Raw genomic sequence first — 55,118 nt, 5'->3', positions numbered from 1 at the left:
CAGGGCCTGTCACCAGTGTGGCCAGATCCGCCCCCGCCGGAACGATCCCCGAGGGGTGCAGGGGAAACAGGGCCCCGAAGTAGTCGCGGCGCCACGAGTCCGGGAAGCAGGTGGCGGCGACCCCGGGGAGGGCGTAGAGGCGGGCACGCCAGGCCATCAGGGCCGGGAAACTCCAGAGTGGCCGGCGGCTGCAGCCGAACAGGGGGGCATAGACCAGCTCCAGGCGGATCAGGGTGGGGAAGAGCACCACATCCGCCAGGGTGAGCCGGTTGCCGCACAGCCATGGTCCGCCCCGCTCCAGGGCTGTCTCAGCCGCTTCGAGGCTGGCGAACAGTTCGGCTTCGGCCTGGTCATAGGCGGCCTGGGTGCGCGCGAAACCGCAGCGGTAGACCCCATCGTTCACCGTTCCCTGCAGCCGCTGCCGCCAGTGGCCGATCGCCTGCGCCTGGTCCTCGGGCAACAGATCCGGAGCCCCCTCTGGCGCGGGCCAGCGGTTGAGCAGCTCGATCAGCCGGGCGCTCTCGTTCACCAGGATTCGGCGGCCGGTACGGTCGTAGAGGGCGGGCACCGTGGCACGGGCCTTCGGGTCGCCGCCACTGCGCCGGTAGAGATCCACCAGGGCGCTGGCCCCCTCGTAGGGGGTGTCGAAGCGCCAGCGCCCCGCTTTGGGATCGGGCTCCACCACCACCAGCTCCAGGCTGCCGGCGAGCTGGCGCAGGCTCCACACCAGCCAGGCCCGGTGGGCCCAGGGGCAGCTGCGCCCCACGATCAGCCCATGGACGCCCGTTTTGCCTGCTGTGGCCGGCAGTTCCGGAGCGACAGCGAAGGCGCTCTCGGGCCGCCGGTAGTTCCCGGCCGCGTCAGCTGGACCGAGACCCTTCATCAACTGCTGCCACTGGCAGCGCCAGGCGGCACGCACGCTGGCGACCAGCAGGGGTGGAACAGCCATGGCAGTCTCCAGCGCTCCCTCCGACTCTGGCCCGCAGCGGCCTCACGCTGCGCCAGGCTGGTCGCACATTGGATCTGCAGGAGGCTTGGCGATGGGCGCGGCAGCGGTTCTGGTGGTGGCCGGCACCCATGGCAATGAGCGCAATGCTCCCTGGCTGCTGGAGCACTGGCTGGCTCACCCCGGCGCCCTCGATGCCGCCGGTCTGGCGCTGCAACTGGTGATCGGCAATCCAGGAGCCCTCGCAGCAGGCCGCCGCTACCTTGATCGCGACCTGAACCGCTCCTTCACCAGCGCCTTGCTCGAGGCCCCGGGCCCGGCTGATCGGGAGGTGCAGCGGGCCCGGGAGCTGCTGGCCCTGCACGGACCGGCAGGATCCCGGCCCTGCGCCCTGGTGCTCGATCTGCACAGCACCACCGCCGCCATGGGTAATTCCCTGGTCGTGTATGGGCGGCGGCCTGTGGATCTGGCCCTGGCTGCGGGCATTCAGGCGCTGCTGGGCTTGCCGATCTACCTGCATGAGGCCGATGCGAGCCAGCAAGGGTTTCTGCTGGAGTGCTGGCCTTGCGGCCTGGTGATCGAGGTGGGCCCGGTGCCTCAGGGGGTGGTCAATGCCGCCATCTGCCACCAGACCCAGCGGGCCCTGGAGGCCGCTCTGGCGGTGCTGGCCTCAGCACGCCGAGGTGATCTGGCCCTGCCCCGGGGCCTCACGGTGCACCGCCACCTGGGCAGCCTCGATCTGCCGCGGCATCCCGATGGCCGCCCGGCCGCCTGCCTGCATCCGCTGCGCCAGCACCGCGATTGGCAAGTGATCCGCCCTGGAGATCCCCTCTTCGTCACGGCGGGCGGTGAAACCCTTCGCTATGAGCCCACCGATCCCGAGCCGCTCTGGCCGGTGTTCATCAACGAAGCGGCCTACGGTGAAAAGGGCATCGCCCTGAGCCTCACCCGCCGCGAACGCTGGCCTTGCGAGGCCGCCTGGGCAGAGGACCTGCAGCAACTCGCCAAACATCTCACCCTTTCAACTGGCTGATCTGCCAGAGCTCAGACCCTCAGATCGCCGGGGCGTCGGGTTCAGGCTCAGTCTCAGGCATTGGAGACTGCTCGGGGGCCTGTTGCTCAGGCCTGGGGGCACCGTTGTAGATCACCTTCACAACGGAGCGGCCATCGGCTGAGACTTCGATCTCGGTTTCCGCTGTGGGCGCCAGCCCCAGGATCTGCCAGCCAGGAGGCCCTCCCAGGAAGCGGAAGATGTAGCCCTTGGCATCGCCCTTGATCAGGCAGTCGCCGCCACCGCGGTTGTACATGCAGGCATCAGGCCTGTAGACGGTCAGACCACCGTTCAGCCGCTCTGCGTACATGCGGGCCACATTGGTGGCCCGCTGGCGGGTGAAGGGGAAGAGCTCGTAGCTGTCCTGGGCCAGGGAGGGCGAGGCGGCAAGGAGAGCCACGCAGGCCGAGAGAGCAAGAAGTTGTCGCATGAATGACACCTTGGATCAGGCGTGCTCGGCTCAGGGGCGGACCGTGTCCAGATCAGCCACAGGCCCAGGTGCCCTGCTCCTTGGTGCAGGGAAGATCCGTCGAGCTGCCATCGGCCCAGTAGATCCGCAGGCGGTCGTCCTGGCTGTCCATCCGGAAGGTCAGCGACTTGACCACCCCGGCTGGGGGCTTTCCTGAGGGGTCGGCGGGATCAGGGCGGGCTGGACTCGCCAGGCGCTGCTCAATCTGCTGGAGGCGCTGCTCCAGTTGTTCCAGACGCTGACTGTCCTTGGACGGGGTACTGGGACAGCCAGCCAGACCCAGTGCGAGCAGAGCCAGGCCTCCGGCAATCAGGGGTCTCGAGGCGCGTGAACGCAAGGGCATCGCCGCGGCGGATCGAATGGGTGTTCCGAACAGATAGCAAGGGCGTCAGGCGTTGACCAGACGCTCACTCCAGTAGATGACAGCTCCGAGGCTCTCCAGCTGGAGCCGGCGCTGGCGCGCCTGGCTGACGGGCATGGTTTCGCTGGAGCGGTTGCCGTCAAGATCCCAGCAGATCAGGACCATGGGATCACCTTCTCGAAGGGGCTGAAGAAAACCTTAAGACCGGTTGGTGTCTGTTGGTACGGATTCCCCACGCACTGTCGCAAAGGCGACACGTGCTTTGTGTTGCGTCCAAATCGCTCGGGTCAGCGGGGGCCTGCGTTCCTGAACGCCATCCCAGGCGCTCCTTGCCGGAGCCCCCACCCGACCCGGAAGCAAACCTTAAGCGCTTCACACATCCCGCAACGTCCTGTTACATTTGAGTGAGGCGAAGGGCTCTCGGGCCCACCGGACGGGTTTCCCGCTCCGGCATTTCGTCCTACCTAACCGACCCCTTCGGGGGCCACTACCCACGCTCTCATGACCACCACCCTTCAGCAGCGCCAAGGCGCGTCTGCCTGGAGCCAGTTCTGCGAGTGGGTCACCTCCACCAACAACCGTCTCTACGTCGGTTGGTTCGGTGTGCTGATGATCCCCACCCTGCTGGCTGCCACGATCTGCTTCATCGTGGCCTTCGTCGCTGCTCCTCCCGTCGACATCGACGGCATCCGTGAGCCTGTCGCCGGCTCCCTGCTTTACGGCAACAACATCATCTCCGGTGCTGTTGTTCCTTCCAGCAACGCCATCGGCCTGCACTTCTACCCGATCTGGGAAGCCGCCAGCCTCGACGAGTGGCTGTACAACGGCGGTCCCTACCAGCTGGTGATCTTCCACTTCCTGATCGGCATTTTCTGCTACATGGGCCGCGAGTGGGAACTCTCCTACCGCCTCGGCATGCGTCCCTGGATCTGCGTGGCCTACAGCGCCCCTGTGGCCGCTGCCTCGGCTGTGTTCCTGATCTATCCCTTCGGTCAGGGTTCCTTCTCCGACGGCATGCCCCTCGGCATCTCCGGCACCTTCAACTTCATGCTGGTGTTCCAGGCTGAGCACAACATCCTGATGCACCCCTTCCACATGCTGGGTGTGGCGGGTGTGTTCGGTGGCTCCCTGTTCTCCGCCATGCACGGTTCGCTGGTGACCTCCTCGCTGGTGCGTGAAACCACCGAGAGCGAGAGCCAGAACTACGGCTACAAGTTCGGCCAGGAAGAGGAGACCTACAACATCGTGGCTGCCCACGGTTACTTCGGTCGCCTGATCTTCCAATACGCCTCGTTCAACAACAGCCGCAGCCTGCACTTCTTCCTGGCTGCCTGGCCCGTGGTCGGCATCTGGTTCACCGCCCTTGGCGTGAGCACGATGGCCTTCAACCTGAACGGCTTCAACTTCAACCAGTCGATCCTCGACGGCCAGGGCCGCGTGATCAACACCTGGGCTGATGTGCTGAACCGCGCTGGTCTGGGCATGGAAGTGATGCACGAGCGCAACGCGCACAACTTCCCGCTGGACCTGGCTTCTGCTGAAGCCACTCCCGTGGCGCTGACCGCCCCCGCGATCGGCTGATCCTGAGCCGAGCTTCCGGATCAAGTAACAACAGGGTTTGAGTCCCATAGCCCTCCGCATCGCGGGGGGCTTTTTGCTGGTTGGGGCGTGACACGCTGCCGTCTATGTCCTGCCCATTCCAGGCGCTTATGGTCCTGCAAGGGGATCGGACCTAGCCTGAGGTGGAGCCAAGGCCCGTGGACCCGATCCTGCGCCCAGGGCATGTCTCCGTTCCCAGCAGAGGAGTGGGTTATGGAAACGATCAAGGCCGCGGCGAAACAGGCCATGGTGGAGGCCCTCAACCGGATCCTGGAGCTGGAGCTGGCAGGAGTGGTGAAGTACACCCACTACGCGCTCATGGTCTATGGCTACAATCGAATCCCTATCATGTCGTGGCTGAAAGGCAATGCCACCGAGGGGCTTGATCATGCCCACAGGGCCGGGGAGATGGTCACCCTGCTCGGCGCTCATCCGTCGCTGCGCATCGGAACCCTGCTGGAAACCCACAAGCACGATATCGGCGACATTCTTCGCGAGAGCCTTGAGCATGAGTCGATGGCGCTGAATGCTTACTACGGCCTGCTGAAGCTTGCTGAAGGTCAATCCGTTCTTCTCGAAGAATATGCGCGCGAGATGATCGTGCTCGAAGAGATGCATCTCGACGAGGTGAATAAGATGCTGCGTCGCCCTGGCGAGTTGGAGCCCTTCCCCGCCTGAGCGCCAGCTGTACCTTGCTGGGGCGATCCCTGATCTTGCCCATGTGCCGTTGAGCTCATCGGTTTGGGTTGTCCCAGGAAAGGATCCGTATCCCGAGACATGAGTGGTTCACAAGCCGGTGATCGGACTTGAACCGACGACCTACTGATTACGAATCAGTTGCTCTACCACTGAGCTACACCGGCATCTCCATGAAATTAGCATTCAGGGGTTCCAAAGGCCCCTGGCCCATGCCTTCGACTCGGCCCAAGCCCCAGCCCAGCTCCACCCCCCTGGATCCTGAGTTGCGAGAGCGGCTCCTGGCGGAAGCCAAAGCCCCCTGGAAAGGTCTGAGGCGTGCCCTCTGGTTTGCCCTCACCGCCTCAGGTGCGATCGGGCTGGCTGTCATGGCCATGCGTGCATCCGCCGGCTCAGAGGTGGCTTCAGGAGACCTGCTCATCCAGCTGAGCGCTTTCATCGGTTTTGGCTTGCTGCTCTGGCGCGACCGCTGAGGAACTGGAGGGCGCTGCCTTGGGTTGCCTGTCCTGGACCAGGCTGAGGGGATCGGGGAGCAGCAGGGGCAGTCCAAGACTCAACCGTTCCCGCCCCAGTGCTTCAGATCCCATGGCGGGGGTTCCGCCCACCTGCTCAGGGCTGCGGCTGAGCAGCCAGACGGCCTGGACCAGCTGCTGTCCTTGCCAGACCAGAATCGCCAGCAACGGCACAGACAGCAGGATCGTGACCAGCCGGGAGGCCTCCGGCAGGGGCGCGATGGCCGCCATCTGGGCGGAGAGGGAGTCAAGACGCCAGATCGCCGGCAGCAACAGCAGCGCCCAGGCAGCGGCCAGCAGGCGAATGGGCAGTGGTGATTGGAGGGCACTCAGGCGCTGTTGAGCCTCGCGGCGGCCCCGGGCCGGAGTCTGCAGCAGCAGTAACGACCAGCAATCAGCTGGCCGCTGCCACAGCAGCACCGCCGGCAGCAAGGCGCCGAGCGCCCAGAGCAACAGCCGCTCGATCGCTGGCACCGGCCCCGGATCGGCGCCCGCCAGGATCAGAACCACGGCCAGCAGCTCCGCCGGGATGGCTGCCAATCCGAGGAGTTGCAGCCAGAGCAGGGGTTCGCTGCGGGGGCTCACATCAGGTGCTGAGGGTGCGGCGTTGGGTGACCAGCTTGTAGGCCATCACCCGATCACCGTCCTGCCAGTTGGCAAAGCGATCGCAGCCGATGCCGCACTCGAAGCCCGTGGCGACCTCCTTGACGTCGTCCTTGTTGCGGCGCAGGGAGTCGAGATCGCCCTCGAACACCACCTGCTTGTTGCGCTGGATGCGCACCTTGCAGTTGCGCTGCAGCTTGCCGCTGGTGACGTAGCAACCGGCCACGGCGCTCTTGCCGATCGTGAAGACGGCACGCACCTCCGCTTCTCCGAGGGGCTCCTCCACCAGCTCCGGCTCCAGCAGGCCCTCCATGGCCAGCTGGATGTCCTCCAGCAGTTTGTAGATCACGTCGTAGTCGCGCACGTCGACGCCATTGGCATCGGCGGCCCGCTTGGCACCGGAGGCCATCGAGGTGTTGAAGCCGACGATCACGGCACCGGAGGCGGCCGCCAGATCCACGTCGGTTTCGGTGATCTCGCCAGGGGCGGAGAGCAGCACGCGCACCTGCACCTCGCCCTGGGGCAGCTGCTCGAGGGACCCCAGGATCGCCTCGACGCTGCCCTGGACATCGGCCTTGAGGATGAGGTTGAGCTCCTTGAGCTCCCCTTCGCTGGCCTGACCTGACATCGATGCCAGCGAGACCCGGCGGGAGGCCATCTGCTGAGCCAGGCGGGTGGCACGGGCTTCGTTGGCCCGATCCCCCACCACCGAGCGAGCGATCTTCTCGTCGGGGTACACCTCGAATTCATCACCGGCCGTGGGCACTTCGCTGAAGCCGAGGGCTTCCACAGCCGAGGAAGGACCTGCGGTCTTGACCCGCTTGCCGGAGTCGTCGACCATGGCGCGCACCTTGCCGAGCACCGGCCCGGCTGCCACCACATCGCCGGCCTTGAGAGTGCCGTTCTGGATCAGCAGAGTGGCCACCGGACCCTTGGCCTTGTCGAGGTGAGCCTCGATCACGGTGCCCTTCGCCATCCGGTCCGGGTTGGCCTGGAGGTCTTCGACCTCCGTCACGAGCAGGATCATCTCCAGCAATTTGTCGATGTTCTCGCCCTTGGTGGCGCTCACCGGCACCATCACGGTGGTGCCGCCCCAGTCTTCGGAAACGAGCTCCAGGGCGGAGAGTTCCTGCTTGACCCGCTCAGGCTGGGCGCCCTCCTTGTCGATCTTGTTGATCGCCACGATGATCGGCACTTCCGCCGCACGGGCGTGGCTGATGGCCTCAAGGGTCTGGGGCCTGACGCCGTCGTCGGCGGCCACCACCAGCACGGCCACGTCGGTGACCTTGGTGCCCCGGGCCCGCATGGCGGTGAAGGCTTCGTGGCCCGGGGTGTCAAGGAAGGTGATGCGACGGTCTTCGCCGGAGTGGGGAATCGTGACCTGATAGGCGCCGATGTGCTGGGTAATGCCCCCGGCTTCCCCGGCCGCCACGCGGGTCTTGCGGATGGCATCGAGCAGGCTGGTCTTGCCGTGGTCGACGTGGCCCATCACCGTGACCACGGGCGGGCGCCGGATCAGGTGATCGAAGTCGCTGGCCTCGATCATGTCGACCGTCTTCTTGGCGGCCTCCTCCACGTCGTCCTGGAGGACGGGCACTCCGAATTCGTCGGAGACCGTTTCGATCGTGGAGAGATCGAGGGTCTGGGTGACCGTGGCGATGATCCCCTTGAAGAAGAGGGATTTGATGATCTCGGAGCTCTCCACGCCCAGGCGGTCGGCCAGCTCCTGCACCGTGAGGTTGCCCTCCGGCACGATCAGCATTTCGGGCCGGGTGGCCTTGGCTTCCCGGGCGGCGCGCAGTTCCATGGCGCGGCGCCGCTGCCTCTGACGGGTGGTTTCCTTTTTGCGCTTGCGCATCGCCACCACGGGCTTGGCGCCAGGCGTGGTGGGACGGGTGCGCGGCTTGGCCGGCCGGGCCAGGCTGGCCTGAAGCACCATCGCCTCGTGCTCGCCGGCGAAGCCGCCGGTTTCGGCGGTGAGCGCATCATCGTTGTCGCCGATGATGTGAACCTTCTGGCGCTGCTTCTGGGGCGACTTGCTGCGCAGGGCCTCCAGCTTGGCGCTGTCATCCCATTCCGGGCGCCGTGCCCGGCCAGGCCCTGCGGCCTGGGGTGTACGGAATGCCGGACGGCGCGGGGCTGCTGGTGGGGTGGCGGTGGGCCTTGGGGCGTCGGGACTGCCTTCGCTGCGCTCGGGCCGCCGGGGTGGTGCGGCGATCGGGCGACTGCCGGGTTTCTGGAGCTGCATCAGCTCACCGGGGGCCACCGGCTTGCGCATGCCCTGAGGCATTCCGGGGCGCACGGGAGCTCCGGGCCGACTGGTGCCTCCGGGGCCGGCGGCGTCGCGGCGGATCGGTTTGCCCACCAGCTCCAGGGGGCTGCGGGCCTGGGTGGGTCGGCCCACCTGTGGAGTGGGTCGTTGGGGAGCCCCGGCCGGCCGCTGACTCAGGGCCGGACGGCCCGAAGGAGGAGCCGGACGGTTGCTGGTGCCGGGCTGGCCGGGCTGGGGCCGGCCCACCAATTGCGGTCGGCCGGAGCCACCGCCGCTGGCATTGCGCACCGGAGCCGGGGCTCCGGGTCGTTGGGGCGTGGCCGGCCGGGAGGGGGCAGGTGCACTGCCCCGGGGCACGGGCCGGGGGCTGGTGGCGGGTCGTGGACTTGGGCTGGTCGCTGCGGCCGAATCCGGTTTGCGTACCTGGGGCGGCTCGGGCTTGCTCACCGGCGGTGCAGGCGGGCGGCTCGGGGCACCCACGGGTTTGGCTGGAGCGGCTGAGACAGGGGTGGGCTTCAGAGGTGCAGCCGGCCGGGCTGGTGCGGCAGTGGTGGGGGCCTGACGGGCGGCTTGGGGCACCACTTTTCTCACCACCGGCGGCTGGGTGGGTGCCGCAGGTTTCGTCGCTGCAGCGGGGGCCTGCGCCACGATCTCCGGCCTGGGGGCCGGCTTGACGATGACCGGTTTGGCAGCCGGGGCAGGGGCCGGCGCAGCGGCTGCAGGCTTCTGGGGGCTGCTCACCGGCCTGACAGCCGGCTTCGGCTTGGCGCTACCAGCCGGACTGGTCGGGGTTGCCGGCGGAGCCGGGGCGGCAGGGGCGGCCTTCTTGACGGACAGGATGGCCTTGGCAGGCTCGCTGGCCGGTGGCGTGGGCCGGGCAGGCTGGCCCGCCGGTGCCCCACCACCGTTGCCGGGGGTGCTGATCAGGCTGCGGATGCGCTCGGCCTCCCCATCGCTGATGGAGCTGCTGTGGCTCTTGACCGCAATGGACAGCTTCTCAGCGGCGTCGAGCACGTCCTTGTTCTCGAGGCCAAGGTCGCGGGACAGCTCATAAATTCTGACTTTGCCGCTGCTGGTCATTCAGGTCTCCGATCGGTCGGGGCAGCGTGTGCCTCCGAGCCCCACGCGCGGTGCGGCCACTGTTCATCTTGCCTCAGAGGCTGCAGCGAGTGACTCGCTCAACCGTTCCTCCAGTGCCGTGTAAATGGAATCCGACACCTGACAGCGCAGGGAGCGCTGCAGGCGTTTGCGGCGCCTGGCGTCCTCGATGCAGCTGCTGGAGGGACAGATATAGGCCGAACGGCCCATGGCCCTGGTGGAGGCCCCCTCGAGCACCACCCCATCTCCATATTGGCGGATGATCCGCCAGAGCAGGCGACGATCCTGCCGTTCCCGGCAGGACACGCAGCGCCTCATCACGACGCCCCCGCTCACCGCAGTTCTGCGGCGGCTTCGTCCTCCTGCTCCGCTGCGGCCGGCTCGGTTTCCTCTGTTGTCACGGTCTCGGCGCCGGCTTCCGACTCGACCTCGGTCACGGCCTCGATCTCTGCCGCAGGCTCCGCCTCGTCGTCCGCTTCGGCCTCCCCATCCTCCGCGTAGCTGTCGTAGCCCTCCTCGTCTTCGGGCAGGGGATAGAGCTCCCGCAGGCGGGCATCCTCCTCGGCACGGGCGGCCTGCTCCACCGCCAGGCGGGCTTCGGCCTCGGCCTGCTGCCGCTCATCCTCCTCGCGCAGGGCGATCAGCTCCGCCGCCCGGGCGTCCTCACTGACCTGGTCGTAGTCGGCGGCATTCTTGATATCGATCTTCCAGCCGGTGAGACGTGCCGCCAGACGGACGTTCTGGCCTTCGCGGCCGATCGCCAGGCTGAGCTGGTCAGGGGGGACGAGCACATGGGCGTGCTGCCCCTCAGGGTCCACCAGCCGCACCATCTCGACGCGGGCGGGGCTGAGGGAATTGGCCAGGTACTGACCCGGATCAGGCGACCAGCGGATCACATCGATCTTCTCGCCGCGCAGCTCGTTGACCACCTGTTGAATGCGGGAGCCACGGGCGCCGATGCAGGCGCCAACGGGATCCACTTCCCGCTCGACGCTATCGACGGCCACCTTGGTGCGGGGGCCCACGGCTCGCGAGGGGGGATTGGCTTCACGGGCCACGGCCACGATCCGCACCGAACCCTCCTGGATTTCCGGCACTTCATTCTCGAACAGATACACCACCAGACCGGCATTCGCCCTGGAGACGAACAGCTGCGGTCCGCGGCGGGGCACCTCACTCACTTCCTTGAGGAACACCTTGAAGGTGGCGTTGGCCCGGTAGTTGTCGTTGGGGAGCTGATCCCGCCGCGGCAGTTCCGCTTCCACTTCAGGCCGGCCCAGGCCTGAACTCACGGCCATGATCACCGACTGGCGCTCGAAGCGGATCACCCGGGCGGTGAGCACCGGATCTTCGAGATCGGCGAACTCCTCCTGGATCATCCGGCGCTGCTGGTCGCGCAGCTTCTGGGCCAGCACCTGCTTGGTGGTGGCGGCGGCCATGCGGCCGAAGTCGTCTTTTTCGGGGGTGACATCGAGTACCACGGTGTCACCGACCTGGGCGTCCTCAGCCACCTGCTGCACCTCGGCCAGGGCGATCTGGTGGTCCTCGCTCTCCACCTCCTCGACGATGATCTTGCTGGCCAGCACCCGGTAACCCTCTTCGTCGAGGTCGAGGGCCACATCGAAGTTGCTGAAATAATCCTCCTCGAAGGGGTCTTCGCTGATGCCCAGGTAAAGGGTGCGGCGGTAGCGCTCGTAGCCCTTGAGCAGGGCCTCGCGCAGAGCCGCTTCCACCACCTGGGTAGGAAGCTTCTTCTCCTCGCTGATGTCCTCGATCAGGTTCTGAAGACCGGGGAGGAGAACGAGTGCCATCGGGTCAAAAAGGGGGTTGAGGTGGGGAGGGAGCTGGACGTGGTCAGTCCGTGGCGGGTGTGACCAGTCGGACGGAGATCACATCGGGACGGGGGATTCGGCTGATGCGGCCGTGCAGGTTGAGCTGGAGGTGCTCCTCGTCCCTCTCCAGCAGCAGACCTTCGCGGGTGGTCTCAAGGCCCTTGCCATCCCGGAAGCGCACGGCCACGGGGAACCCGCGAAAACTGTGGAAATCGCGGTCATCGAGCAGCTCTTCGCCGATCCCGGGGCTGCTGACTTCCAGAACATAGGCCTGGGTCATCAGCTCACTGGCTTCGACAACCTCGCCGAGCACACCGCTGAAGGCGGCGCACTCATCGAGGTTGATGTCGCGTCCGTCGGCGTGGCGGATCTGGATCACCAGCGTGAGCGGCAGCCGGTGGGCCTGGATCTCCACCCCCTGAAGCGCCAGGCCCGAAGCCTCGGCGAGCGGGGTGACCAGACGCTCCAGATGGGGGATGAGTGGGTGGGGCACCGGCGGAGCTGGAGAGCGGGTCGGACGCCCGACCGGCCTCTGCAGAGAACTGCCCCTGAGCTCAAGGCTGCCCGGGAGGCCGCACTCGATCGTCAGGGTGATGCCCGCCGGGCATGGAGTTGAGCGTACAAGCCGGCACGACAGCCCCCGGCGCCAGACGGCTCAGGCTGGAGGAGTGGGCCCGCCCGGTGCGTCGAACAGGCCGAGGCTGGGGGCCTCCCCGTAGAAGTCGTCGGCGCCGACCTCGCCACGGAGCGCCTGGTCCTGGTTGAGGCAGCGTTGGGGTTCCCTGACGTACTGGCAGACCCTGGCCCAGAGCTTGGCTCGGGTTCCAGGAGCCCCCTGACTGAAGATCACCTGGTCCTGGCCGCCCACCATGCCTTGGATCTCCACCTGGCAGAGGGCACATCGCACACGGGTGCCGGGGGGGATCGAGGCCATGGGCTGGCAGCGCTGTTGCGGCAACTTAGTGTGAAGGTCCCCATCCGTGGTTCCTTCTGTTGCGACCCCTTCAAGAGCGGGGCTCCAGCAGCCAGTCGGATTCAGAGGCTTTGGACTCAGGCGGCAATGCCCTCAAGGTGTTGCAGCTCAGTGATCCCCATCTGCTCCGTCAGGGGCAGGGTCGCTACAGGGGCCGAACCCCGCTGTCTCAGCTGCGCCATGGCCTCGAGCAGGCCCTCGCCGCCCTCGAAGACCGCCCGGATCTACTGCTGATCAGCGGAGACCTCTGCCAGGACGAGAGCTGGGGCGGCTATGTGCAGCTCCGAGACCTGCTCGCCGCTTCGGGCCTGCCCCTGGCGCTGCTGCCGGGAAATCACGATCACCCCGCCCTGCTGCAGGCGGCCCTCGGGCGCCAGGCCGTGCTGGCGCCCTCAGAGCTGCGGCTAGGCCCCTGGCGTCTGCTGCTGCTCTCCAGCCACCGCAGCGGTGACTGCGGCGGCTGGCTCGGCGCCGGGCAACGGTCCTGGCTGCGGCAGCGCCTGCTGCACGACTGCTCTCCCGCCCTGGTGGTGGTTCATCACCCGCCCCTGCCGATCGGCGACCAGAGCTTCGATGCCATCGGTCTGCGCGATGGGGCCGAGCTGGCCGGGATCCTTCTGGAGGCTTCTTCAGTGGCGCTCCTGCTCTGCGGCCATGTCCACCAGCACTGGCAGGGACTGCTGGGGGGGCAGCCGGGCATTCCCGTACTGGCCTGTCCCTCCACGCTCTGCGCCTTCGGGGCGGTGCAACCCTGCCCGCTGGGCCGCGCGGAGGATCCGGGCGGCCGCCTGCTGGAGCTGCACCACGACGGGCGCTGGAGCCAGCGGCTGCTGCGCTGGTCGCCCTGGCCGGAGATTGCAGCAGCCGATCCAGCCATTTAGCCTCGGCTCCATGTCCAGTCCCGCTCACGTCCGCTCCTGCGTCGATTCGACTCCGGCCCCGCCATGGCCCTGGGCTGGACCTGGCCGCTGGCTGGCGCTGCTGCTGGTGATCGGCCTGACCCTGGGGCTGCCCTCCCAGGCCCTGGCGCTCACCCCCGAACTGCCCCCTGCTGCTGCCCTGGCCAGTGCTTCATCGCCAGCGGCTGCGCGGGCGCACAATTTCGTTGCCGAGGCGGCCGGACGGGCCAGCCCGTCCGTGGTGCGCATCGACACCGAGCGGGAGGTGCCGCGCCAGGCCTTCGATCCGGCCCTGCTCGATCCGCTGCTGCGTGATCTCTTCGGCGACCCGGCAGGCAGCAGCCGTGAGCGGGGCCAGGGCTCCGGCGTCGTGATCGACGCTGGGCTGGTGCTCACCAATGCCCATGTGGTCGAGAGGGTCGATCAGGTGGAGGTCACCCTCGCCGATGGCCGCCAGCTCGATGGAACCGTGGTGGGAGCTGACCCTGTCACCGATCTGGCGGTGGTGCGCATCGACGCCCCCCGGGACCTCAAGGCAGCCCCCCTGGGCAATTCCGAAGCCCTGGAGGTGGGCGACTGGGCCATTGCCCTGGGCAGCCCCTATGGCCTGGAGCGCACGGTCACCCTCGGCATTGTCAGCAGCCTGCACCGCAACATCAACAGTCTTGGCTTCGCCGACAAGCGGCTCGACCTGATTCAGACCGATGCGGCCATCAACCCTGGCAATTCCGGGGGGCCGCTGATCAATGCGGCCGGTGAAGTGATCGGCATCAACACCCTGGTGCGCTCCGGACCCGGCGCCGGTCTCGGCTTCGCCATTCCGATCAACCTGGCCCGGGGGGTGGCCGATCAACTGCGTACCGGCGCCGATGTGGTTCACCCCTATCTGGGCCTGCAACTGGTGCCGCTCACAGCTCGACGCGCCCGCGAGAACAACCGCGACCCCGAGGCGGTGCTGCAGTTGCCCGAGCGCGACGGCGCGCTGGTGCAGCGGGTGCTCCAGGGCAGCCCGGCTGAATCCGCCGGGCTCAGGCGTGGTGATCTGGTGGTGGCGGCGGCTGATCACCCCGTGGTCGATCCCGCCGCTCTGCTGCAGCGGGTCGAGGCCTCCAGTGTCGGCGAGGCCCTGCCCCTCAAGGTGGTCCGTGGCAACCGGGAACTGCAGCTCTCGATCCGTCCCGCCGCGTTGCCGCGGGCTTCCTGAATCTCCCTGCGCCAGCTGGGTTCTCCAGGGGGTCAGCCTTCAGCTTGCTACGGTCGCACCCCCTGGTTTCACCCCCCATGGCCGAGCTGCAGGACCGGATGAAGCTGGCCGTGGCCACGGCCGCCGTCGATCAGATCCGGGACGGCATGGTGCTCGGCCTGGGCTCCGGCTCCACCGCCGCCCTGATGATCCGGGAACTCGGCGCCCGCCTGCGGCGGGGTGAGCTCTCAGCCATCACCGGGGTGACCACCTCGTTCCAGGGGGAGGTGCTCGCCGCTGAGCTGGGCATCCCCCTGCAGAGCCTCAATGCCGTCTCCCGCATCGACCTGGCGATCGATGGCGCCGATGAGGTCGACCCCGCCTTCCAGCTGATCAAGGGGGGTGGGGCTTGCCACGTGCAGGAGAAGCTGGTGGCCCGCCGGGCCGACCGCTTCGTGGTGGTGGTCGATTCCAGCAAGCTGGTGAAGCGACTCAACCTGGAGTTCCTCCTGCCGGTGGAGGTCCTGCCCGGGGCCTGGCGCCAGGTGAAGGCGGAACTGGAGGCGATGGGCGCCACCGCTGACTTGCGCATGGCTGTGAAGAAGGCAGGCCCGGTGGTCACCGACCAGGGGAACCTGGTGCTCGATCTCAAGTTCGCTGGCGGCATCACCGATCCAGCGGCCTTGGAGCAGGCGATCAACAACCTGCCAGGGGTGCTGGAGAACGGGCTGTTCGTGGGCCTCACCGACCAGGTCCTGGTGGGCGAGATCGTCGACGGGGAGCCCCGGGTGCGGGATCTCGAGCGGATCTGAGCATCAGCCTGAGCGTTTCAGTCGAGCCGGCGGCGCACGGAATCGGCGTGGCTGTGCAGCCCCTCGCTCTGGGCCAGGGTGATCACCGCTGGCCCGGTGGCCTCGAGGGCCTGGCGGTTGAAGGCGATCAGGCTGGTGTGACGCATGAACGTCTCCACGCTCAGGGCGCCGGAGAAACGGGCGGTGCCTGATGTGGGCAGGGTGTGGTTGGGGCCGGCGAGGTAGTCGCCCACCGCTTCTGGGCTCCAGGCGCCGATGAAAATCGCACCGGCGTTCTCGATCCGCCCCGCCAGGGGCTCGGGCCGCTCCACCAGCAGCTCCAGGTGCTCGGGTGCGAAGTGGTCGCTCAGCCTGGCCGCGTCTTCCAGGGAAGGACAGAGCACGATCAGCCCCCAGTCTTCCAGGGCCGCCCGGCAGAGATCCGCCCGGGGGTGGTGGCGCAGCTGCTGTTCCAGGGCCTTGGGCACAGCCGCCGCCAGGGCAGCGCTGGTGGTGAGCAGGATCGCCGCCGCCAGGGGGTCGTGCTCGGCCTGGGCGAGCAGATCGGCGGCCACGTGATCCGGATCGGCGCTCTGGTCGGCGATCACCAGCACCTCGCTGGGGCCGGCCAGGGAATCGATGGCCACCTGGCCGTACACGGCTTTTTTGGCCAGGGTCACGTAGAGGTTGCCCGGACCGCTGATCACATCCACCCGCGGGATCGATTCGGTGCCATAGGCCAGGGCGGCGATGGCCTGGGCCCCACCGACCCGGTAGACCTCCTCAACTCCAGCCAGGTGGGCGGCGGCCAGCACCGTGGGGTCAGGTTGTCCCTGGGGACCCGGAGGCGTCACCATCACCACTCGCTTGACTCCGGCCACCCGGGCCGGAACGGCATTCATCAGCACGGTGCTGGGGTAGGAGGCCCGTCCGCCGGGTACGTAGAGCCCTGCCCTGGCCACCGGACGCCAGCGCCGCCCAAGGCGTTCGCCGTGCACGCCCGTCACCTCGAGGTCGCTGGGCTTCTGACGCTGATGGAAATCGAGGATGCGCCGGTGGGCCAGCTCCAGGGCGCTGCGCAGGTCCGAGGGGCAGGCCTTCCAGGCGCGGGCCAGCTCCTCGCGGGGAATGCGCAGGGGATCCGGACGGAAGCCGTCGAAGCGTTCGCTCAGCTCCAGCAGGGCGCCATCGCCTTCTCGCTTCACCTGCTCGAGGATGGCCTCCACTCTGGCGGCGGCCTCCTGGCTGGCGCCGCCGCTGGTGCGGCCGGCGATGCGCGCGAGCCTGGCCGCGGCGGCATCGAGATCCTCCAGGCGCTCGAGGGCCAGGGCTGGTGCGGTGTCGCTCAGGGTGTTCGGCAAGGAGAAAGGCGGTGGCGGAAGGCGGCGCCGCTGAGTCAATGTCCCAGGCTAGAGCTGGCCCCCAGGCGGGCGAGCCTGTGAGGGTAAGATCGACAACTGCTGAATCAGCGCTGAACCCGCCTGTGGCCAATAACAAGTCTTCGAAGAAGCGCATCCTGATTGCCGAGCGCAACTGGTTGCAGAACCGCACCTACAAGTCGGCGGTGCGCACGCTGATGAAGCGCTGCTTCGCGGCCGTGACCGTCTACAGCCAGGAGCCCGGCGAGGACAACAAGACGGCCGTGCAGGCCAGCCTCAACGCCGCCTTCAGCAAGATCGACAAGGCCGTCAAGGTCGGTGTGATCCACCGCAACACCGGCGCTAACCAGAAATCGCGGCTCAGCACCGCCGTCAAGCAGGCCATCGAGCCCGTTGCCGGCAACGCCTGAGCGGCTCGCCGTCCCCATGACCGTCAACACCATGCCTGCCGTGGCCACCGGGCTTCCGGCGCTGGTTGACTCCCACTGCCACGTGGTGTTCAGCACCTTCGAGGCCGACCTCGACGCGGTGGCCGAGCGCTGGCGTGAAGCCGGTGTGGTGTCCTTGCTGCATGCCTGCGTGGAGCCATCCCAGATCGGTCCGATCCGTGCCTTGGCCGATCGGTTTCCCGAGCTGCGCTATTCGGTGGGGGTTCATCCGCTCGACACCGAGCACTGGGACCCCACCACCCAGGCGGTGCTGCGTCAGGCCGCCCTCGACGACGAGCGGGTGCTGGCCATCGGTGAACTGGGTCTGGATCTCTTCCGCGACTCCAACCTCGAGAGCCAGCTGGCGGTCCTTGGCCCCCAGCTTGATCTCGCTGTGGAGCTGGATCTGCCGGTGATCATTCATTGCCGCGATGCCGCCGCCCCGATGCTGCAGGAGCTGCGCCAGCGTCAGGCTGAGGGGCGTTGCCCCCGCGGGGTGATGCACTGCTGGGGCGGCACCCCGCAGGAGATGGCGTCGTTTCTGGAACTGGGCTTGTACATCAGCTTCAGCGGAACGGTCACCTTTCCCAAGGCCTTCGATACCCACCTCTGTGCCCAACAGGTTCCAGCCGATCGCTACCTGGTGGAAACCGACTGTCCCTTCCTGGCACCGGTTCCCCGCCGGGGCAAGCGCAATGAGCCCGCCTACGTGGCCGCCGTGGCCAGCCGTGTGGCGGAGCTCAGGGGCGAGGCCCTGGAGCAGGTGGCGGCCGACTCAACGGCGAACGCGGTACGCCTGTTTGGCCTCCCGGGACCACCTAAGCCCAATAGTGTATGATGTTTTATTGGCCTGGTAGCGTGAGCGCACCATTGTCGAGCTCGGCAGCTCCGATTCGAGATTCATCAGCGTGAGCACGGCAGGGTTCCCCCCTCTCCCGGAGAGAACCCTGCCGTGCCTTTGGCTGTCCTTACGGCAGTCCGAAGCGTCAGGCGTGTTCCCGCCGGCGCCGTCCATCCACTTTTTCACCCGTTCCTGCAGGTCCCCGCATGAGCAGCGCGATTCAGGTCGCCAAGACCGTCACCTACCTGCCCGATCTGGTCGAGGTGCAGCGGGCGAGTTTCAAGTGGTTCCTGGAGAAGGGTCTGATCGAGGAGCTCGACAGCTTTTCCCCGATCACCGACTACACCGGCAAGCTTGAGCTCCATTTTGTCGGCACGGAGTACCGCCTGAAGCGGCCCCGCCACGATGTCGAAGAAGCGAAGCGCCGAGATGCCACCTTCGCCTCGCAGATGTATGTCACCTGCCGGCTGGTCAACAAGGAAACCGGCGAGATCAAGGAGCAGGAAGTCTTCATCGGCGAGCTGCCGCTGATGACCGAGCGGGGCACCTTCATCATCAACGGCGCCGAGCGGGTGATCGTCAATCAGATCGTGCGCAGCCCCGGCGTCTACTTCAAGGACGAGCAGGATAAGAACGGCCGCAAGACCTTCAACGCCAGCCTGATCCCCAACCGTGGTGCCTGGCTGAAGTTCGAAACCGACAAGAACGATCTGCTGCACGTTCGCGTCGACAAGACCCGCAAGATCAATGCCCACGTACTGATGCGGGCGATCGGCCTGTCTGACAACGACGTGCTCGACAAGCTCCGGCACCCGGAGTACTACAAGAAGTCAATCGAAGCGGCCAACGACGAAGGCATCTCCTCGGAAGATCAGGCGCTGCTTGAGCTGTACAAGAAGCTGCGTCCCGGTGAGCCCCCTTCCGTGAGTGGTGGTCAGCAGCTGCTGCACAGCCGCTTCTTCGATCCCAAGCGCTACGACCTGGGCCGCGTGGGCCGCTACAAGATCAACAAGAAGCTGCGGCTCACCATCCCTGATGCCGTGCGCACCCTCACCGCTGAGGACGTGCTCTCGACGATCGATTACCTGATCAACCTTGAGCTTGACGTGGGCGGGGCTTCCCTCGACGACATCGATCACCTCGGCAACCGTCGGGTGCGCTCTGTCGGAGAGCTGCTCCAGAACCAGGTGCGGGTTGGCCTCAACCGGCTGGAGCGGATCATCAAGGAGCGGATGACGGTCGGCGAAACCGAATCGCTGACCCCTGCGCAGCTGGTCAATCCCAAGCCCCTGGTGGCGGCGATCAAGGAGTTCTTCGGCTCCAGCCAGCTCAGTCAGTTCATGGACCAGACCAATCCACTGGCGGAGCTGACCCACAAGCGGCGCATCAGTGCCCTCGGCCCAGGCGGCCTCACCCGTGAGCGGGCAGGCTTCGCTGTGCGCGACATTCACCCGTCCCACTACGGCCGTATCTGCCCGATCGAGACCCCTGAAGGTCCCAATGCCGGTCTGATCGGTTCGCTGGCCACCCACGCCCGCGTCAATGAATACGGCTTCATCGAAACTCCCTTCTGGAAGGTGGAGAACGGTTTCGTCCACAAGCAGGGCGATCCGATCTACCTCTCCGCCGACCTCGAAGACGAGTGCCGCGTCGCCCCTGGTGATGTGGCCACCGATGCCGACGGCCGCATCCTCGCTGAGCTGATCCCCGTCCGCTACCGCCAGGACTTCGAGAAAGTGCCGCCTGAGCAGGTGGATTACGTGCAGCTCTCACCCGTGCAGGTGATCTCGGTGGCCACCTCGCTGATTCCCTTCCTCGAGCACGACGACGCCAACCGGGCCCTGATGGGCTCGAACATGCAGCGTCAGGCCGTTCCCCTGCTACGGCCCGAGCGGCCCCTGGTGGGCACTGGCCTGGAAACCCAGGTGGCCCGCGACTCGGGCATGGTGCCGATCACCCGGGTGAATGGCATCGTCACCTTCGTGGATGCCACGGCGATTGTGATTCGCGATGAGCAAGGCACCGATCACATCCACCACCTGCAGAAGTACCAGCGCTCCAACCAGGACACCTGCCTCAACCAGCGGCCGATTGTCAGCCAGGGTGATCAGGTGATCGCCGGCCAGGTGCTGGCCAATGGTTCCGCCTGTGAGGGTGGCGAGATCGCCCTGGGTCAGAATGTGCTGATCGCCTACATGCCCTGGGAGGGGTACAACTACGAGGACGCGATCCTCGTCAGTGAGCGGCTCGTTCAGGACGACCTCTACACCTCGGTGCACATCGAGAAGTATGAGATTGAGGCCCGCCAGACCAAGCTCGGACCCGAGGAGATCACCCGCGAGATTCCCAATGTGGCTGAAGAAAGCTTGGGCAACCTCGATGAGATGGGTATCATCCGGATCGGAGCCTATGTCGAATCCGGTGACATTCTGGTCGGTAAGGTCACACCCAAGGGTGAGTCGGATCAGCCGCCTGAAGAGAAGCTGCTGCGGGCGATCTTCGGTGAAAAGGCTCGCGATGTGCGCGACAACTCCCTGAGGGTGCCCAGCACCGAGCGCGGACGGGTTGTGGATGTGCGCATCTACACCCGCGAGCAGGGCGATGAGCTGCCGCCGGGGGCGAACATGGTGGTGCGGGTCTATGTGGCCCAGCGGCGCAAGATCCAGGTGGGCGACAAGATGGCCGGCCGCCACGGCAACAAGGGCATCATCAGCCGCATCCTCCCCCGTGAGGACATGCCCTACCTGCCCGATGGTTCCCCGATCGACATCGTCCTCAATCCCCTGGGGGTTCCCTCGCGGATGAATGTCGGACAGGTGTTCGAGTGCCTGATGGGCTGGGCTGCGTCGCACCTGAACTGCCGGGTCAAGGTGGTGCCGTTCGATGAGATGCACGGCAACGAAACCTCCAAGAACACCGTGCAGAAGTATCTGGAAGAGGCTGCCAGCGAGCCTGGCAAGGAGTGGGTCTACGACCCTGAGAATCCCGGCAAGATCCAACTGGTTGATGGGCGGACCGGCGAGCCTTTCGATCAACCGGTCACCGTGGGTTACGCCCACATCCTCAAGCTCGTCCACCTGGTCGACGACAAGATCCACGCCCGCTCCACCGGTCCCTACTCCCTGGTCACCCAGCAGCCCCTGGGCGGTAAGGCGCAGCAGGGCGGCCAAAGACTCGGGGAGATGGAGGTCTGGGCCCTGGAGGCCTACGGGGCCGCCTACACCCTGCAGGAACTGCTCACCGTCAAGTCCGACGACATGCAGGGCCGCAACGAAGCCCTCAACGCCATCGTCAAGGGCAAGCCGATTCCCCGCCCCGGCACCCCGGAATCCTTCAAGGTGCTGATGCGCGAATTGCAGTCGCTGGGTCTGGACATCGCCGTCTACACCGACGAGGGTGTCGAGGTTGATCTGATGCAGGACGTCAATCCCCGCCGCAGCACCCCCAACCGGCCCACCTATGAATCCCTCGGCGTCGCGGATTACGACGACGATTGAATCCACGCCCTGAGTTTCACCGTTTCACTCGACGTCCGCGCGCCCTTCGGCCATGACCAACAGCAACTCCCGCACCGAGAATCACTTCGACTACGTCAAGATCACTCTGGCTTCGCCGGAGCGGATCATGCAGTGGGGACAGCGCACCCTGCCCAATGGTCAGGTGGTCGGTGAGGTGACCAAGCCCGAAACGATCAACTACCGCACCCTCAAGCCCGAGATGGACGGGCTCTTCTGCGAGAAGATCTTCGGCCCCTCCAAGGACTGGGAATGCCATTGCGGTAAGTACAAGCGGGTGCGTCACCGTGGCATCGTCTGCGAACGCTGCGGGGTTGAGGTCACCGAGAGCCGGGTGCGGCGTCACCGCATGGGCTTCATCAAGCTGGCGGCTCCGGTGTCCCACGTCTGGTACCTGAAGGGGATCCCCAGCTACGTGGCGATCCTGCTTGACATGCCCCTGCGGGATGTGGAGCAGATCGTTTACTTCAACTGCTACGTGGTGCTCGAGCCGGGGGACCACAAGGACCTCACCTACAAGCAACTCCTCACCGAAGACGAGTGGCTGGAGATCGAGGATCAGATCTACGCCGAAGACTCGGAGATCGAGAATGAGCCCGAAGTGGGCATCGGCGCCGAGGCGCTCAAGCGCCTGCTCGAAGACCTCAACCTCACCGAGATTGCCGAGCAGCTGCGCGAGGATATCGCCGGCAGCAAGGGTCAGAAGCGGGCGAAGCTGATCAAGCGTCTGCGCGTGATCGATAACTTCATCGCCACCGATGCCCGCCCCGACTGGATGGTGCTCGATGCCATCCCGGTGATCCCCCCCGACCTGCGCCCGATGGTGCAGCTCGATGGCGGCCGCTTCGCCACCAGCGATCTCAACGACCTCTACCGCCGGGTGATCAACCGCAACAACCGCCTGGCGCGGCTGCAGGAGATCCTTGCTCCCGAGATCATCGTCCGCAACGAAAAGCGGATGCTGCAGGAGGCTGTGGATGCCCTGATCGACAACGGACGCCGCGGCCGAACTGTGGTCGGTGCCAACAACCGTCCGCTCAAGTCGCTCAGCGACATCATCGAGGGCAAGCAGGGCCGCTTCCGGCAGAACCTTCTGGGCAAGCGGGTCGACTACTCCGGTCGTTCCGTGATCGTGGTGGGCCCCAAGCTGAAAATGCACCAGTGCGGCCTGCCCAAGGAAATGGCGATCGAGCTGTTCCAGCCGTTCGTGATTCACAGGCTGATCCGCCAGAACATCGTCAACAACATCAAGGCCGCCAAGAAGCTGATTCAGCGGGCTGATGACGAGGTGATGCAGGTGCTGCAGGAAGTGATCGAAGGCCACCCGATCATGCTCAACCGGGCACCTACGCTGCACCGGCTCGGCATCCAGGCTTTCGAGCCGAAGTTGGTGGATGGCCGTGCCATCCAGCTCCACCCCCTGGTCTGCCCCGCCTTCAACGCCGACTTCGACGGTGACCAGATGGCCGTGCACGTGCCCCTGGCCATCGAGGCCCAGACCGAGGCGCGCATGCTGATGCTGGCGAGCAACAACATTCTTTCGCCGGCCACCGGTGAGCCGATCATCACCCCGTCTCAGGACATGGTGCTGGGCATTTACTACCTCACCGCAGTGGATCGCAAGGAGAGCATGCCCAGCTTCGGCGACCGCAGCCGCACCTTCGCTGGCCTCAACGACGTGATCAACGCCTTTGAGGAGCGCCATCTTGACCTGCACCAGTGGGTCTGGGTTCGCTTCAGCGGCGAGGTCGACGATGAAGACGAGGCTGAAGCCCCCCTGCATGAGGAGATCCTCAGCGATGGCACCCGCATCGAGCAGTGGAAGTACCGCCGCGACCGCTTCGACGAAGACGGTGCCCTGATCACCCGTTACCTGCTCACAACCGTCGGCCGGGTGGTGATGAACAGAACGATCATCGACGCGGTGGCCGCCACCTGAGCTGACCTGCTGCAGCACGTCGTCGTCTTCACCTGGTGTTCCAGGTTTTCTTCTTCGGTCTTCTTTTTCGCTCGCCGCCATGACCACCACCCCCTCCAAGCCCAATTCCCAGGACCGCCGCGCTCCCCTGAGCAAGGAACCGCCGCGTTTCCGCAACCGGGAGATCGACAAGAAGGCTCTGCGCAATCTCGTGGCCTGGGCGTACAAGCACCACGGCACCGCTGCCACGGCCTCCATGGCCGACGACCTCAAGGATCTGGGCTTCCACTACGCCACCCAGGCCGCGGTCTCGATCTCCGTGGAAGACCTGCGCATTCCCTTCGAGAAGGCTCGTCTGCTCGAGGAAGCCGAGCAGCAGATCACCGACACCGAAGAGCGCTACCGACTGGGGGAAATCACCGAGGTGGAGCGGCACACCAAAGTGATCGACACCTGGACCGAAACCAATGAGCGGCTGGTGGAGGAGGTCAAGAAGAACTTCAACGAGAACGATCCGCTCAACTCGGTCTGGATGATGGCCAACTCGGGCGCCAGGGGCAACATGTCCCAGGTGCGTCAGCTGGTGGGCATGCGCGGTCTGATGGCCAACCCCCAGGGGGAGATCATCGACCTGCCGATCCGCACCAACTTCCGCGAGGGCCTCACGGTCACGGAATACGTGATCTCCTCCTACGGCGCCCGCAAGGGTCTCGTGGACACGGCCCTTCGTACCGCCGACTCGGGCTACCTCACCCGCCGGCTGGTGGACGTGGCCCAGGATGTGATCGTGCGGGAGGACGACTGCGGCACCACCCGAGGCATCCCCATCCATGCCGATGAGAAGGGCCGTTTCTTCGCCAAACTCGTGGGTCGTCTGGCGGGTGAGCCCGTGCATGGCTCCGACGGAACCCTGCTGGTCGATCGCGACGGCCAGATCGACAACGAGCTCTCCCGGCTGATCGAGGCCGCTGGCGTCAAGACCGTCGTCGTGCGCTCCCCCCTCACCTGCGAGGCCGCCCGCTCGGTCTGTCGCAAATGCTATGGCTGGGCCCTGGCCCACAACCAGCTGGTGGATCTGGGCGAAGCGGTGGGAATCATCGCTGCCCAGTCGATCGGTGAGCCCGGCACCCAGCTGACGATGCGCACCTTCCACACCGGTGGTGTGTCCACAGCCGAAACGGGCGTGGTGCGTTCTTCTGTGGCCGGAACCGTTGAATTCGGTCCCAAGGCACGGGTTCGCTCCCACCGCACCTCCCACGGGGTTGAAGCCCAGCTCTCCGAAACCGATTTCACCCTTTCGGTGAAGCCCAGCGGCAAGGGCAAGATCCAGAAGCTCGATATCACCTCCGGTTCGGTGCTGTTCGTCGCCAATGGTGATGAGGTGCCGTCCGACATGGTGCTGGCCCAGATCTCCGCTGGCGCCGCGGTCAAGAAGAGCGTGGAGAAGGCCACCAAGGATGTGATATGCGACCTGGCGGGTCAGGTGCGCTACGAAGAGGTGATTCAGCCCCGCGAGTCGACCGACCGCCAGGGCAACATCACCCTCAAGGCCCAGCGCCTCGGGCGTCTCTGGGTGCTGGCGGGAGATGTCTACAACCTGCCCCCCAACGCCCAACCCGTGGTCAAGGGCAACACCGCCGTCACCACCGGTGAGGTGCTGGCGGAGAGCCGTCTGGTGAGCGAGCACGGTGGTTCGGTGCGCTTGCGCGATTCCACCGGCGATTCCCGCGAAGTGCAGATCGTCACCGCCAGCCTCACGCTCAAGGACTGCAAGCTGGTGGGTGAATCCACCCATTCCGGTGAGATCTGGCACCTGGAGGGCAAGGACAACATCCGCTACCTGCTCAAGACCCAGCCGGGCAGCAAGATCGGCAGTGGTGAGGTGATCGCCGAGCTGGCCGATGACCGCTTCCGGACTCAGACCGGTGGTCTGATCAAGTACGCCCCAGGCCTCTCGATCAAAAAAGCCCGCTCCGCCAAGAATGGCTACGAGGTGTCCAAGGGCGGAACAGTGCTCTGGATTCCCCAGGAAACCCACGAGATCAACAAGGACATCTCCCTGTTGATGATCGAAGACGGCCAGTGGATCGAGGCCGGCACGGAGGTGGTCAAGGACATCTTCAGCCAGACCGCCGGGATCGTGACCGTGACCCAGAAGAACGACATCCTGCGCGAGATCATCGTGCGCTCGGGAACACTGCATCTCGTCAGCGACGCCAAGATCCACGCCCGCTACAGCGACGATGGTCGCCTGCACAATCCCGGCGAAGAGATCGCTCCCGGCCTGGTGCCTGAGGCCATGGTCTATGTCGAAGCCGTCGACACCCCCGAAGGCGGCGCCCTGTTGTTGCGTCCGGTGGAGGAATACCCCATCCCTGACCAGGCGCACCTGCCCGAGCTGGGCAGCGTCAAACAGAACGGCGGCCCCTCCCTCGGGCTCAAGGCCACCCAGCGACTCACCTTCAAGGACGGTGAACTGATCAAGTCGGTGGATGGGGTCGAGCTGCTGCGCACCCAGCTGATCCTCGACACCTTCGACACCACCCCCCAGATGACGGTGGATGTGGAGGCTGTCCCCGACAGGCGGGCCAAGACGATCGAGCGCCTGCAACTGGTGATTCTCGAAACCCTGCTGGTTCGTCGCGACACCCTCTCCGATGCCAGCCACGGCTCCACCCACACCGAGTTGCAGGTGGAGGACGGCACCAGCGTCAAGAGCGGCGATGTGGTCGCCACCACCCAGATCCTCTGCAAGGAAGACGGCGTGGTGCAACTTCCCGATCCCGTGGAAGGGGAACCGGTGCGGCGCCTGATCGTCGAGCGTGATGGCGACACCCGTGATCTCGACATCGGCAGCGCCGAGCTGGCCGTGAGCGTGGGCCAGCGTCTGGTCGACGGTGAGCCCCTTGCCAGCGGCATCGAGGCCCCCTGCTGCGGTCAGGTGGAAGCCATCGACGGCAGCCTGATCACCATTCGACTGGGCCGTCCTTACATGGTCTCTCCGGATTCGGTGCTGCACGTGCGCGACGGCGAACTCGTTCAGCGCGGGGATGCCCTGGCGCTGCTGGTGTTCGAGCGCCAGAAGACCGGTGACATCGTCCAGGGTCTGCCCCGGATCGAAGAGCTGCTCGAAGCCCGTCGGCCGCGGGAATCCGCGGTGCTCTGCCGCAAACCCGGCACCGTCACCATCAAGCTGGGCGAAGACGACGACTCCGTCACCGTCTCCGTGATCGAGCACGACGACATCAGCACCGACTACCCGATCCTGCTCGGGCGCAACGTGATGGTGAACGACGGCCAGCAGGTCACGGCCGGTGAAATGCTCACCGACGGTCCGATCAATCCCCACGAACTGCTGGAGTGCTATTTCGAGGACCTCAGGGACCGCAAGCCCTCCATGGAAGCGGCCCAGGAAGCCATCTCCAAGCTGCAGTTCCGCATGGTGCAGGAGGTGCAGAACGTCTACAAATCCCAGGGGGTCACCATCGATGACAAGCACATCGAGGTGATCGTGCGCCAGATGACCAGCAAGGTGCGCATCGAGGATGCCGGTGACACCACCCTGCTGCCCGGTGAGCTGATCGAGCTGCGCCAGGTGGAGCAGGTCAACCAGGCGATGGCCATCACCGGTGGCGCCCCCGCCGAGTTCACGCCGGTGCTGCTGGGCATCACCAAGGCCTCGCTCAACACCGACAGCTTCATCTCCGCCGCCAGCTTCCAGGAGACCACCCGGGTGCTCACCGAAGCGGCGATCGAGGGCAAGAGCGACTGGCTGCGCGGTCTCAAGGAGAACGTGATCATCGGCCGCCTGATCCCTGCCGGCACCGGCTTCGGTGGCTTCGAGGAGGAACTGCGCGCTGAAGCCGGTCCCCACCCCGACATCCTCGATGAGGAGGCCGGCAGCTACCGCCGCGTGGCCAATCTCCGCCCGGACTACACCGTGGAGATGCCCGCCGCGGCCCCTGTCACCAAGGCGGTGCTTGAGGATCCTTCCGAGGACGAGCTCGATGCGGTCCGCAGCAAGCGGGGCATCGAGGCGGCCGCCAGCTCCTTCGCGGCCTTTGCCAGGCCCACCCAGGAGGAAGGCCTGGAGGAAGAGCTCATCCCCGATCCCGCGGCCGTTGAGGGTCTGCAGGAAGAGGGTCTACTCACGGAGGACTGATTCCCTTGCTGGACCCCACGCTTGTCCCGAAGCGGCGCCTGCCCCGCTTCGGCTTTCACACCCACACCGAACGGCTCAACGGCCGTTTGGCCATGCTCGGTTTCATCGCTCTGGTGGCGGTGGAGCGCTGGCTCGGCCATGGGCTGCTGATCTGGTCGTGATCTTCGCCGCGCCCTCGCCCCAGGCCGTGCCCCTGCTGGGCCTGGGCCTGGGCGAGTTGGAGGCGTGGGCTGTCAGCCAGGGGCAACCCGCTTTTCGTGGCCGTCAGCTCCACGACTGGATCTATGCCAAGGGGGCGCGCCGCCTGGCTGACATCAGCGTGCTGCCCAAAGCGTGGCGCGAGAGCCTCACTGCTGAGGCGGACCCCGCCGGCTCCGATGCACTCGGCCGCTCCAGGGAACTGCAGCGCAGTGTGGCCAGCGATGGCACCACCAAGTTGCTGCTGGGGACCGCCGATGGCCTCAGCCTCGAAACCGTGGGCATTCCCTCCCGCGATCGCCTTACGGTCTGCGTCTCGAGTCAGGTGGGCTGCCCGATGGCCTGCCGCTTCTGCGCCACCGGCAAGGGCGGCCTGCAGCGCTCCCTGGCAGTGCACGAGATCGTCGATCAGGTGCTGTGCGTGCGCGAGGTGATGGAGCGCCGCCCCAGCCATGTGGTGTTCATGGGCATGGGCGAACCGCTGCTCACGATCGATTCCGTGCTGGGGGCCATTCACTGTCTCTGCACCGACCTGGGCATGGCCCAGCGCCAGATCACGGTGAGCACCGTGGGGGTGCCCAGCACCCTGCCCAGCCTGGCCGAGCTTGCCCTGGAGAGGCTTGGCCGCGCCCAGTTCACCCTGGCGGTGAGCCTGCATGCCCCCGATCAGGGCCTGCGGGAGCAGCTGATCCCCACGGCCCACGCCTATCCGCTGGAGGCGCTGCTCGACGACTGCCGCCGCTACGTGGAGATCACCGGCCGGCGGGTGAGCTTCGAGTACATCCTCCTGGGGGGCCTCAACGACCACCCCCGCCAGGCGGCGGCCCTGGCGGCGCTGTTGCGCGGGTTCCAGAGCCACGTGAACCTGATCCCCTACAACCCGATCGAGGAGGAAGACTTCCAGCGTCCCAGCCCTGAGCGGGTTGAGGCCTTCCGGCGGGCCTTGCTGGAGCGGCATGTGGCCGTGAGCGTGCGAGCCAGCCGCGGTCTCGACGAGGATGCCGCCTGCGGTCAGCTCAGGCGGCGGGCGGCGGCGGCATCACTCTGACCAGCGTCGAGCCTGGGTTTGCCCGACGGTCGCCTCAGGTGGGGTCTTTCGCCGGATCAAAGGCGCCGCGGGGGCCGGCACCGTTCCAGGGGGTCAGTCGCAGCATCAGCAGGAAGGCCGGCAGTGCCGCCGCCACCGTGAACAGGAAAAAGCTGCTCCAACCCACCCGTTCGGCCACCAGCCCGGCCGGAGCGGCCAGGATTGAGCGGCTCAGGGCATAGACCCCGGAGAGCAGGGCGTATTGGGTGGCCGAGAACCTCGGGTTGCAGAGGCTCATCAGCAAGGCCACGAACACCGCTCCCACCATGCCGCCGCCGATGTTCTCCATCCCTACGGCCAGCACCAGTGCGGTCTGGCCGCCACCGAACTGGGCCAGGGCCCAATAGGAGAGGTTGCCGATCGCTCCGATCAGGGCGAACAGCCAGAGCGAGCGGTTCATGCCCAGACGGCTGAACAGCACCCCGCCGAGCACCGTGCCGATCATCGTGGCGGCGATGCCCCAGCCCCCCTGCACCGCCCCGATCAGCCCGGGACTGAACCCCTGCTGAATCAGGAAGGGAACGGCCATCAGGCTGAGCAGGCCATCGGGCCAGCGGTAGAGCAGAACCAGCAGAAGCAACAACGCGGCTCGCCCGAAACCGGTGCGACGCAGGAAATCACGTGCCGGGCCCACCACCGCCTGCCGCAGGCTGGTGACGGGATGCTCGATCGGTGCCAGCCGCGGAGCCGCCAGGGTGAACGGGACCACCGCCAGCAGCAGCGCGGCCGAGGCCAGGAACGCTGCTGGCCAGCCGTAGCGGCCCGCCAGCAGAAAGCCGCCCGCCCCGATCGCCAGCATGGCTCCCCGATAGCCCATGGCCGAAGCGGCCGCTCCGCCGCCTCGCTCCGCCGGCGGGAGCAGGTCGGTTCGGTAGGCGTCGACCGCAATGTCCTGGGTGGCGCTGCAGACCGCCAGCAGCACCGCCATCACGCCGATGGCGGTCAGGTTGGCGGCGTCCGTGCCGGGTCGCAGCAGGGCCATGGCCGCAATCACGCCCACCAGGGTGATCTGCAGCAGCAGCAGCCAGCCCCGCCGGCGGTCGGGCCAGGGCAGCGGCCAGCGGTCGAGGGCCGGCGCCCAGAACATCTTCAGGGTGTAAGGCAGTTCCGCCAGGCCGAGCAGACCGATCAGACTCAGGGGCACATTGCTGGCGGCCAGCCATCCCTGCAGCAGCTTGCTGCCCACCATGTAAGGGGTGCCGCTGGCCACCCCCTGGGCCGTCACCGCCACCAGGCGTTGGCGGGGAGCGGAGGTCGCCTCGGCTGCTGCCATGCGCTCGCTGGCTGGTTCGGATGCCAAGGGCCGGACACGACTGGGCGAACCCTACGGAAGTCCGTTGACCCCAGCGTTCAGAATGGGGGCACCTCCCAGACCTGTGCCGTGTCGTTCTTCCGCTCCACCTTGCTGCCGGCCGCGATCGTGGTGCTGTTCGGTCTGGCGTTGTTCGCGGTGAGTGCCAGGATCTGGCTGCCGGGTGACATGGCCGCCCCCGCTCCGATCGGCTGAGGGCCATGACCGACCAAGCCAACCCCGATCCAGGCGGTACCCCGCCCCCCTACGCCTACGGTCCGGCCGAGCTGGCCTTCGACCCGGAAATGCTGGCTGGCGAGCTGGCCCAGGAGCTGTTGGGGGATCCGCTCGAAGACCTCGATGCGCTCGAGCCCGCCGAGGCCGACATCGCCGCGGAATGTGACCTGGGACTGGAGTGGCTCAAGGGAGGCCATGACCAGCGCATGCAGGGGCTGCGCATTTTCTGTGAACACCGCGACCCCCGGGCGATTCCGCTGCTGTTGCCCCTGCTGGAGGCCACCTGCCCGATCCTGCGCATGAGCGCGGTCTATGCCCTGGGCCGCAATCCCGATCCGCGCGCGGTGGCGCCGTTGCTGGCCCTGCTGCAGGACGACAGCAACGGCTACGTGCGCAAAGCGGTGGCCTGGAGCCTGGGCAATTACGCCGAGTCGCCGGTGCTCAACCCGCTGATCCGGGCCCTGCAGAACGACATCGCCGCGGTGAGGTTGTGGGCGGCGGGGTCCCTGGCGGATGTGGGCGGCACGGGGGCGGCCAAGGCCGATCAGGCCGCCGCCCAGTTGCTGGTGAGCCTGCGCATCGATTCCGAGCCGGTGGTGCGCAGCAACAGCGCCTGGTCGCTCGGGCGCCTCTACGACCACCTGGTGGATCCGCGCCAGGGGGAACTGGTGGAAACGCTGGTGGCGGTGATGCTCCAGGACGGCGATTCCACGGTGCGGGACGAGGCACGGGTGGCTCTGGAACAGCTGGAGAGTCCGGCGGTGCTGGAGCGGCTGCAGACCCTGGTGGAAGACGGCCTGATCCGCTGAAGCGGCCTCCGGCAGCGGCAGGGGAAGCTGGTTAACATTTGCCCACCTGAGTGAGCCTGGATGGCCCAGACCACCATCCGCTTCCGCATTCGCCCCGATGGGCGAGTGGAGGAGCTTGTGGAAGGCGTCCAGGGTTCAGCCTGCGAGCAGCTCACCGAGCGGATCGAGAACCAGCTCGGTTCGCTGCAGCAGCGCCGCTCCACCTCCGAGGCCTTCCTGGCCGCGGCTCAGGCCGTCACCCCCTCTGTGAGCGTGCACCAGCGTTCCGCCTGAGTTTCACCCGTACCCTTCGGCCGCTTCGATGTCCCACTTCAGCACCGTCAAGACCGAACTGCGCGACCGCGCGGCCCTGCTGGAGGCCCTGCGGGACCTCGGCCACGAACCCGAGCTGGGAGAGCGGCCGGTGCGTGGGTACCGCGGCCAGACCGTGCTCGCCGATGTGGCCCTCATCCGCAACGACGGCTGCGACATCGGTTTTCGCTGGAATGCCGAATCCGGCAGCTATGAGCTCGTCACCGACCTGGAGCTGTGGAAGCAGCCGATTCCGGTGGAGCGTTTCCTTGCCCAGATCACCCAGCGCTATGCCTTGCGCCAGGTCCTGGCGGCCTCGGCCCAGGAGGGCTTCCAGGTGAGCGAGCAGACCTCAAGCCTGGATGGCTCGATCGAACTGGTGGTGACCCGCTGGGATGGCTGAGGTCGATCCCTCCCTGGCCTTCGCGGCACCTGCCCGCTCCAGGGAGCAACCCAGCGGCCATGAGCCGCTGCTGGGGGGCAGTCTGCGCCAGCAGGCCGTCTGGGTTGATGAGGCCGTCTGCATCGGCTGCCGCTATTGCGCCCATGTGGCGGGCAACACCTTCCTGGTGGAGCCGGTCTGGGGGCGTTCCCGGGCGATCCGCCAGGACGGCGACAGCACCGAAACCATTCAGGAGGCGATCGACACCTGTCCGGTCGATTGCATCCACTGGGTGCCCTACGAAGACGTGCCCCAACTGGATGAGCGCCTGCGCTCCCAGGAGCTGCTGCCCCTGGGCTATCCGAGCCAATCCCGGGTTCAACGCACCTTGCCTCGGCCTTGACAGGCGCGCTGCCCTGCCGTCGCTTCGGGCGCACGGATCTGGCCATGCCGGTGCTGTCGCTGGGGGGGATGCGCTATCAGCAGAGCTGGAGCGATCTGCCGGCCGCTGAGATCACGGCCCAGAGCCAGGCCAACCTGCGCGCCACCCTGGAGAAGGCCGTGGCCGCCGGGTTCCATCACATCGAAACCGCCCGCCATTACGGAACGTCCGAGCGGCAACTGGGTGATCTGCTGCGGGAGGTGCCCGATCCCCGGCGCATTCTCCAGACCAAGGTGCCGCCCCATGAGGATCCCGCCCAGTTCGAGGCGGATCTGGAGCTGAGCTTTGAGCGGCTGCGCATCGAGCGGCTCGATCTGCTCGGCATCCATGGCCTCAACCTGCCCGAGCATCTGGAGCAGACCCTGCGGCCCGGCGGCTGCCTCGACGTGGTGCGGCGCTGGCAGGCTCAGGGCCGCATCGGCCATGTGGGCTTCTCCACCCACGCGCCCCTGCCGCTGATCCTCGAGGCGATCGCCAGCGATGCCTTCGACTACATCAACCTGCACTGGTACTACATCCGCCAGGACAATCGCCCGGCCCTTGAGGCCGCCCGCCGTCACGACATGGGCGTGTTCGTGATCAGCCCCACCGACAAGGGCGGCCACCTGCACACCCCCTCCGAGCGGATCAGTGAGCTGTGCGCGCCGCTGCACCCGATTGAGTTCAACGACCTGTTCTGCCTGCGCGAGGCGGCGATCCACACGATCAGCGTGGGCGCCGCCGGCCCAGCTGATCTCGACCTGCACCTGCAGGCGGTGGCGCGCCTGCCCGAGGCCGAGTGCTGGCTGGCCCCGGTGCAGGAGCGGCTGGAGCACGCCAGGCTCGAGGCCCTCGGCGCCCGCTGGCTCGAGAGCTGGAGTGATGGTCTGCCCGCCTGGGAGGCCACCCCTGGAGGGCTGAACCTGCCGGTGCTGCTCTGGCTGCACAACCTCCTGGAGGCCTGGGACCTGGAGGGGTATGCCCGCGCCCGCTATGGCCTCCTGGGCCAGGGGAGCCACTGGTTTCCCGGCGCCAATGCCGAGGCCCTCGACCGGGAGGTGAGCGAAGCCGACCTGCTGGCGGTGCTGACGGCCAGCCCCTGGGCCGAGCAGATTCCGGCGCTGCTGCGGAGCCTGCGCGAGCGCCTGGGGGGCACCAGCGTCCGTCGGCTGATGGCGGCTGAGTGATCGGGCTCAGGCCAGGGGCTGCTTGGCGGGCAGACCCACGGCCCTGGGGTAGATGGCCGGGCAGGGGGCGCTCGGCTTGAGCACCACCGCGTGGCGTACGCCCCGTCCGGCCGGCAGGTCGATCCGCTCCACCCGCTCCACTTCGGCGCGCAGGCTGGTGGCGGCCCGCTCCAGGCAGGCCAGATCCTCTGGGCTCCACTGGCCTCGGTAGAGCAGGGCCCGGCCGCTGCTGTTGAGCAGGGGCACCAGATATTCCGCCACCACCGGGGCTGCGGCCACGGCCCGGGCCATGGCCCAGTCCTGGCGGCCGCGGCAGCTGCGGGCCTGACCGGTGGCCTCCGCCCGCTCCCAGCGCACCTGCACCCGCTCGCCCAGCCCCAGGCTGGCGGCCATGGCCTTCACCGCCTCCGCCTTGCGCCCGACGGAATCCACCAGGGTGAGGCGGGCGGCCGGCAGGGCGATCGCCAGGGCCAGCCCGGGGAAGCCGCCGCCTGTGCCCACATCGAGGCAGCGCAAGGGCTGAGATGGGGTGTTGAGCTGGTCGCGCCAGGGCCAGAGGCTGTCGTACACCTGGGCGATCCAGTAGTCGTCGCCATCGACCAGACGGGTGAGGTTGAGGCGGGCGTTCCAGTGGCGCAGTTGCTGCTGCAACGCCGTCAACAGCTGCAGCTGCTCGGGGGTGGGCTCCCAGCCCAGGCTGTCCCAGAGGCCAGCCGGAACCGGATCGGCGGGGGCCGTCATCACTGCAGCACCGTTGGTGGAGCTCTCTAGGATCACCCAACCATGGCGCGTGGTTGGTGGCAGGCGGCGAGCACCCGGTCACGGGCCCATCCCTCTATGGCCTGCTCGGTCTGCCGAGTACGGCCACGCCCCAGGACCTGCGGCAGGCGTTTCGCTCCCTCAGCAAGCTGTATCACCCCGACACCACCACCCTGCCGCTGGCCGAGGCCCAGGACCAGTTCCGCCGGCTGCAGGAGGCCTATCTGGTGCTGGGCGACCCTCAGCGGCGCTCCGCCTACGACAGCCAGCTGCGCCTGGCCCTGCTGCAGCGCGTTGAGGCTCTCAGCCCACCGGCTGATGAGCTGCGTCGCCCCGTTTCCGTGCGGCGGGCGTTTTCGGGGGGGGAATGGTTCGCGCTGATGCTGCTGGCCCTCGCCCTGCTCTTCAGCCTGGCACTGGGGCTGGGCCTGGCCTGGTGGCGCGGGGTGGAGCTGGTCACCCAGCCCCCGCTCAGCACTCCGATCAGCGCTCCGGCCAGTGATCCGATCGAGCGGCACACTGAAGGCTCCACCGCAGGCCTGCCCGGGGATGAGCTCCTTACCGCCCCTTCAGACGCCCCTCTACAACCACCCGCTGCCGGCGCTGGAGCAGTGGCTGAATGATCTGGGCGCCTGCCGGGACCACGCCGAGCCCTGCCTCTGGGACCTGAAGCAGCCCTCCTGGAGTGCCCGCATCGAGCTGGAGGTGGAGGAACTGAAGGTGAGCTGGGAGCAGGACGGCAGCGTCACGGTGCGCCTGTTCCCCTACGGCCTCAGCCGCGCTGATGTGGAATCGGCGATCCTGGCGGGCCCCTGAGGCACGGGCTTCCGCGCAGCGAGCCTCAGCTGAGCTGATCGAGGCCTGAGCGGATCACCGTGTAGCAGTGCTGCAGCTGGCGGTCGCTGAGGCAGAGCGGCGGCAACAGGTAGACCACATGGCCCAGGGGCCGCAGGAACACCCCGGCCTCGAGGGCGTGGCGCTGCAGCTGGCGGCCGGCGGGATGGAGATAGCCGGGCCGCTCCACCGCCAGGTCGAAGGCGGCGATGGTGCCGCACAGCCGCGGCCGCTGCACCAGGGGGTGGCCTGACAGGGCCTGCAGATGGGGCCGGTGGCGGGCCTCGAAGCCTTCGTGGAGCGCGGGCTGGTGCAGAAGCAGATCCAGACTGGCGTTGGCGGCGGCGCAGCCGAGCGGATTGGCCGTGAAGCTGTGGCCGTGATACAGGGTGTGGCTGGGGTCGTCGCTGATGAAGCCCCGGTAGATCCGCTCGCTCGCCAGGGTGACGCCCATCGGCAGGAAGCCACCGGTGAGGCCCTTGGAGAGGGCCATCAGATCGGGGCGGATGCCGGCCCGCCCGCAGGCGAAGAGAGCACCGGTGCGACCGAAGCCGGTCATCACCTCATCGGCGATCAACAGGGCGCCGGCCTGACGCACCCGCTGCTCCAGCTCACGCAGGAAGCGCTCGCGCACCATCGCCATGCCGCTGGCCCCCTGCACCAGCGGCTCGAGGATCACCGCGGCGGTGGGCAGCTCCAGCAGCCGCTCCAGGGCCGCCAGGGCCTCGGCTTCCTTGACCTCCACGTCTGGATCGTCCCACCAGGTGGCGGGCCAGGGGGCGCGGGCCACCGGCGAGAGCAGGGGTTCGAACGGGGCGGAGAAGAGGGAGCGCTCCCCCAGGGCCATGGCCCCGAAGGTGTCGCCGTGATAGGCCCCCTCGAAGGCGATCAGCTGACGCCGCTCGGAGCCCTGATTGCGCCACCACTGCCAGGCCATCTTCAGGGCCACCTCCACGGCGGTGGAGCCGTCGTCGGAGAAGAAGAGCCGCTCCAGCCCGGAGGCGGCGCTGAGCCGCTCGGCCAGACGCTCGGCGGGGGGATGGCGGAAGTTGGCGAAGATCACCTGCTCAAGCCGCAGGGCCTGCTCCGCCACGGCAGCGGCGATGCTGGGCTCGCCATGGCCGTGCAGGGTGACCCACCAGCTGCTGATGGCATCGATCAGCTCACGGCCGTCGTCGAGTTCGAGCACGGCGCCGCGGCCGGCCACCGCCCTCAGGGGGGGATCGGCCCGGGCCACCTGGGTGGTGGGGTGCCAGAGATGGGGATGCCAGCTCAAGGGTTGGCCGGTGGCTGAATCAGCGGCACCGCTTCTCCAGGCGGGCCGTTTCGGAGGCCCAGGGTCCGCAGTTGAACCAGTGCACCATCCCGAGCTCCACATCGGTGAAGAGCACCAGAATGCCGCCGCAGAGCAGGGCCACCGATGCACTGACCAGCAGATTGCCTCGTGTCATCGGGCCAGATTACGGGCCAGGCCGCTGGCCTGCCAGTGCTCGGCGAGGGCCTGGCGATCAAGCCGGGGCAGGGGGGGCAGGCAGGCCAGCACCGGCGCCCCGGTCATGGCCTCCAGGGTGCGGGGGTTGTCGGGGTGGAGGGGGCCGTTGAGCACCAGGCCCAGCAGGGGGATGCCCCTGGTGCGCAGGGCTTCCACCGAGAGCAGAGTGTGGTTGAGGGTGCCCAGGCCGCTGCGGGCCACCAGCAGCACCGGCAGGCCCCAGCGCCGGATCTGATCGATCTGGAGGCTGTCGAGGCGCAGGGGCACCAGCAGGCCGCCGGCGGTTTCCACCACCAGCGGACCCCTGACCAGGGGCAGTGCCAGCCGCTCCAGCTCGATCGGCCGCTGCTCCAGCTCCGCGGCCCAGTGGGGTGAGACCGGATGGTTGAAGCGGTAGGCCTCCGGCAGGAGGCGCAAGGCGGCTTCGGCGGGGGTGAGCCCGAGCATGGCCGCGACCCTGGCCGTGTCGCCCCCCTCCTCCAGGCCGCACTGCACCGGCTTCCAGTAGTGCGCTCCAAGCCCCTGCACCAGCAGGGCGCTCACCACGGTCTTGCCCACATCGGTGTCGGTGCCGCAGACCACCAGGCGTGTCAAGGCTTCAGCTCCATTGAGGGTTGATGGCCGAGCAGCAGCAGCACCTCCCAGCTCAGGCGCTTGTGTCCGTCGCTTTCGCGGGGCCAGTGGCTCTCCAGCCGCCGCCAGGCCCCCACCCCCAGGGGTGCGGCGGTGGTGCTGCCGGCACCCACGGCCCCGATGGGCCGCAGCAGGGCCCGGCCACTGGGGCCGCTCTGGCTGAAGCGCAGGGTCGTGGCCAAGCGCAGCTCAAGGGATTGGGCGGCCACGGCCAGCAAGCGGGACCGCTCGGGCAGGGCCAGGGCGGTGCAGGGCACGCCGGCGGCGGCGGCCGCCTGGCGCCACTGCGGGAAGCTGCCGGCGGTGGGAACGGCCAGCCCCAGCCAGCCGCCCGGCGCCAGGGCCTCACACCACTGGCGCAGGCTGGCGGCGGGATCCTCCAGCCAGTGCAGCGCGAAGCTCGACACCAGCAGCGCTGCCCTGGTCAGGCCCGCGGGCAGGCCGTCGTTGAGGTCCCAGAGGAGCTGGGGCGCTGAAGCACCAGGCGAGACCAGGCCAGCCCGGGCGCGGCCTTGGCGGGCGTCCTGCTCCAGCAGGGCCGCGCAGGCATCGAGGCGCAGCAGGCTCAAGCCGGGGCGTTGCTGCTCCAGGGCGCTGCTGAGCAGCCCGGTGCCGGCCCCCAGATCCGCCATCGGGCCGGCTGGGAGGGGCAGGTTGCGGCAATGGCGGGCCAGCCGCCAGGCCACGGCCCGCTGCAGGCTGGCGGCGGCGTCGTAGTGGCGGGCACGGCGGCTGAAGGCCAGCCGCACCCGCTGGGCCATCGAGGGGGCTGAGCGGAGCAGGAGCATCAGCAGCCGGCCTCCAGCCAGTTCAGGACCGGCTCCACCAGATCGGTGCCCAGCAGGCTGTGACCGGCGCCGGCCAGGGGCCAGCGCTCAGCGGCCGGCAGGGCTTCGCCCAGGGCCGCTCGGCTCTCGGGGGCCACGATGTGATCGTCGCCGGCCTCAACGATCAGGCTGCGGGCGCCGGTGGGAAAGGCGGGAGGCACGGCGCTGCACTGCTCCAGCAGGAGCAGATCCTGGCGCAACCGCTCCATCCCTTCGGCCGGCATCACCCCGGACGAGGGCCCCGCCGGCAGCAGCTCCACCGGCGCCGGGGCGGCGGCCTCCCGCAGGAAGTCGTTGAGCATGGCGGCGCTGTCGCCGGCCTCCAGGCGCCGGCCCATGCCGCCCAGGGCCTGGCGCCAGCGCCGGCCCCTGGGCCCGGCGGGCACGAAGCGCCCAAAGCTGGCCAGCAGCACCACCGCCTGCGCCGCCGCCAGCACCTCTGCCGGCAGCAGGTGCAGCCCGAGGGAATGCACGATCACGGCTCTGGGGCCGCCCTGCTCCGGCCAGTGGGGCGTATGGGGGGGCAGCTGGCCGTAGCCCCGTTCTCCGCTCTGCCAGCTCCAGCCACGGCGGGTCGCGGCCTGCTGCCAGGGGCGCCAGGCCCGGCTGTCGCCGGCCCAGCCGTGCATGGCGATCAGCTCCAGGGGACGACGGTTCATGGGGCGGGGGCGTGGGGCCAGGCGGCCAGGGCGTGGAGCAGGCGATCGAGGCTGCCGTGGGGCAGGTCGCGGCGCAGCACCAGCCGCAGGCGCGCCGTTCCCGCCGGCACCGTGGGTGGGCGGATCGCGACCCCCAGCAAGCCGGCCTGCTCCAGATGGCCCTGCAGGTGGAGGGCCAGGGCGTTATCGCCCACGTGCAGCGGCAAGATCGGACCCTCGCCGGGCGGGCGCCGCCAACCCGCGGCCTCGAGGCCATCCCGCCAGCGCCGGGCCCGCCGCAGCAGGGCTTCGCCCTGGCCGGGATCAGCCTGGAGCTGCTCCAGGGCCGCTTCGGCCGTGGCCGCCAGCGGCGGGGCCAGGGCGGTGGTGTAGCGAAAGGCGCCGGAGCTCTGCAGCAGCCACTCGCCCACGGGGTCATCGGCGGCGAGGAAGGCCCCGCCGGCGCCGAAGGCCTTGCCGAAGGTGCCGCTGACCAGGCTCACCCCCGCCAGGCCCCAGGCCAGGCCGCGGCCACCGGGGCCGAGCAGCCCGAGAGCGTGGGCTTCATCCAGCAGCAGCAGGGCGCCGAACTCCTGGCAGGCCGCGGCGATGCCGGCCAGGTCGGGGCTGGTGCCCTCCATGCTGAACAGGCTTTCGCTCACCACCAGCCGGCGCCGGTCCGGCTCGCTGCGGGCTCCGCGCTCCAGCAGGCGGCGCAGGTCGGAGAGATCGTTGTGACGAAAGCGGCGCAGGCGGGCGCCGCTGGCCTGGATCCCCACCAGCAGGGAGTGGTGGATCAGCCGGTCGGCGATCACCTCGCTGTGGCGGTCGGCCAGGGCCAGCACCGCGGCCAGGTTGGCCTGAAAGCCGCTGGGGAAGAGCAGCACCCGCTCGCGCCCCAGCCACTGGGCGAGGGCCGCCTCGAGGCTGACGTGGCAGGGGCGCGTGCCGCTCACCAGCCGTGATCCGCCGGAGCCCACCCCTTCGCTCTGGATCACGGCCATGGCCGCCGCCTTCAGGCTGGGGTGGGCGCTGAGCCCGAGGTAGTCGTTGCTGGCGAGATCAAGCAGGGGCCCCTGGGCTGGGCCGGTCTCGCCATCGCCTGGCAGCAGGGTGGCGTCGGGGCCGGGGCGGAACGTGCTCAGCCGCCGCTGCCGCTGCTGGGGCACCCGGCGGAGGGCCTGCTGAATCGAATCGAGCGGATCACGGGCCACGCGGAAGGCACCGCCAGGGCAGTTGCACTCGCACCACTCTGCTCGCTGGGCAGCCCATAAGATTGGGTGATGCAAACCGCCGGTTCCGACGCTCCTCCTGATCCGGCGGCGGTCGCAGCGGCGGTGAAGGATCTGGCCGTGGGCCCCAGTGAGGTGCCGCCCCTCGATCAGCTCTTCCCTTTTCCGCTCGATCCCTTCCAGCTGGAGGCGATCGATGCCCTCAACCAGGGCCATTCGGTGGTGGTGAGCGCCCCCACCGGCTCCGGCAAAACGCTGGTGGGCGAATACGCCATTCACCGGGCCCTGGCCCATGGCCAGAAGGTGTTCTACACCACGCCGCTGAAGGCCCTCTCCAACCAGAAACTGCGCGATTTCCGCGAGCAGTTCGGGGCCGAACGGGTGGGGCTGATGACCGGCGATCTGAGCGTCAACCGCGAGGCGCCGATCGTGGTGATGACCACCGAGATCTTCCGCAACATGCTCTACGCGGAGGTGGATCGCGGCGACGATCCCCTCGCCGATGTGGAAGCGGTGGTGCTCGATGAGTGCCACTACATGAACGACTCCCAGCGCGGCACCGTGTGGGAAGAATCGATCATCCACTGCCCACCGCCGGTGCAGCTGGTGGCCCTCTCGGCCACGGTGGCCAACGCCGGGCAGCTCACCGACTGGATCGAGCGGGTGCATGGGCCCACCACCCTGGTGGTGAGCGATCACCGGCCGGTGCCGCTGGCCTTCAGTTTCTGCAGCGCCAAGGGCCTGCACCCCTTGCTCAACGATCAGGGAACGGGCCTGCACCCCAACTGCAAGGTGTGGCGGGCGCCCAAGGGGGAGAGGCGCAAGGGCAGGAGCCCGAAGCCGCCCCAGCCGGAGGCGGCGCCGCTGCCCTTCGTGGTGGCCCAGATGGCCGAGCGCGACATGCTGCCCGCCATCTATTTCATCTTCAGCCGCCGTGCCTGCGACAAGGCGGTGCGTGACCTGGGCCGCGTCTGTCTGGTGAACGAGGCGGAGCAGGCGCTGATCGTGGCCCGGCTCGATGCCTTCGTGGCCGCCACCCCGGAAGCGGTGCGCGAGGGCGGCCACGCCGAGGCCCTCACCCGTGGCATCGCCGCTCACCATGCCGGCGTGCTGCCGGCCTGGAAGGAACTGATCGAGGAGCTGTTCCAGCAGGGGTTGATCAAGGTGGTGTTCGCCACCGAAACCCTGGCGGCGGGCATCAACATGCCGGCGCGCACCACGGTGATCTCCGCTCTCTCGAAGCGCACCGAGCGGGGCCACCGGCCGCTGATGGGCAGTGAGTTCCTGCAGATGGCCGGCCGGGCCGGACGGCGCGGGCTGGATGTGCAGGGCTACGTGGTCACGGTGCAGAGCCGCTTCGAGGGGGTGCGCGAGGCGGGACAACTGGCCACCAGCCCCGCCGATCCGCTGGTGAGCCAGTTCACCCCCAGCTACGGGATGGTGCTGAACCTGCTGCAGCGCTACGACCTGGCCAAGGCCAAACAGCTGGTGGAGCGCAGTTTCGGGCGCTATCTGGCCACCCTGGATCTGGTGGAGGACGAAACCAACATCGCCTCCCTGCGCGCCCAGCTGGCTCAGCTGGCGGGTCCCACTGCCGACATCCCCTGGGACGACTTCGAGGCCTACGAGAAGCAGCGGGAGCGGCTGCGGGAGGAGCGGCGCATCCAGCGTATCCTGCAGCAACAGGCTGAGGAAACCCTGGCCCATGAACTCACCCTGGCGCTGCAGTTCGCCAGTGAGGGCACTCTGGTGAGCCTGAAGGCCCCCCAGCTGCGGGGCCGGGTGACCCCGGCGGTGATCGTGGCCAAGCAGAAGGGCTCCGGTCAGTTCCCGCTGCTGCTCTGCCTCACTGATGAGAACGTCTGGATCCTGGTGCCCTGCCATGGGGTGGTGAGCCTCCATGCCGAGCTGAGCTGCCTGCAGGTGGACTCGATCGCGGCACCCCACCTGGAGCATGCCGGGGAGATTCGCCATGGCGACAATGCCAGCGGTGGCCTGGCCCTGGCGGTGGCTTCGATGGCCCGCCGCCACGACATGCACACCCCTCAGTACGACCTGGCGGGGGAGGTGCGCAGCCAGGCGGAGCTGGTGCAGCAGCTGGAGGAGGAGCTGGAGCAGCATCCCGCCCACCGCTGGGGCGACCGACGCCAGCTCAAGAAGCAGCGGCGGCGGATGGAGGAACTGGGCGAGGAGATCGAGGAGCGCCAGAGGCTGCTGCACCACCGCGCCAACCGCCACTGGGACACCTTCCTGGCCCTGATCGAGATCCTGCGCGCCTTCGGTGCCCTGGCGGGAGCGGATGGCCTGGAGCCCACCGAGGTGGGCCGCACCGTGGCCGCCCTGCGCGGCGACAACGAACTCTGGCTGGGCCTGGCCCTGATGAGCGGCCACCTCGACGAGCTCAATCCGGCGGAGCTGGCGGCGGTGTTCGAGGCGATCAGCACCGAGGTGAACCGCCCCGACCTCTGGAGCGGTTTCCCGCCGCCACCGCGCTCGGAGGAGGCCCTGCACGACCTGAGCGGTCTGCGCCGGGAGCTGCTGCGCCACCAGGAGCGGGCCCATGTGGTGGTGCCGGCCTGGTGGGAGCCCGAGCTGATGGGACTGGTCCATGCCTGGGCCCGCGGCAGCAGCTGGAACGACGTGATCGCCAACACCTCCCTCGATGAAGGCGACATCGTGCGCATCCTGCGCCGCACCGTCGATCTGCTCGCCCAGGTGCCCTATGCCGAAGCGATCAGCGAGCAGCTGCGCAGCAATGCCCGCAAGGCGCTTCAGGCGATCAACCGCTTCCCGGTGTCGGAATTCATTGATCTGCGCGCCGAAGTCGCTCCCGTCTCGCCGCCCGCTCCTGCCACCCCGGCCATGGAGCGCCCAGCAGCAGCACCCCAAACGGCCTGATCACGGAGCCTTCTCAAGCGGAGCGGGAGTGCAAATCCAGCAGGCTCAGATCCCCAGCCGCTCCCAGATCACCTCCAGCTGGGCGCGGTGCAGGTCGCTGGAGAAGCAGGCGTCGAGCTGAGCGCTGTTGAGCCGTGTGCTCACCTCGGGGTCGGCGGCCAGGTTGGCGCGGAAGTCGCCCCCCTCGCGGTTCCAGGCGTCGTGGGCGTGGCGCTGCACGATCCGGTAGGCGTCTTCGCGGCTGAGGCCGCTCTCCACCAGGGCCAGCAGCACCCGCTGGCTGAACACCACCCCGCCATACACATTCAGGTTGCGGCTCATGTTCTCGGGGTACACCCCAAGCCCCTTCACCACCGCCGTCATCTCCCGCAGCATGAAGTGCAGCGTGCAGGAGCAGTCGGGCAGCATCATCCGCTCCACCGAGCTGTGGCTGATGTCGCGCTCGTGCCAGAGGGCCACGTTCTCCAGGGCCGCGATTGTGTAGCTGCGCAGCACCCGTGCCAGGCCACTGATCCGCTCGCTGCGGATCGGATTGCGCTTGTGGGGCATGGCGGAGCTTCCCTTCTGACCCTTGGCGAAGTTCTCCTCCACCTCCAGCACATCGGTGCGCTGCAGATTGCGGATCTCGGTGGAGAACCGCTCCAGCGAGGTGCCCACCAGCGCCAAAGTCTGCACGTATTCGGCGTGGCGGTCACGGCCGATCACCTGGGTGCTGGCGGTGTCGGGCTCCAGGCCCAGGCTGGCGCAGGTGAGGGCCTCCACCTCGGGGTCGGTGTTGGCGTAGGTGCCCATGGCCCCGCTCACCTGACCCACCGCCACCACCTGGGCCAGCCGCTCCAGCCGTTCCCGGTTGCGCTCCGTTTCCGCCAGCCAGCCCGCCACCTTGAAGCCGAAGGTGATCGGCTCGCCATGGATGGCATGGGAGCGGCCGATCATCACCGTGTCCTTGTGCTCAGCCGCCAGGGTCCGCAGCGCGGCCGCCAGCTGATCGAGCTCCAGCCGCAGCGCCGCCACCGATGCCTTGAGCTGCAGGGCCAGGCCCGTGTCGAGCACATCCGAGCTGGTCATGCCCACGTGGATGTACCGGCCCGCATCGCCCACGTGCTCGTTCACGTTGGTGAGGAAGGCGATCACGTCGTGGCGCACCTCCGCCTCGATCTCCAGGATGCGCGGCACCTCGAAGCGGGCCCGCTCCCGGATCTCAGCCATGGCCTCCTGGGGCACCCGGCCCAGCTGGCAATTGGCCTCGGTGGCGGCGATCTCCACATCCAGCCAGCTCTGGAACTTCGCCTCCTCGCTCCAGAGGCGGCCCATCTCGGGCAGGGTGTAACGCTCGATCAAGGCCAGCGCGTGGCAACGTCCTGGTCAATCTATGGGTCGACCCCAACGGGATCCCGATGGCAGGCAAGCAGAGGCTCGATCAGCATCTGGTGGCGCTGGGCCTGGCCGCCAGCCGTCAGCAGGCGCAGCAGTTGATCCGTGCCGGTCGGGTGCGCAGCGGCGACCGGGTGCTCGACAAGCCCGGCCAGGAGGTGGCTCCGGAGCTGGTGCCCGAAGTGGAGCAGCCGCCCCGTTTCGTCTCCCGCGGCGGTGAGAAACTGGTGGCGGCCCTGGAGACCTTCCCGCTGCAGGTGCAGGGGCGCGTCTGCCTCGATGGCGGCATCTCCACTGGCGGCTTCAGCGACTGCCTGCTCCAGCACGGGGCTGAGCGGGTGTACGGCATCGATGTGGGCTACGGCCAGACCGCCTGGAGCCTGCGCACCGACCCGCGGGTGGTGCTGCGCGAGCGCACCAACCTGCGCCGCCTCACCCCCGAGCAGCTCTATGGCCCCGATGACCCCTGGCCCGACCTGGCCGTGGCCGACGTCTCGTTCATCTCCCTGGCCCTGGTGCTACCGGCCCTGCGCGCCCTGCTTCGGCCCAGCGGCGCCGAGGCCGTGCTGCTGGTGAAGCCCCAGTTCGAGGTGGGCCGCGAGCGGGTGGGCAAAGGCGGTGTGGTGCGCGACCCAGTCGCCCATGCCGAGGCCATCACGGCGGTGATCGCCGCGGCCGCAGCGCTTGACCTCTGGCCCTGGGGCCTGATCGCCTCGCCGCTCACCGGCCCCGCCGGCAACCACGAATACCTGCTCTGGCTGCGCTCGGAGCCCGCACCAGCTGATGCGCCGGTCACGGCCGAGTCGATCCGCGCGCTGGTGAGCTGCACCCTCTCGGCTGGTTGAGCGCAACCAAGCTGGCTGAGCACAAAAAAGCCGGAGACCCATGGGATCACCGGCTGCTGAGCTGGACCGAAACGATCAGATCGCGGTGCTGTCGCGGTCGCCGGTGCGGATGCGGATGACGGTGCCCACGGAGCTGATGAAGATCTTGCCGTCGCCGATCTCGCCGGTGCGGGCCGCGTCCTGGATGGCGGTCACCACGGTGTCCACCCGGTCGTCGTCGACCACCACTTCGAGCTTGAGTTTCTGCAGGAATTCCACAGTGAATTCAGACCCCCGGTAGCGCTCCACCTGACCTTTCTGCCTGCCGAAGCCGCGCACTTCACTCACCGTCATGCCAACGATGCCGGCATTCACCAGGGCCACCTTGACATCTTCCAGCTTGAACGGACGAATGATGGCCTCAACTTTTTTCATGGAGTCTCCAATGGTTCGGATCAAGTCTCTCAGGAGGGATCGCTGAGAGGAAGGGAAAGGTTGGGGATGCGGTTGACCCGGAGCCCTGCGGACAGGGCATCCTGACAAAGCCGATCGGCGGAGCTTGGACTCACCTGAACCCTGCCGGTGGCCAGGTGGGACCACACGGCATCATCGAAGTGGGTCTGGAGCCAGACCATCCCCAGGGCCGACTGGGGCTTGAGGCGAAAGCCGCCGTCACTGCTAGCGAGGAAGAGGTCCATAAGGAAGACCCTGCGCACTGCGGCCATTAGGCCTGAGTGCGCAGGGCTTCGGCGTAGCTGTTGTTACGGGCCCTCAGGCTGGCGCTCTTCAGCCCGCCTGCAGGTCAAGCTGGGCCTGCTGCTGGCGGTGGTGGTAGACGTGCCCGCGGTAGTGAAGCTCAAGGCTTTCATCCACCGGCAGGGGTTCATGCTTCAGCGGCATGCGGTAGTGAACGCCTCGGTACACATGCTCCACCGGTTCGACGCTGGGGAGCGGTTGGTGCTGGTGGGTGCCGTAGGGGACACCCCGGTAGACAAGTTGGCCTGTGGTCATGACTGGAGCCTCGAAGGGATGGAGATCACCGTCCCCGCAGGGTTGGTGCCGATTCGTGGGAAGGAGCGTTGCTTCGCCATGCGGTGGGCTACTTCCGACAGGAGAGCTGTGGGGCTCTCCGAAACGTGTCCAACGTTTTGTCCTTCACACCATCTCTAGCGAATCCAGCTGTTCAGAGCGAACAAAAGCCTGGCCTGCTTCAGTAATCTTCACGGATTTGCCGTTCCTACGATCGGCCCCACGTCTTCTCCCGTCCTGGCACCGTCGATGTCGTTCCCTTCCAGCTCCACCTCCAAAGCCGCATCAGCGCTGGAGCCCGATGAGGGCACCGTCAGCCCGCGCTACGGCGAGCGGCTGATCAGCGAGGAGGCGCCGCTGATCTGCTTCGACAACCCCCGACGGGGCCGCGCCTACGAGGTGGCGATCGAGCTGCCGGAGTTCACCTGCAAGTGCCCTTTCTCCGGCTATCCCGATTTCGCCGTGCTGCGCCTGATCTATCAGCCCGGCCCGAGCGTGCTTGAACTCAAGGCCCTCAAGCTCTACGTCAACAGCTGGCGCGACCGCAGCATTTCCCACGAGGAGGTGGCCAACCGCATTCTCGATGATCTGGTGGCCGCCGCCGCGCCGGTCTGGATGCAGCTGGAAGCCGACTTCAATCCCCGCGGCAATGTGCACACGGTGATCCGGGTCAGCCATGGCCAGCGGCAGGCCTGCTGAGCTCAGGCCCCGCCCTCAGTTGCTCCAGCAGCAGCGGCAGTTCGTTGGCCAGGGCCGTGAGGTTGCGGTTGCAGAGCCCGCCCACATGCAGCTGGCCCTGATCGTCATCGGCGATCGCCCAGAGCTGGCGCGTGGCGATCAGGCTCAGGCCCCCTCCCAGCAGGGCAATGGCGAAACCGCCATACACCAGCGGGACCCCGGGATCACGCTTCAGCAGCAACCCGCTGGCGGGCATCACCTCCACCACCTTCAGCGGCAGGCCGGCGATCTCCAGGGCCTCGCCCCCGGGGGTGATCCGGCCGATCAGCTGGGCCTGGGCCGAGTACACCTCGATCGGGCCCAGCTCACTGCTGAGGGCCAGCAGCACCGGTTCTGATCCGTCCGGCCTGGTGGGCAGGGCCAGGCCCCACACCTGTTCCCCCAGCTCAGGCAGGCTCCGCAACGGCAGCTGCAGCAGGGGGCTGCGCCCCAGCTGCACGGTGATCGCCGCCAGCGACCAGTCGGCCTGATAGACGGTCATCCCCCGGAAGCGCAGGGGATGGTTGACGCTGATCTCGCTGCGCTGCAGCGGCTCCCCTTCGGCATCGAGCAGGCGCAGCTCGGAGCGGAACTGCTCGGGCCGCCCGGCGGGATCGCGCTCGATCCGAAAGGCATCAACCGCCAGGGTCATCTGGTTCTCACCGCGCTGATTGAGCAGTTGCAGGTCGTGGCCAGGGGCCAGGAAGCGCTCCAGCCGTTGCCCGGCCAGGGCTCCCCAGGAGGCCCCCACCATCAGCACCACCAGGCCGGCATGGACCAGCAGGGGCCCCACCCGGCCGAGAATCCCGCGCCGGGCCGCCAGCCGATCGCCCTGGGTCTTCAGCTGCCAGCGCTGACCCTCCAGCAGCTGGGCGAGGGCGTCGAGGTCGGCCCTGGGCTGGGCCGTCGGCAGTGATTCGGCCAGGCTCAACTTGCTCAGCTGGCGGGGGGAGCGGTAGTCGATCCAGCGCAGGGCCGCCTGCAGGGCGGGCCACTGGCGCCGCCAGCTGCAGAGCACCAGCGAGAGCCCCAGCCAGGCCAGCAGGGCCAGGAACCAGCTGCTTGCATAGACGTGGTCCAGCTCCAGCTTCAGGATCCAGTCGCCATCGAGCAGCCCCAGCCAGGGTTTGGCGTCGTAGGCCTGGTGGTACACCTCGGCCGTGTCCTGCTGGGGAATGATCGTGCCCAGACCACTGGCCAGGGCGATCACCAGGAGCAGTCCGATGGCCAGACGCAGATCCGAGATCCAGGCGGCCAGGCGGCTGAGGACCTTCATGGCAGCTGGGCCAGCAGGGTGAGCCCGCCGCTGGCCAGCAGCACCACGCCACTGATCGGCGGGATCCAGCGGCTGCGTTCACGCAGGGCCAGCAGCCGGGGCATCGCCGCGGCCGCCGTGCCCGCCAGCATCAGGGGAATCACCTGGCCGGCACCGAAACAGGTGAGCAGCAGCATGCCCACCAGAGGCTGTCCCTGCTGGGCGATCCAGGCCAGCAACACCGCCAGCACCGGCGTGGTGCAGGGGCTGGCCGCCAGACCGAAGGCGGCACCGGCCGCCAAAGGGGCCAGGGGGGCAGGCACCCGCTGGCGCCACAGCTCGGGATCGGGACCGGCTGGCAGCGGCAGACGCACCAGCCCGAGCAGGTTCAGGCCCATCACCACCGCCAGCAGGGCCACCACGGTGGGCACGACCCCGGGCACCTGGCCGTAGAGCCGCCCGAGCAGGGAGGTGGTGCCCCCCAGCAGCACTAGGGCCGCCACGATTCCAGCCGCGAAACTGAGGCTGCGCTGCCAGGCCTGTCCCGGGGCTTCCGGGCTCGAGAAGCCGGCCATGTAGGCCACGGTGATCGGCAGCAGCGAGAGCGAGCAGGGCCCGAGACTGGTGAGCAGACCAGCGCTGAACACCACCGTGAAGGTCAGCGGTCCGGGCGTGGAGAGGGAGCGCTGAAGCAGCTGCTCACTCCAGAGGGCAAGATCCGAGAGGGGCAGGCCTGGTATCCGGAAGCGAGCTTCAGCCTATCGGGGCGGGGTTGGGGCTGGTCCCGCCAGCGGGGTCACGGCGGCTGCGCAGCGGACGGCTCTCCCAGCCGCGGGATTCCAGCGAGCAGCGGATCAGCAGACCGGCGGTGAGCAGGCTGGCGAGCAGGGAGTTGCCGCCGTAGCTGATCATCGGCAACGGCAGGCCCGTGGTGGGCATCGAGCCGCTGGCCACGGCGATGTTGAGGATCGACTGGCCCACCAGCAGGGTGGTGGCACCGATGGCCACCAGGCGCTGCTGATTGCTGCGGCAACCCAGGGCCACCCGCAGGCCGACAAAACCGAACATCACCAGGAACAGCAACAGCACCACCGAACCCACGTAGCCGAACTCCTCGGCAAAGACCGCGAAGATGAAATCGGTCGACTGGATTGGCAGGTATTGCAGCTTCTGGGTCGAGAGGCCGAATCCCTCCCCCAGCACCCCTCCGGAGCCGATGGCCAGCAGGCTCTGCACCAGTTGATAGCCGTCACCCTGGGGGTCGTTCCAGGGGTTGAGGAAGGAGATCACCCGCAACCTCTGGTACTCGTTCACCATGATGCTGGCGGCGCCAAGGGCCCCTCCGGCCGCAGCGGTGCCCAATAGCGAGAGCAGGGGCAAGCCGGCCGCCAGGGCCATGAACCAGAGCAGCAGGCCCGTCAGCGCGGCGGTGCTGAGGTTGGGCTGCTTGAGGATCAGCAACAGCAGGATGGAAAAGGTGCCCAGCCAGAGCATTTTCTGATCCAGGCCGATGCGCTTCCAGTGGGCGAACAGGGAGGCCCCCTGCAGCACCACGAAGGGTTTCACCAGCTCGGAGGGCTGGATCTGGATCGGACCGATCACCAGCCAGCGGCTGGCGCCATTGACCGTGCTGCCCGCCACCAGGGTGCAGGCAATCAGGGCCCCGCCGATCAGCACGGCCGGACCTGCCAGTCGCAGCCAGCGCCTCAGGGAGGTGCGCATCACCAGCCAGAGCAGTGCCCAGCTGGCGACCAGCCAGATCGCCTGCCGCTTGAGGTAGTAGGCGGCATCCCCGTTTTCCCGAGCCGCCACCCACCAGCTGGCCGAGCCCAGGATCAGCAGCCCGGCCAGGCACCAGATCCCCACCATCACCAGCAGCAGCCTGGCTTCAGCGGGCCACTGGGCCCAGGCCAGAGGCGGCGGAGCAGGGCCTGCCTCCGCCACGCTCAGCTGATCGCGCGATCGTGAGTTGGCTTGGCTCCTGGGGCGTCGGGTCATGGTGGCCGGCAAGGACTGGCGCATGCAGCGCAGTTCCCCATTCAGCCGTGGCAGCAGCCTCGGGGGAAGGGGGTTGGGACAAAAAAAAGCCCGGCCAAGGCCGGGCTTTGCAGGTTTGACCAGCCAGGAGCGAGAGCTCTGAGGAGCGGTCAGTTGCCGACGTTGACCTGACGGCGACCCGTGACGAGCTCAACCTTGAGAATCTTGCCCCCCTGCTTCATGATCCGCTGCTGTTCAGCGAACCAGCTCTCATAGGGCACCCACTTGGTGAAGAAGGTGTTCTGCAGTTCCCGCTGGCTCCTGACCTTTTCAGGACAGGGAATGCAGGCCGTGATCTTGAACAGGCGCATGTGGTGATCCTCGCGGGTTGGGCGTCGGGTCGGGATCAGTTGCCCAGGCCGGAGCTGATGTAGTCGAGGTAGGTGCCGAGTTCACGGCCAGCTTCGGGGCCCACCAGCGAAGCGGCTGCTTCCTTGATGGCCTGGATCGACTGGACGGTGGCGCCGATGGGCACACCCAGGGAGTTGTAGGTCTCCTTGAGCCCGTTCAGCACCCGCTCGTCGAGGATCGAGGTGTCACCCGCCAGCATGGCGTAGGTGGCGTAGCGCAGGTAGTAGTCCAGGTCGCGGATGCAGGCTGCATAACGACGGGTGGTGTACATGTTGCCGCCCGGACGGGTGATGTCCGAATACAGCAGGGTCTTGGCGACGGCTTCCTTGATGATCGCTGCCGAGTTGGCACCGACGGTGGCCGCTGCGCGGACACGGAGTTCGCCGCTGGAGAAGTACTGCTCCAGCCGTCCGATCGAGGAGTCGTCCAGGTAGAGACCCTGGACGTCGGACTGGTTGATGACGTTGGTGATCGCGTCTTGCATGTGTCCTGGGAAGAGGCGGTGGGCAAGGAGAGGCGAAGCCTCAGGAGAGGGCGCCGATGACGTAGTCGAAGTAGAAGCCAGCCTCTTCGGCGTCGGCTCCCGTGAGCAGCCCCAGGGAGGCGTTCTTGAGCTCACGGACGACCTCGGCCATGGCCTCCAGGGGAGTGCCGAGCGCGCGATACATCTCGCGAGCCCCAATGATGCCGATTTCTTCGATCGGGGTGACGTCACCCGCTACAACGCCGTAGGTCACCAGGCGCAGGTAGTAGTCGACGTCACGCAGACAGGTGGCCGTCATTTCCTCGCCGTAGGCGTTGCCGCCGGGTGAGATCAGGTCGGGACGCTTCTGAAAGAGGCCGCCGCCAGCCTGCTTCACAATGCGCTCGCGGTTCTCGCCCAAGACCTGAGCCACCCGCAGACGGCGTTGACCGCCGGCGACGAAGGACTTGATCTGGTCGAGTTCGCCAGGGCTGAGGTAGCGGGCTTCGGTGTCCGCGTTGATGATCGAGTTGGAGACGATGCTCATGCAGTTCTGCCTCGAAACAAGCGGTCGCCGTAATGGAGACCGATATCCGGTGGGTAAGGGATGCCCCTCGCTCCTTCACTTCGTTGACGTGAACGCCAACGGTTTGATCGGGAGAGTGGGCTGGCGATCAGGCTTGCCGACCGCCGAGTCATTCTGCGGCAGAGGGGGCCGCCCCTCCCTGGGCCGGTAACAGTTCTTCACGGCGGTGCCATCGGGTCAAACCCCTTGGCTGGCAATGGCTCTGGCCTGTTCTGCGCCTAAGGGAAGACCCCTGAGTTTGTTCACACTTTGCAGGCTTGAACGCACGTCCCAGATTAATTCCCGATCAAAGATGAAGCTAAAGACATCATCTTTTCATGAAAATATCCCCCGAACTTCCGTCCGGGGGTGAAGGTTCAGCCGGAGAGGCTCAGATCGCTCCACGCGGCGGCGGGGTCAGTCCGGCGTTTCCGGCGTAGAGCAGGGCCGTGCGGTTCACTGTGGCCAGGGGGATCCCATCGGCCGTAGCCATGCCCTTGAGGTAAGGAACGGTGTCGCGGCCGAAGCTGTCGGCGTACTCCTTGCCGGAGAGCAGGTCGTCGAGGGCGGCCCCCTGACCCTTCTTTCCGCGGGTGGCCAGGTACTGGCTCACCTCCTTGGGCTGGGCGGCTCTGCCGAGCAGGGCGAGGTAGGCCGCCGAGGCCGCCCGCAGCGGAGCCATGCGGTTGAGCCGTTGCTGGAAGAGATCGGAGCCGGCGATCACCGCCACGAATTCCGAGACCGACAGGCGTCCATCGCGCAGTTGCGATTCGGCATCACCCAGGCGCTCAGCGGCCAGGGGGACCCGGTTCAGCAGTTGCCGGTAGGTGGCTTCGATCACCTGCTGAACCATGGCCTCACCGGCGTCGGGCAGCAGCATCACCGGCTGGCCGAGGCTGCGGCGGCGGCTGAATCCCTGGGGGCGAGCTCCATCGAGGGCCTTGGCCATGGCGGCTCCGGGCTGGGGAGCCACCGCTGCGCTGAAGCCATTGGCGCTGACCTGGGCGCTCCAGCCGCCTGAAATCTGGCCGCGGGCCGGTGAGGTGGTCGCCCGCGCCGAGCTGCCGATGGTGGCGCTCCAGCCACTGGACGCGCTGCCGGGACTGGTTGGGGACACCCTCCAGCGGCGGCTGGGCTCGGGGGGTTGGCGCAGGCTCTTGGGGGGGCTGCTTGCAGGCCTGGCAGCAGCCTCCTCGCCTTCGGCGAAACGGGCTGTCCAGCTGCCTGTCACCTGGCGCAGGCGGCGGTCGGGCAGGTTGCGCGGCGTGATGTCACCACTGCTGCGGAAGCTGCTGGACGGGGCCACCTGCGGCCGCTTCACCGGGGTGAGGTCGGGAATGGCCGAGGGATCGAGGGCCCGGCGCAGGGCGGGAATCCTGCGGGCATTGAGGTCGGAGGGGGTGACGAAGCGCTCGTAGGGGACCGTGTCTTCTCCGAAGGCCGTGAGGTATTCGGGGCTGTTGACCATGGCGTCGACGACGCCGTAGAAGCCATGGCGCGCCGCCGTGTCGAAGTAGCTGTTGATCTCACGGCGCCCGAAGGTGGGCCGCCCGAGCAGGCGACGGTGCATCACCTCGATGGCCTTGGTGATGTACAGGTTGGCCCAGTAGCGGCGGCGGAAGGCGTTCGAGCGCGCCACCTGGCGAATGAACTCGCGCAGGCTGATGTCGCCGTTCTCGAGCTTGATCTCCTCGACCTTCAGCTGCTCGCCGGCGTAGCCGGTGGTGCCGAGCACCTGCACGTACACGGCCCTGATCACGGCCTGGGTGCTGGCTTCGGTGCCGCGGATGCTGGGTTGGCCGCCGCGGCGGGGCACTGAAGAGCCACCGGTGGCGATCTGTTGCAATCTCACCACCTTCGGACCGACGCGCCGGGGGGTGGAGGCCCGGAACTGGGGGCTGTCCATCTGACCGGGCTGGGCCATGCCATTGCCCACCAGGATGCGCCGGCTGTCGTCGTTGAAGGGGGCCGGCCGGGTGGCCACCGAGGCCGTTCCCGAGGGGAAGATCGCCCCGTAGTTCAGACCCAGGGGATCGTTGCCGCCGCCGTAGGGGTGCTGATCGGGCAGGGGCTGGCGGTACGCCGCGTAGAGCGTGATGTATTGCGGGGCACCCTCGAAGGGCGCACTGAAGCGGAACAGCTTGCGGTTCGATCCCCAGCCAGCGCTCTCCTGAGCCTCTTCACCGAGACCGCGCAGGTAGGGAACGGTTTCCTCCCCGAAGGTCTGGGCGTACTCCTGGGTGTTGATCAGGGAATCCACCAGCCCGGGCAGTCCCTGCTGGCTGACGATGGCGAAGTAGCGACGGAATTCCTCGATCGTGCTCACGCCGCGGCCGAGGAAATGGCGGAAGGCCAGTTCCACCACCCGGCTGTTGGAGAAGCGGCCGTAAAACTGCCGCCGGTATTCCTTGCTGCGCCCCAGGGCGCGGATGAACTCCCGCATCGAGAGTTGACCCTGGGACACCTGGGTGGCTTCCACGGGGGCCACCACCTGGGAGTAGCCCTTAACGATGTCGCGCTCGAACACCTGCCGGTAGGCGGCCCGGATCACCTCGGCCTTTTCGCGGCCGGAGAGGCCCGGCTTCATCACGAAGCGCTGGCGGGATTCGGCGGCCAGGGCGTAGGTGGCCGGGAGCTGCAGACCCTGGTTCTCGGGGCTGCCCAGACGCTGGCGCGCCGAGGGGGTGGGAACCGCCAGCTCCTTGAGCAGCACGTTGAAGCAGTCGATCACCAGCTGCCTGGATTCCGAGTCCTTGCGGAAGAGGTTGGCGGCGGCGGCGCGCATCTCCTGCAGGGCCACGTTGGTGGCGGCCAGGGAGCAGGCCTTCTCGAGCACATCGCGCAGGCCGCGGGTGTTCACCGCCAGGATGCTGGGATCACCGGCCACCAGGGCATAACCCACGTAGCGCAGGAACCAGCCCATGTCGCGCAGCGACTTGCGCATGCGCTCGGTGCCGTAGCGCGCCACGCTGATCGGGCTGAAGCCGGGGGGTAGCACCACCCGCACATCGGCATCGGCCTGGACCCCTTCGAGGATCCGGCCAAGCAGGCCGGTGCCACCGCTGCCCTGGGCGAAGGTGCGCACGGAGGTGGCGGCGGCCACCTGGTCGCTGGCCAGGGTCGTGGTCTCCGGCTGACCCACGTTGAAGGGGGTCAGGGGAGCATCGAGATAGGAGAGCGGCGTGCCACCGGCGAAGATCCGGTTGGCGGCCTTGGCGACGATCGTGTCGGCATTGGCGGAGATCACTCGAGCCGCTTCCACGCGGGCAGAGCCGCTTCGGTAGAAGCTGAGGAGGGTCTCAAGCTCCACCTTTTCGGGGAACCGATCCTGTTGCTCCGCCTGACGGACGCTGGAGAGCGGCAGGGTGTCGTAGAGCTGAGGGCTGACCCTGGTGCTGCCGCTGCTGGCGGTCACGGTCATGAACGGGCGTGTACCGGGCGGAGTCACGTTACGGCTGTGCTCCTGCCCTCCCGCCAGGCATGAACAAATGTTTGCAGCGGACTGCCGGCAGATCGTCTCCGGCCGCCACGAATGGGCCCTGGTGGGCCCGGCCCATGAAAAGCTCCCCATGGATCGCATCCCCGCACCGATGAGCCCAGGCCCCGCCGATGCCGCCACGCCGGCGGTGAGCGCCTTCTACGACCGCTTTCCCTATCCGGGGGATCCGCTCCAGGACGGCCCCCCACCTGGTTACAACTGGCGCTGGAGCTACCCCTGCGTCAGCAGCGCCTGCACGGGTCGCCTGCCGGAGGCGGGCC

The 55,118-nt window shown here is 67.7% G+C and carries 56 protein-coding genes and 1 tRNA gene (2 of these 57 cut by a window edge); 26 read left to right on the top strand and 31 right to left on the bottom strand.

All coding sequences use genetic code 11. The annotated features are described in order from the left end of the window. On the bottom strand, positions 1 to 949 hold the 5' portion of the coding sequence (locus WH5701_RS09530) for a glutathione S-transferase C-terminal domain-containing protein (protein WP_006172038.1). It extends 23 nt beyond the left edge of the window; only the first 949 of its 972 coding nucleotides appear in the window; the start codon lies at positions 947 to 949; its stop codon lies beyond the left edge, outside the window. 91 nt (positions 950 to 1,040) lie between these two features. Between WH5701_RS09530 and WH5701_RS09525 the strand changes: the two genes are divergently transcribed. Next, positions 1,041 to 1,979 carry an aspartoacylase gene (locus WH5701_RS09525; RefSeq protein ID WP_006172037.1) on the top strand — a complete coding sequence of 313 codons (939 nt, stop codon included), beginning with the start codon at positions 1,041 to 1,043 and terminating at the stop codon, positions 1,977 to 1,979. Positions 1,980 to 1,998: 19 nt separating this feature from the next. Here WH5701_RS09525 and WH5701_RS09520 read toward each other — a convergent pair whose 3' ends face one another. Genes WH5701_RS09520 through WH5701_RS18045 form a run of 3 tightly spaced genes read right to left on the bottom strand, consistent with a single transcriptional unit; the run spans position 1,999 to position 2,992 of the window. After that, positions 1,999 to 2,427 carry a hypothetical protein gene (locus WH5701_RS09520; protein WP_037979890.1) on the bottom strand — a complete coding sequence of 143 codons (429 nt, stop codon included), beginning with the start codon at positions 2,425 to 2,427 and terminating at the stop codon, positions 1,999 to 2,001. 52 nt (positions 2,428 to 2,479) lie between these two features. Next, on the bottom strand, positions 2,480 to 2,809 hold the full coding sequence (locus WH5701_RS09515; protein ID WP_006172035.1) for a carbohydrate porin: 330 nt from the start codon (positions 2,807 to 2,809) through the stop codon (positions 2,480 to 2,482). Between the two features lie 45 nt (positions 2,810 to 2,854). Beyond that, on the bottom strand, positions 2,855 to 2,992 hold the full coding sequence (locus WH5701_RS18045) for a hypothetical protein (RefSeq protein ID WP_006172034.1): 138 nt from the start codon (positions 2,990 to 2,992) through the stop codon (positions 2,855 to 2,857). Positions 2,993 to 3,328: 336 nt separating this feature from the next. On the opposite strand from WH5701_RS18045, the gene psbA reads away from it, so the two are divergent. Together psbA and WH5701_RS09505 are read left to right on the top strand one after the other, a co-directional pair. Then, on the top strand, positions 3,329 to 4,408 hold the full coding sequence (gene psbA, locus WH5701_RS09510) for a photosystem II q(b) protein (protein ID WP_006170931.1): 1,080 nt from the start codon (positions 3,329 to 3,331) through the stop codon (positions 4,406 to 4,408). Positions 4,409 to 4,639: 231 nt separating this feature from the next. Then, entirely contained in the window at positions 4,640 to 5,104 is a 465-nt protein-coding gene (locus WH5701_RS09505; protein WP_006172033.1) for a bacterioferritin, read from the top strand. Between the two features lie 113 nt (positions 5,105 to 5,217). On the opposite strand, the gene WH5701_RS09500 is transcribed toward WH5701_RS09505, so the two are convergent. Continuing rightward, positions 5,218 to 5,289: transfer RNA gene (locus WH5701_RS09500), tRNA-Thr, on the bottom strand. 6 nt (positions 5,290 to 5,295) lie between these two features. On the opposite strand from WH5701_RS09500, the gene WH5701_RS18795 reads away from it, so the two are divergent. Further along, the gene (locus WH5701_RS18795; RefSeq protein WP_083781860.1) at positions 5,296 to 5,595 is read left to right on the top strand and encodes a DUF3493 domain-containing protein; all 300 of its coding nucleotides are present in this window, start codon (positions 5,296 to 5,298) and stop codon (positions 5,593 to 5,595) included. On the opposite strand, the gene WH5701_RS09495 is transcribed toward WH5701_RS18795, so the two are convergent. The 6 genes from WH5701_RS09495 to WH5701_RS09470 form a co-directional block, all read right to left on the bottom strand. Continuing rightward, a complete protein-coding gene (locus tag WH5701_RS09495) occupies positions 5,527 to 6,219 on the bottom strand; it encodes a low-complexity tail membrane protein (protein ID WP_006172031.1) in 693 nt (230 codons plus the stop codon). The two genes, WH5701_RS18795 and WH5701_RS09495, sit on opposite strands and share 69 nt — an antisense overlap. Before the next feature lies 1 nt (position 6,220). Further along, positions 6,221 to 9,589 carry a translation initiation factor IF-2 gene (infB, locus tag WH5701_RS09490; RefSeq protein WP_006172030.1) on the bottom strand — a complete coding sequence of 1,123 codons (3,369 nt, stop codon included), beginning with the start codon at positions 9,587 to 9,589 and terminating at the stop codon, positions 6,221 to 6,223. 63 nt (positions 9,590 to 9,652) lie between these two features. After that, on the bottom strand, positions 9,653 to 9,943 hold the full coding sequence (locus WH5701_RS09485; protein WP_037979888.1) for a YlxR family protein: 291 nt from the start codon (positions 9,941 to 9,943) through the stop codon (positions 9,653 to 9,655). Continuing rightward, positions 9,940 to 11,418: a transcription termination factor NusA gene (gene nusA, locus WH5701_RS09480; RefSeq protein ID WP_006172028.1), complete on the bottom strand. Its 1,479-nt coding sequence runs from the start codon at positions 11,416 to 11,418 to the stop codon at positions 9,940 to 9,942. The genes WH5701_RS09485 and nusA overlap by 4 nt, the downstream gene beginning before the upstream one ends. A 43-nt stretch (positions 11,419 to 11,461) precedes the next feature. Beyond that, entirely contained in the window at positions 11,462 to 11,932 is a 471-nt protein-coding gene (gene rimP, locus WH5701_RS09475; protein WP_006172027.1) for a ribosome maturation factor RimP, read from the bottom strand. Between the two features lie 162 nt (positions 11,933 to 12,094). Further along, positions 12,095 to 12,373, bottom strand: coding sequence for a hypothetical protein (locus WH5701_RS09470; RefSeq protein ID WP_006172026.1), 279 nt, complete (start codon positions 12,371 to 12,373; stop codon positions 12,095 to 12,097). A gap of 110 nt (positions 12,374 to 12,483) precedes the next feature. Between WH5701_RS09470 and WH5701_RS09465 the strand changes: the two genes are divergently transcribed. From WH5701_RS09465 to rpiA, 3 genes are all read left to right on the top strand, one after another. Beyond that, positions 12,484 to 13,293 (top strand): metallophosphoesterase, encoded by an 810-nt coding sequence (locus WH5701_RS09465; RefSeq protein ID WP_006172025.1) that lies wholly within the window; start codon positions 12,484 to 12,486, stop codon positions 13,291 to 13,293. A 10-nt stretch (positions 13,294 to 13,303) separates the two neighbouring features. Beyond that, positions 13,304 to 14,515 (top strand): trypsin-like peptidase domain-containing protein, encoded by a 1,212-nt coding sequence (locus WH5701_RS09460; RefSeq protein ID WP_006172024.1) that lies wholly within the window; start codon positions 13,304 to 13,306, stop codon positions 14,513 to 14,515. Between the two features lie 77 nt (positions 14,516 to 14,592). Further along, on the top strand, positions 14,593 to 15,306 hold the full coding sequence (gene rpiA, locus WH5701_RS09455) for a ribose-5-phosphate isomerase RpiA (RefSeq protein ID WP_006172023.1): 714 nt from the start codon (positions 14,593 to 14,595) through the stop codon (positions 15,304 to 15,306). Between the two features lie 17 nt (positions 15,307 to 15,323). On the opposite strand, the gene hisD is transcribed toward rpiA, so the two are convergent. Next, positions 15,324 to 16,646, bottom strand: a complete 1,323-nt coding sequence (gene hisD, locus WH5701_RS09450; protein WP_006172022.1) for a histidinol dehydrogenase — start codon at positions 16,644 to 16,646, stop codon at positions 15,324 to 15,326. Positions 16,647 to 16,768: 122 nt separating this feature from the next. Here hisD and rpsT point away from each other — a divergent pair, with 122 nt between their 5' ends. The 7 genes from rpsT (at position 16,769) to rlmN (ending at position 28,774) form a co-directional block, all read left to right on the top strand. Beyond that, on the top strand, positions 16,769 to 17,074 hold the full coding sequence (rpsT, locus tag WH5701_RS09445) for a 30S ribosomal protein S20 (RefSeq protein WP_006172021.1): 306 nt from the start codon (positions 16,769 to 16,771) through the stop codon (positions 17,072 to 17,074). Positions 17,075 to 17,090: 16 nt separating this feature from the next. Beyond that, entirely contained in the window at positions 17,091 to 17,930 is an 840-nt protein-coding gene (locus WH5701_RS09440; RefSeq protein WP_006172020.1) for a TatD family hydrolase, read from the top strand. A 209-nt stretch (positions 17,931 to 18,139) separates the two neighbouring features. Next, positions 18,140 to 21,430 carry a DNA-directed RNA polymerase subunit beta gene (rpoB, locus tag WH5701_RS09435; RefSeq protein ID WP_006172019.1) on the top strand — a complete coding sequence of 1,097 codons (3,291 nt, stop codon included), beginning with the start codon at positions 18,140 to 18,142 and terminating at the stop codon, positions 21,428 to 21,430. Positions 21,431 to 21,482: 52 nt separating this feature from the next. After that, a complete protein-coding gene (locus tag WH5701_RS09430; protein WP_006172018.1) occupies positions 21,483 to 23,387 on the top strand; it encodes a DNA-directed RNA polymerase subunit gamma in 1,905 nt (634 codons plus the stop codon). 79 nt (positions 23,388 to 23,466) lie between these two features. Next, complete coding sequence (locus WH5701_RS09425; protein WP_006172017.1) at positions 23,467 to 27,528, top strand: DNA-directed RNA polymerase subunit beta'; 4,062 nt, start codon at positions 23,467 to 23,469, stop codon at positions 27,526 to 27,528. Between the two features lie 5 nt (positions 27,529 to 27,533). Beyond that, entirely contained in the window at positions 27,534 to 27,689 is a 156-nt protein-coding gene (locus WH5701_RS09420; protein ID WP_006172016.1) for a hypothetical protein, read from the top strand. Beyond that, positions 27,686 to 28,774: a 23S rRNA (adenine(2503)-C(2))-methyltransferase RlmN gene (rlmN, locus tag WH5701_RS09415; protein ID WP_006172015.1), complete on the top strand. Its 1,089-nt coding sequence runs from the start codon at positions 27,686 to 27,688 to the stop codon at positions 28,772 to 28,774. The genes WH5701_RS09420 and rlmN overlap by 4 nt, the downstream gene beginning before the upstream one ends. A 34-nt stretch (positions 28,775 to 28,808) precedes the next feature. On the opposite strand, the gene WH5701_RS09410 is transcribed toward rlmN, so the two are convergent. Further along, positions 28,809 to 30,113, bottom strand: a complete 1,305-nt coding sequence (locus WH5701_RS09410; RefSeq protein ID WP_232201818.1) for an MFS transporter — start codon at positions 30,111 to 30,113, stop codon at positions 28,809 to 28,811. Positions 30,114 to 30,194: 81 nt separating this feature from the next. Between WH5701_RS09410 and WH5701_RS18615 the strand changes: the two genes are divergently transcribed. Genes WH5701_RS18615 through WH5701_RS09385 form a run of 6 tightly spaced genes read left to right on the top strand, consistent with a single transcriptional unit; the run spans position 30,195 to position 33,431 of the window. After that, positions 30,195 to 30,320: a hypothetical protein gene (locus WH5701_RS18615; RefSeq protein WP_006172013.1), complete on the top strand. Its 126-nt coding sequence runs from the start codon at positions 30,195 to 30,197 to the stop codon at positions 30,318 to 30,320. A 5-nt stretch (positions 30,321 to 30,325) separates the two neighbouring features. Beyond that, positions 30,326 to 31,150 (top strand): HEAT repeat domain-containing protein, encoded by an 825-nt coding sequence (locus WH5701_RS09405; protein WP_006172012.1) that lies wholly within the window; start codon positions 30,326 to 30,328, stop codon positions 31,148 to 31,150. 60 nt (positions 31,151 to 31,210) lie between these two features. Next, entirely contained in the window at positions 31,211 to 31,423 is a 213-nt protein-coding gene (locus tag WH5701_RS09400; protein ID WP_006172011.1) for a DUF2997 domain-containing protein, read from the top strand. A 28-nt stretch (positions 31,424 to 31,451) separates the two neighbouring features. Then, positions 31,452 to 31,844, top strand: a complete 393-nt coding sequence (locus WH5701_RS09395) for a DUF1257 domain-containing protein (RefSeq protein WP_006172010.1) — start codon at positions 31,452 to 31,454, stop codon at positions 31,842 to 31,844. Beyond that, positions 31,837 to 32,226 (top strand): ferredoxin, encoded by a 390-nt coding sequence (locus WH5701_RS09390; protein ID WP_006172009.1) that lies wholly within the window; start codon positions 31,837 to 31,839, stop codon positions 32,224 to 32,226. The genes WH5701_RS09395 and WH5701_RS09390 overlap by 8 nt, the downstream gene beginning before the upstream one ends. Beyond that, complete coding sequence (locus WH5701_RS09385) at positions 32,223 to 33,431, top strand: aldo/keto reductase (protein ID WP_006172008.1); 1,209 nt, start codon at positions 32,223 to 32,225, stop codon at positions 33,429 to 33,431. Before WH5701_RS09390 ends, WH5701_RS09385 begins: the two co-directional genes overlap by 4 nt. Positions 33,432 to 33,437: 6 nt before the next feature. Here WH5701_RS09385 and WH5701_RS09380 read toward each other — a convergent pair whose 3' ends face one another. Continuing rightward, entirely contained in the window at positions 33,438 to 34,172 is a 735-nt protein-coding gene (locus tag WH5701_RS09380) for a 16S rRNA (guanine(527)-N(7))-methyltransferase RsmG (protein WP_006172007.1), read from the bottom strand. Between the two features lie 56 nt (positions 34,173 to 34,228). On the opposite strand from WH5701_RS09380, the gene WH5701_RS09375 reads away from it, so the two are divergent. Together WH5701_RS09375 and WH5701_RS09370 are read left to right on the top strand one after the other, a co-directional pair. Beyond that, complete coding sequence (locus WH5701_RS09375) at positions 34,229 to 34,813, top strand: J domain-containing protein (RefSeq protein WP_037980852.1); 585 nt, start codon at positions 34,229 to 34,231, stop codon at positions 34,811 to 34,813. Then, positions 34,740 to 35,006, top strand: a complete 267-nt coding sequence (locus WH5701_RS09370; RefSeq protein ID WP_006172005.1) for a DUF3143 domain-containing protein — start codon at positions 34,740 to 34,742, stop codon at positions 35,004 to 35,006. Before WH5701_RS09375 ends, WH5701_RS09370 begins: the two co-directional genes overlap by 74 nt. Positions 35,007 to 35,031: 25 nt before the next feature. On the opposite strand, the gene bioA is transcribed toward WH5701_RS09370, so the two are convergent. The 6 genes from bioA to WH5701_RS09345 are packed head-to-tail and all read right to left on the bottom strand — an operon-like array spanning position 35,032 to position 39,828. Beyond that, positions 35,032 to 36,300, bottom strand: a complete 1,269-nt coding sequence (gene bioA / locus WH5701_RS09365) for an adenosylmethionine--8-amino-7-oxononanoate transaminase (protein WP_006172004.1) — start codon at positions 36,298 to 36,300, stop codon at positions 35,032 to 35,034. A gap of 19 nt (positions 36,301 to 36,319) precedes the next feature. Beyond that, positions 36,320 to 36,475, bottom strand: a complete 156-nt coding sequence (locus WH5701_RS18040; protein WP_006172003.1) for a hypothetical protein — start codon at positions 36,473 to 36,475, stop codon at positions 36,320 to 36,322. After that, on the bottom strand, positions 36,472 to 37,110 hold the full coding sequence (gene bioD / locus WH5701_RS09360) for a dethiobiotin synthase (RefSeq protein WP_006172002.1): 639 nt from the start codon (positions 37,108 to 37,110) through the stop codon (positions 36,472 to 36,474). The genes WH5701_RS18040 and bioD overlap by 4 nt, the downstream gene beginning before the upstream one ends. Then, positions 37,107 to 37,937 (bottom strand): methyltransferase, encoded by an 831-nt coding sequence (locus tag WH5701_RS09355; RefSeq protein ID WP_006172001.1) that lies wholly within the window; start codon positions 37,935 to 37,937, stop codon positions 37,107 to 37,109. Before WH5701_RS09355 ends, bioD begins: the two co-directional genes overlap by 4 nt. After that, entirely contained in the window at positions 37,937 to 38,635 is a 699-nt protein-coding gene (locus WH5701_RS09350; protein ID WP_006172000.1) for a hypothetical protein, read from the bottom strand. Before WH5701_RS09350 ends, WH5701_RS09355 begins: the two co-directional genes overlap by 1 nt. Then, positions 38,632 to 39,828 (bottom strand): aminotransferase class I/II-fold pyridoxal phosphate-dependent enzyme, encoded by a 1,197-nt coding sequence (locus WH5701_RS09345; protein ID WP_006171999.1) that lies wholly within the window; start codon positions 39,826 to 39,828, stop codon positions 38,632 to 38,634. The genes WH5701_RS09350 and WH5701_RS09345 overlap by 4 nt, the downstream gene beginning before the upstream one ends. A gap of 69 nt (positions 39,829 to 39,897) precedes the next feature. On the opposite strand from WH5701_RS09345, the gene WH5701_RS09340 reads away from it, so the two are divergent. Further along, entirely contained in the window at positions 39,898 to 42,744 is a 2,847-nt protein-coding gene (locus tag WH5701_RS09340) for an RNA helicase (protein ID WP_006171998.1), read from the top strand. 45 nt (positions 42,745 to 42,789) lie between these two features. On the opposite strand, the gene purB is transcribed toward WH5701_RS09340, so the two are convergent. Further along, positions 42,790 to 44,085: an adenylosuccinate lyase gene (gene purB, locus WH5701_RS09335; RefSeq protein ID WP_006171997.1), complete on the bottom strand. Its 1,296-nt coding sequence runs from the start codon at positions 44,083 to 44,085 to the stop codon at positions 42,790 to 42,792. Between the two features lie 56 nt (positions 44,086 to 44,141). Here purB and WH5701_RS09330 point away from each other — a divergent pair, with 56 nt between their 5' ends. Then, entirely contained in the window at positions 44,142 to 44,963 is an 822-nt protein-coding gene (locus WH5701_RS09330; RefSeq protein ID WP_006171996.1) for a TlyA family RNA methyltransferase, read from the top strand. A 75-nt stretch (positions 44,964 to 45,038) separates the two neighbouring features. Here the strand turns inward: WH5701_RS09330 and WH5701_RS09325 are convergent, their stop codons facing one another. From WH5701_RS09325 to WH5701_RS09315, 3 genes are all read right to left on the bottom strand, one after another. After that, the gene (locus WH5701_RS09325; RefSeq protein ID WP_006171995.1) at positions 45,039 to 45,377 is read right to left on the bottom strand and encodes a P-II family nitrogen regulator; all 339 of its coding nucleotides are present in this window, start codon (positions 45,375 to 45,377) and stop codon (positions 45,039 to 45,041) included. Between the two features lie 29 nt (positions 45,378 to 45,406). Then, positions 45,407 to 45,640: a hypothetical protein gene (locus WH5701_RS09320; protein ID WP_006171994.1), complete on the bottom strand. Its 234-nt coding sequence runs from the start codon at positions 45,638 to 45,640 to the stop codon at positions 45,407 to 45,409. An 88-nt stretch (positions 45,641 to 45,728) separates the two neighbouring features. Then, positions 45,729 to 45,953: a DUF4278 domain-containing protein gene (locus tag WH5701_RS09315; RefSeq protein ID WP_006171993.1), complete on the bottom strand. Its 225-nt coding sequence runs from the start codon at positions 45,951 to 45,953 to the stop codon at positions 45,729 to 45,731. Between the two features lie 267 nt (positions 45,954 to 46,220). On the opposite strand from WH5701_RS09315, the gene queF reads away from it, so the two are divergent. After that, a complete protein-coding gene (gene queF / locus WH5701_RS09310; protein WP_006171992.1) occupies positions 46,221 to 46,670 on the top strand; it encodes a preQ(1) synthase in 450 nt (149 codons plus the stop codon). Here the strand turns inward: queF and WH5701_RS09305 are convergent. The 7 genes from WH5701_RS09305 to WH5701_RS09275 form a co-directional block, all read right to left on the bottom strand. Then, positions 46,642 to 47,964, bottom strand: coding sequence for a cytochrome c biogenesis protein ResB (locus WH5701_RS09305; RefSeq protein WP_006171991.1), 1,323 nt, complete (start codon positions 47,962 to 47,964; stop codon positions 46,642 to 46,644). The two genes, queF and WH5701_RS09305, sit on opposite strands and share 29 nt — an antisense overlap. Further along, entirely contained in the window at positions 47,961 to 48,638 is a 678-nt protein-coding gene (locus WH5701_RS09300; protein WP_050751410.1) for a cytochrome c biogenesis protein CcdA, read from the bottom strand. Before WH5701_RS09300 ends, WH5701_RS09305 begins: the two co-directional genes overlap by 4 nt. 58 nt (positions 48,639 to 48,696) lie before the next feature. Further along, entirely contained in the window at positions 48,697 to 49,965 is a 1,269-nt protein-coding gene (locus WH5701_RS09295; protein ID WP_006171989.1) for an FtsW/RodA/SpoVE family cell cycle protein, read from the bottom strand. Between the two features lie 125 nt (positions 49,966 to 50,090). Beyond that, positions 50,091 to 50,291: a phycobilisome linker polypeptide gene (locus WH5701_RS09290; RefSeq protein ID WP_006171988.1), complete on the bottom strand. Its 201-nt coding sequence runs from the start codon at positions 50,289 to 50,291 to the stop codon at positions 50,091 to 50,093. 35 nt (positions 50,292 to 50,326) lie between these two features. Continuing rightward, a complete protein-coding gene (gene apcB / locus WH5701_RS09285; RefSeq protein ID WP_006171987.1) occupies positions 50,327 to 50,815 on the bottom strand; it encodes an allophycocyanin subunit beta in 489 nt (162 codons plus the stop codon). Positions 50,816 to 50,855: 40 nt separating this feature from the next. Next, positions 50,856 to 51,341 (bottom strand): allophycocyanin subunit alpha, encoded by a 486-nt coding sequence (locus tag WH5701_RS09280; RefSeq protein WP_006171986.1) that lies wholly within the window; start codon positions 51,339 to 51,341, stop codon positions 50,856 to 50,858. A gap of 409 nt (positions 51,342 to 51,750) precedes the next feature. After that, on the bottom strand, positions 51,751 to 54,780 hold the full coding sequence (locus tag WH5701_RS09275; protein ID WP_006171985.1) for a phycobilisome rod-core linker polypeptide: 3,030 nt from the start codon (positions 54,778 to 54,780) through the stop codon (positions 51,751 to 51,753). A gap of 169 nt (positions 54,781 to 54,949) precedes the next feature. Between WH5701_RS09275 and WH5701_RS09270 the strand changes: the two genes are divergently transcribed. Then, positions 54,950 to 55,118: the 5' portion of a trans-aconitate 2-methyltransferase gene (locus tag WH5701_RS09270; RefSeq protein WP_037980843.1), read on the top strand. The gene runs 1,055 nt beyond the window's last position; the window shows 169 of its 1,224 coding nt (coding positions 1-169); the start codon lies at positions 54,950 to 54,952; the stop codon falls past the right edge of the window.

It is taken from the genome of Synechococcus sp. WH 5701 (assembly GCF_000153045.1).
Taxonomy (GTDB): Bacteria; Cyanobacteriota; Cyanobacteriia; order PCC-6307; family Cyanobiaceae; genus Regnicoccus_A; species Regnicoccus_A antarcticus.
The sequence above is the reverse complement of the archived record's forward strand: the minus strand, read 5'-3'. Positions and strand labels throughout refer to the sequence as shown.

Bases quoted from the DNA above. Each gene is read 5' to 3' on its own strand.
- WH5701_RS09325 (WP_006171995.1), bottom strand. From the start codon at position 45,377: ATGAAAAAAGTTGAGGCCATCATTCGTCCGTTCAAGCTGGAAGATGTC.
- WH5701_RS09380 (WP_006172007.1), bottom strand. From the start codon at position 34,172: ATGACGGCCCCCGCCGATCCGGTTCCGGCTGGCCTCTGGGACAGCCTG.
- WH5701_RS09390 (WP_006172009.1), top strand. From the start codon at position 31,837: ATGGCTGAGGTCGATCCCTCCCTGGCCTTCGCGGCACCTGCCCGCTCC.
- apcB (WP_006171987.1), bottom strand. From the start codon at position 50,815: ATGCAAGACGCGATCACCAACGTCATCAACCAGTCCGACGTCCAGGGT.
- WH5701_RS09395 (WP_006172010.1), top strand. From the start codon at position 31,452: ATGTCCCACTTCAGCACCGTCAAGACCGAACTGCGCGACCGCGCGGCC.
- WH5701_RS09525 (WP_006172037.1), top strand. From the start codon at position 1,041: ATGGGCGCGGCAGCGGTTCTGGTGGTGGCCGGCACCCATGGCAATGAG.
- WH5701_RS09330 (WP_006171996.1), top strand. From the start codon at position 44,142: ATGGCAGGCAAGCAGAGGCTCGATCAGCATCTGGTGGCGCTGGGCCTG.
- rpiA (WP_006172023.1), top strand. From the start codon at position 14,593: ATGGCCGAGCTGCAGGACCGGATGAAGCTGGCCGTGGCCACGGCCGCC.
- rpoB (WP_006172019.1), top strand. From the start codon at position 18,140: ATGAGCAGCGCGATTCAGGTCGCCAAGACCGTCACCTACCTGCCCGAT.
- WH5701_RS09275 (WP_006171985.1), bottom strand. From the start codon at position 54,780: ATGACCGTGACCGCCAGCAGCGGCAGCACCAGGGTCAGCCCTCAGCTC.
- WH5701_RS09295 (WP_006171989.1), bottom strand. From the start codon at position 49,965: ATGCGCCAGTCCTTGCCGGCCACCATGACCCGACGCCCCAGGAGCCAA.
- psbA (WP_006170931.1), top strand. From the start codon at position 3,329: ATGACCACCACCCTTCAGCAGCGCCAAGGCGCGTCTGCCTGGAGCCAG.
- WH5701_RS09305 (WP_006171991.1), bottom strand. From the start codon at position 47,964: ATGAAGGTCCTCAGCCGCCTGGCCGCCTGGATCTCGGATCTGCGTCTG.
- WH5701_RS09280 (WP_006171986.1), bottom strand. From the start codon at position 51,341: ATGAGCATCGTCTCCAACTCGATCATCAACGCGGACACCGAAGCCCGC.
- WH5701_RS09320 (WP_006171994.1), bottom strand. From the start codon at position 45,640: ATGGACCTCTTCCTCGCTAGCAGTGACGGCGGCTTTCGCCTCAAGCCC.
- WH5701_RS09460 (WP_006172024.1), top strand. From the start codon at position 13,304: ATGTCCAGTCCCGCTCACGTCCGCTCCTGCGTCGATTCGACTCCGGCC.
- WH5701_RS09430 (WP_006172018.1), top strand. From the start codon at position 21,483: ATGACCAACAGCAACTCCCGCACCGAGAATCACTTCGACTACGTCAAG.
- WH5701_RS09425 (WP_006172017.1), top strand. From the start codon at position 23,467: ATGACCACCACCCCCTCCAAGCCCAATTCCCAGGACCGCCGCGCTCCC.
- queF (WP_006171992.1), top strand. From the start codon at position 46,221: ATGTCGTTCCCTTCCAGCTCCACCTCCAAAGCCGCATCAGCGCTGGAG.
- WH5701_RS09315 (WP_006171993.1), bottom strand. From the start codon at position 45,953: ATGACCACAGGCCAACTTGTCTACCGGGGTGTCCCCTACGGCACCCAC.
- WH5701_RS18045 (WP_006172034.1), bottom strand. From the start codon at position 2,992: ATGGTCCTGATCTGCTGGGATCTTGACGGCAACCGCTCCAGCGAAACC.
- WH5701_RS09405 (WP_006172012.1), top strand. From the start codon at position 30,326: ATGACCGACCAAGCCAACCCCGATCCAGGCGGTACCCCGCCCCCCTAC.
- WH5701_RS09350 (WP_006172000.1), bottom strand. From the start codon at position 38,635: ATGAACCGTCGTCCCCTGGAGCTGATCGCCATGCACGGCTGGGCCGGC.
- nusA (WP_006172028.1), bottom strand. From the start codon at position 11,418: ATGGCACTCGTTCTCCTCCCCGGTCTTCAGAACCTGATCGAGGACATC.
- WH5701_RS18795 (WP_083781860.1), top strand. From the start codon at position 5,296: ATGAAATTAGCATTCAGGGGTTCCAAAGGCCCCTGGCCCATGCCTTCG.
- WH5701_RS09515 (WP_006172035.1), bottom strand. From the start codon at position 2,809: ATGCCCTTGCGTTCACGCGCCTCGAGACCCCTGATTGCCGGAGGCCTG.
- WH5701_RS09440 (WP_006172020.1), top strand. From the start codon at position 17,091: ATGACCGTCAACACCATGCCTGCCGTGGCCACCGGGCTTCCGGCGCTG.
- WH5701_RS09505 (WP_006172033.1), top strand. From the start codon at position 4,640: ATGGAAACGATCAAGGCCGCGGCGAAACAGGCCATGGTGGAGGCCCTC.
- WH5701_RS09370 (WP_006172005.1), top strand. From the start codon at position 34,740: ATGAGCTCCTTACCGCCCCTTCAGACGCCCCTCTACAACCACCCGCTG.
- infB (WP_006172030.1), bottom strand. From the start codon at position 9,589: ATGACCAGCAGCGGCAAAGTCAGAATTTATGAGCTGTCCCGCGACCTT.
- WH5701_RS18040 (WP_006172003.1), bottom strand. From the start codon at position 36,475: ATGACACGAGGCAATCTGCTGGTCAGTGCATCGGTGGCCCTGCTCTGC.
- WH5701_RS09340 (WP_006171998.1), top strand. From the start codon at position 39,898: ATGCAAACCGCCGGTTCCGACGCTCCTCCTGATCCGGCGGCGGTCGCA.
- WH5701_RS09400 (WP_006172011.1), top strand. From the start codon at position 31,211: ATGGCCCAGACCACCATCCGCTTCCGCATTCGCCCCGATGGGCGAGTG.
- WH5701_RS09355 (WP_006172001.1), bottom strand. From the start codon at position 37,937: ATGCTCCTGCTCCGCTCAGCCCCCTCGATGGCCCAGCGGGTGCGGCTG.
- WH5701_RS09520 (WP_037979890.1), bottom strand. From the start codon at position 2,427: ATGCGACAACTTCTTGCTCTCTCGGCCTGCGTGGCTCTCCTTGCCGCC.
- WH5701_RS09470 (WP_006172026.1), bottom strand. From the start codon at position 12,373: ATGGCCTCGATCCCCCCCGGCACCCGTGTGCGATGTGCCCTCTGCCAG.
- WH5701_RS09290 (WP_006171988.1), bottom strand. From the start codon at position 50,291: ATGCGCCTGTTCAAGATCACGGCCTGCATTCCCTGTCCTGAAAAGGTC.